Origin of the sequence: Pseudomonas sp. G5001 (assembly GCF_013385475.1) — a bacterium.
GTDB lineage: Bacteria > Pseudomonadota > Gammaproteobacteria > Pseudomonadales > Pseudomonadaceae > Aquipseudomonas.
Genome location: NZ_JACAPZ010000007.1, coordinates 279053 through 335905 on the forward strand (window position 1 = coordinate 279053; position 56853 = coordinate 335905).

53 protein-coding genes and 1 pseudogene (2 of these 54 only partly in view) are annotated in these 56853 nt (G+C 62.1%); 18 read left to right on the forward strand and 36 right to left on the reverse strand.

Translation table 11 applies throughout. The features are described 5' to 3' along the window. The 9 genes from HX805_RS07120 to HX805_RS07160 form a co-directional block, all read right to left on the reverse strand. On the reverse strand, window positions 1-902 hold the 5' portion of the coding sequence (locus HX805_RS07120; protein ID WP_003217368.1) for an iron ABC transporter permease. 109 nt of this gene lie to the left of the window's left edge; the window shows 902 of its 1011 coding nt (coding positions 1-902); the start codon lies at window positions 900-902; its stop codon lies beyond the left edge, outside the window. Continuing rightward, on the reverse strand, window positions 899-1846 hold the full coding sequence (locus tag HX805_RS07125) for an ABC transporter substrate-binding protein (protein WP_008439045.1): 948 nt from the start codon (window positions 1844-1846) through the stop codon (window positions 899-901). The genes HX805_RS07120 and HX805_RS07125 overlap by 4 nt, the downstream gene beginning before the upstream one ends. Further along, on the reverse strand, window positions 1843-2631 hold the full coding sequence (locus HX805_RS07130; protein ID WP_003217364.1) for an ABC transporter ATP-binding protein: 789 nt from the start codon (window positions 2629-2631) through the stop codon (window positions 1843-1845). The genes HX805_RS07125 and HX805_RS07130 overlap by 4 nt, the downstream gene beginning before the upstream one ends. Window positions 2632-2770: 139 nt before the next feature. After that, window positions 2771-4876 (reverse strand): TonB-dependent siderophore receptor, encoded by a 2106-nt coding sequence (locus tag HX805_RS07135; protein ID WP_177080374.1) that lies wholly within the window; start codon window positions 4874-4876, stop codon window positions 2771-2773. Between the two features lie 152 nt (window positions 4877-5028). Beyond that, window positions 5029-6411 carry a PepSY domain-containing protein gene (locus HX805_RS07140; protein WP_177080373.1) on the reverse strand — a complete coding sequence of 461 codons (1383 nt, stop codon included), beginning with the start codon at window positions 6409-6411 and terminating at the stop codon, window positions 5029-5031. 116 nt (window positions 6412-6527) lie between these two features. Continuing rightward, window positions 6528-8600, reverse strand: coding sequence for a TonB-dependent copper receptor (locus tag HX805_RS07145; RefSeq protein ID WP_177080372.1), 2073 nt, complete (start codon window positions 8598-8600; stop codon window positions 6528-6530). A 93-nt stretch (window positions 8601-8693) separates the two neighbouring features. Beyond that, window positions 8694-9065: a DUF2946 domain-containing protein gene (locus HX805_RS07150; RefSeq protein WP_087693135.1), complete on the reverse strand. Its 372-nt coding sequence runs from the start codon at window positions 9063-9065 to the stop codon at window positions 8694-8696. 64 nt (window positions 9066-9129) lie between these two features. Continuing rightward, the gene (locus tag HX805_RS07155) at window positions 9130-9612 is read right to left on the reverse strand and encodes a copper chaperone PCu(A)C (RefSeq protein ID WP_003217354.1); all 483 of its coding nucleotides are present in this window, start codon (window positions 9610-9612) and stop codon (window positions 9130-9132) included. Window positions 9613-9658: 46 nt separating this feature from the next. Further along, window positions 9659-10054, reverse strand: a complete 396-nt coding sequence (locus HX805_RS07160) for a DUF2946 domain-containing protein (protein ID WP_008439034.1) — start codon at window positions 10052-10054, stop codon at window positions 9659-9661. A gap of 600 nt (window positions 10055-10654) precedes the next feature. On the opposite strand from HX805_RS07160, the gene HX805_RS07165 reads away from it, so the two are divergent. After that, on the forward strand, window positions 10655-10894 hold the full coding sequence (locus tag HX805_RS07165) for a DUF6124 family protein (protein WP_003217349.1): 240 nt from the start codon (window positions 10655-10657) through the stop codon (window positions 10892-10894). A gap of 58 nt (window positions 10895-10952) precedes the next feature. Here the strand turns inward: HX805_RS07165 and HX805_RS07170 are convergent, their stop codons facing one another. The 4 genes from HX805_RS07170 to cbiE form a co-directional block, all read right to left on the reverse strand. After that, entirely contained in the window at window positions 10953-11441 is a 489-nt protein-coding gene (locus HX805_RS07170) for a PIN domain-containing protein (protein ID WP_003217347.1), read from the reverse strand. Further along, entirely contained in the window at window positions 11438-11716 is a 279-nt protein-coding gene (locus tag HX805_RS07175; protein WP_003217345.1) for a hypothetical protein, read from the reverse strand. Before HX805_RS07175 ends, HX805_RS07170 begins: the two co-directional genes overlap by 4 nt. A 125-nt stretch (window positions 11717-11841) precedes the next feature. Next, on the reverse strand, window positions 11842-12567 hold the full coding sequence (locus tag HX805_RS07180) for a cobalt-precorrin-6A reductase (RefSeq protein ID WP_177080371.1): 726 nt from the start codon (window positions 12565-12567) through the stop codon (window positions 11842-11844). After that, a complete protein-coding gene (gene cbiE, locus HX805_RS07185; RefSeq protein ID WP_177116716.1) occupies window positions 12564-13769 on the reverse strand; it encodes a precorrin-6y C5,15-methyltransferase (decarboxylating) subunit CbiE in 1206 nt (401 codons plus the stop codon). Before cbiE ends, HX805_RS07180 begins: the two co-directional genes overlap by 4 nt. Before the next feature lie 95 nt (window positions 13770-13864). Between cbiE and cobG the strand changes: the two genes are divergently transcribed. The 5 genes from cobG (at window position 13865) to HX805_RS07210 (ending at window position 19250) form a co-directional block, all read left to right on the forward strand. Continuing rightward, window positions 13865-15166, forward strand: coding sequence for a precorrin-3B synthase (cobG, locus tag HX805_RS07190; protein ID WP_371317068.1), 1302 nt, complete (start codon window positions 13865-13867; stop codon window positions 15164-15166). Further along, on the forward strand, window positions 15159-15785 hold the full coding sequence (locus tag HX805_RS07195; protein ID WP_003217338.1) for a precorrin-8X methylmutase: 627 nt from the start codon (window positions 15159-15161) through the stop codon (window positions 15783-15785). Before cobG ends, HX805_RS07195 begins: the two co-directional genes overlap by 8 nt. Further along, complete coding sequence (locus HX805_RS07200) at window positions 15785-16516, forward strand: precorrin-2 C(20)-methyltransferase (RefSeq protein ID WP_003217336.1); 732 nt, start codon at window positions 15785-15787, stop codon at window positions 16514-16516. The genes HX805_RS07195 and HX805_RS07200 overlap by 1 nt, the downstream gene beginning before the upstream one ends. Further along, window positions 16516-18156 carry a precorrin-3B C(17)-methyltransferase gene (gene cobJ / locus HX805_RS07205; protein ID WP_177049159.1) on the forward strand — a complete coding sequence of 547 codons (1641 nt, stop codon included), beginning with the start codon at window positions 16516-16518 and terminating at the stop codon, window positions 18154-18156. Before HX805_RS07200 ends, cobJ begins: the two co-directional genes overlap by 1 nt. A gap of 302 nt (window positions 18157-18458) precedes the next feature. Continuing rightward, complete coding sequence (locus HX805_RS07210; RefSeq protein WP_102606174.1) at window positions 18459-19250, forward strand: hypothetical protein; 792 nt, start codon at window positions 18459-18461, stop codon at window positions 19248-19250. A 1-nt stretch (window position 19251) separates the two neighbouring features. Here the strand turns inward: HX805_RS07210 and HX805_RS07215 are convergent, their stop codons facing one another. From HX805_RS07215 to HX805_RS07275, 13 genes and pseudogenes are all read right to left on the reverse strand, one after another. Then, window positions 19252-19848 (reverse strand): MarC family protein, encoded by a 597-nt coding sequence (locus HX805_RS07215; RefSeq protein WP_003217330.1) that lies wholly within the window; start codon window positions 19846-19848, stop codon window positions 19252-19254. Between the two features lie 163 nt (window positions 19849-20011). After that, window positions 20012-22786: a hybrid sensor histidine kinase/response regulator gene (locus HX805_RS07220; RefSeq protein ID WP_177116717.1), complete on the reverse strand. Its 2775-nt coding sequence runs from the start codon at window positions 22784-22786 to the stop codon at window positions 20012-20014. 102 nt (window positions 22787-22888) lie between these two features. Next, complete coding sequence (purD, locus tag HX805_RS07225; protein ID WP_003217326.1) at window positions 22889-24181, reverse strand: phosphoribosylamine--glycine ligase; 1293 nt, start codon at window positions 24179-24181, stop codon at window positions 22889-22891. Between the two features lie 184 nt (window positions 24182-24365). After that, the gene (gene purH, locus HX805_RS07230) at window positions 24366-25973 is read right to left on the reverse strand and encodes a bifunctional phosphoribosylaminoimidazolecarboxamide formyltransferase/IMP cyclohydrolase (RefSeq protein ID WP_003217323.1); all 1608 of its coding nucleotides are present in this window, start codon (window positions 25971-25973) and stop codon (window positions 24366-24368) included. A gap of 81 nt (window positions 25974-26054) precedes the next feature. After that, window positions 26055-26375 (reverse strand): DNA-binding transcriptional regulator Fis, encoded by a 321-nt coding sequence (fis, locus tag HX805_RS07235; protein ID WP_003186237.1) that lies wholly within the window; start codon window positions 26373-26375, stop codon window positions 26055-26057. Beyond that, on the reverse strand, window positions 26372-27385 hold the full coding sequence (gene dusB / locus HX805_RS07240; protein WP_003217321.1) for a tRNA dihydrouridine synthase DusB: 1014 nt from the start codon (window positions 27383-27385) through the stop codon (window positions 26372-26374). Before dusB ends, fis begins: the two co-directional genes overlap by 4 nt. Before the next feature lie 185 nt (window positions 27386-27570). Next, entirely contained in the window at window positions 27571-28833 is a 1263-nt protein-coding gene (locus HX805_RS07245) for a DUF3426 domain-containing protein (RefSeq protein ID WP_102606176.1), read from the reverse strand. A 30-nt stretch (window positions 28834-28863) separates the two neighbouring features. Further along, window positions 28864-29742, reverse strand: a complete 879-nt coding sequence (gene prmA / locus HX805_RS07250; RefSeq protein WP_003217316.1) for a 50S ribosomal protein L11 methyltransferase — start codon at window positions 29740-29742, stop codon at window positions 28864-28866. A gap of 288 nt (window positions 29743-30030) precedes the next feature. After that, window positions 30031-31392, reverse strand: coding sequence for an acetyl-CoA carboxylase biotin carboxylase subunit (gene accC, locus HX805_RS07255; protein ID WP_003217312.1), 1362 nt, complete (start codon window positions 31390-31392; stop codon window positions 30031-30033). Window positions 31393-31409: 17 nt separating this feature from the next. Then, a complete protein-coding gene (accB, locus tag HX805_RS07260) occupies window positions 31410-31871 on the reverse strand; it encodes an acetyl-CoA carboxylase biotin carboxyl carrier protein (RefSeq protein WP_003217309.1) in 462 nt (153 codons plus the stop codon). A 25-nt stretch (window positions 31872-31896) separates the two neighbouring features. Beyond that, complete coding sequence (gene aroQ / locus HX805_RS07265; RefSeq protein ID WP_003217307.1) at window positions 31897-32352, reverse strand: type II 3-dehydroquinate dehydratase; 456 nt, start codon at window positions 32350-32352, stop codon at window positions 31897-31899. A gap of 264 nt (window positions 32353-32616) precedes the next feature. Then, window positions 32617-33111: pseudogene (locus HX805_RS32550) on the reverse strand (methyl-accepting chemotaxis protein); the annotation flags it as partial. Window positions 33112-34630: 1519 nt separating this feature from the next. Continuing rightward, on the reverse strand, window positions 34631-36301 hold the full coding sequence (locus tag HX805_RS07275; RefSeq protein ID WP_008439016.1) for a PleD family two-component system response regulator: 1671 nt from the start codon (window positions 36299-36301) through the stop codon (window positions 34631-34633). Window positions 36302-36575: 274 nt separating this feature from the next. Here HX805_RS07275 and HX805_RS07280 point away from each other — a divergent pair, with 274 nt between their 5' ends. The 5 genes from HX805_RS07280 to HX805_RS07300 all read left to right on the forward strand — a co-directional run bounded on the left by HX805_RS07280 (window position 36576) and on the right by HX805_RS07300 (window position 42022). Then, window positions 36576-37643, forward strand: a complete 1068-nt coding sequence (locus HX805_RS07280) for a DUF2333 family protein (protein ID WP_003217301.1) — start codon at window positions 36576-36578, stop codon at window positions 37641-37643. A 2-nt stretch (window positions 37644-37645) separates the two neighbouring features. Beyond that, window positions 37646-38182, forward strand: a complete 537-nt coding sequence (locus tag HX805_RS07285; protein ID WP_008439015.1) for an NUDIX hydrolase — start codon at window positions 37646-37648, stop codon at window positions 38180-38182. A 297-nt stretch (window positions 38183-38479) separates the two neighbouring features. Then, on the forward strand, window positions 38480-38851 hold the full coding sequence (locus HX805_RS07290; protein ID WP_003217297.1) for a translation initiation factor Sui1: 372 nt from the start codon (window positions 38480-38482) through the stop codon (window positions 38849-38851). Window positions 38852-39063: 212 nt separating this feature from the next. Further along, entirely contained in the window at window positions 39064-40977 is a 1914-nt protein-coding gene (speA, locus tag HX805_RS07295; RefSeq protein WP_003217295.1) for an arginine decarboxylase, read from the forward strand. A gap of 181 nt (window positions 40978-41158) precedes the next feature. Then, entirely contained in the window at window positions 41159-42022 is an 864-nt protein-coding gene (locus HX805_RS07300; RefSeq protein ID WP_008439014.1) for an alpha/beta hydrolase, read from the forward strand. Here the strand turns inward: HX805_RS07300 and HX805_RS07305 are convergent. The 3 genes from HX805_RS07305 to HX805_RS07315 form a co-directional block, all read right to left on the reverse strand. After that, window positions 42006-43352 carry an MATE family efflux transporter gene (locus HX805_RS07305; RefSeq protein WP_177080367.1) on the reverse strand — a complete coding sequence of 449 codons (1347 nt, stop codon included), beginning with the start codon at window positions 43350-43352 and terminating at the stop codon, window positions 42006-42008. The two genes, HX805_RS07300 and HX805_RS07305, sit on opposite strands and share 17 nt — an antisense overlap. A gap of 164 nt (window positions 43353-43516) precedes the next feature. Next, window positions 43517-43819: a DUF6124 family protein gene (locus HX805_RS07310; RefSeq protein WP_023659366.1), complete on the reverse strand. Its 303-nt coding sequence runs from the start codon at window positions 43817-43819 to the stop codon at window positions 43517-43519. A gap of 294 nt (window positions 43820-44113) precedes the next feature. Beyond that, window positions 44114-44404: a hypothetical protein gene (locus tag HX805_RS07315; RefSeq protein WP_003212934.1), complete on the reverse strand. Its 291-nt coding sequence runs from the start codon at window positions 44402-44404 to the stop codon at window positions 44114-44116. A 162-nt stretch (window positions 44405-44566) separates the two neighbouring features. On the opposite strand from HX805_RS07315, the gene HX805_RS07320 reads away from it, so the two are divergent. From HX805_RS07320 to HX805_RS07340, 5 genes are all read left to right on the forward strand, one after another. Next, a complete protein-coding gene (locus HX805_RS07320) occupies window positions 44567-44872 on the forward strand; it encodes a MazG-like family protein (RefSeq protein WP_008439012.1) in 306 nt (101 codons plus the stop codon). Beyond that, window positions 44869-45618: a methyltransferase domain-containing protein gene (locus HX805_RS07325; protein WP_076017967.1), complete on the forward strand. Its 750-nt coding sequence runs from the start codon at window positions 44869-44871 to the stop codon at window positions 45616-45618. Before HX805_RS07320 ends, HX805_RS07325 begins: the two co-directional genes overlap by 4 nt. A 24-nt stretch (window positions 45619-45642) precedes the next feature. Next, a complete protein-coding gene (locus HX805_RS07330; RefSeq protein WP_008439011.1) occupies window positions 45643-46248 on the forward strand; it encodes a DUF4136 domain-containing protein in 606 nt (201 codons plus the stop codon). 45 nt (window positions 46249-46293) lie between these two features. After that, window positions 46294-46851: a DUF4136 domain-containing protein gene (locus HX805_RS07335; RefSeq protein ID WP_003212927.1), complete on the forward strand. Its 558-nt coding sequence runs from the start codon at window positions 46294-46296 to the stop codon at window positions 46849-46851. A 129-nt stretch (window positions 46852-46980) separates the two neighbouring features. Beyond that, window positions 46981-49002, forward strand: a complete 2022-nt coding sequence (locus HX805_RS07340; protein WP_256344538.1) for a pilus assembly protein TadG-related protein — start codon at window positions 46981-46983, stop codon at window positions 49000-49002. Here HX805_RS07340 and HX805_RS07345 read toward each other — a convergent pair. Continuing rightward, window positions 48999-51746 carry a PAS domain-containing sensor histidine kinase gene (locus tag HX805_RS07345; protein WP_177080366.1) on the reverse strand — a complete coding sequence of 916 codons (2748 nt, stop codon included), beginning with the start codon at window positions 51744-51746 and terminating at the stop codon, window positions 48999-49001. The genes HX805_RS07340 and HX805_RS07345 overlap by 4 nt on opposite strands. After that, the gene (locus HX805_RS07350; RefSeq protein ID WP_003212919.1) at window positions 51743-52183 is read right to left on the reverse strand and encodes a TadE/TadG family type IV pilus assembly protein; all 441 of its coding nucleotides are present in this window, start codon (window positions 52181-52183) and stop codon (window positions 51743-51745) included. The genes HX805_RS07345 and HX805_RS07350 overlap by 4 nt, the downstream gene beginning before the upstream one ends. A gap of 71 nt (window positions 52184-52254) precedes the next feature. On the opposite strand from HX805_RS07350, the gene HX805_RS07355 reads away from it, so the two are divergent. Beyond that, window positions 52255-52740 carry a prepilin peptidase gene (locus HX805_RS07355; RefSeq protein WP_003212917.1) on the forward strand — a complete coding sequence of 162 codons (486 nt, stop codon included), beginning with the start codon at window positions 52255-52257 and terminating at the stop codon, window positions 52738-52740. A 114-nt stretch (window positions 52741-52854) separates the two neighbouring features. Beyond that, complete coding sequence (locus HX805_RS07360) at window positions 52855-53643, forward strand: response regulator transcription factor (RefSeq protein WP_003212915.1); 789 nt, start codon at window positions 52855-52857, stop codon at window positions 53641-53643. On the opposite strand, the gene HX805_RS07365 is transcribed toward HX805_RS07360, so the two are convergent. The 5 genes in view from HX805_RS07365 to HX805_RS07385 are tightly spaced (at most 22 nt apart) and all read right to left on the reverse strand, a layout consistent with a single transcriptional unit that may run on beyond the window. Further along, entirely contained in the window at window positions 53640-53912 is a 273-nt protein-coding gene (locus HX805_RS07365; RefSeq protein WP_008439006.1) for a DUF3613 domain-containing protein, read from the reverse strand. The two genes, HX805_RS07360 and HX805_RS07365, sit on opposite strands and share 4 nt — an antisense overlap. A 22-nt stretch (window positions 53913-53934) precedes the next feature. Continuing rightward, window positions 53935-54657, reverse strand: a complete 723-nt coding sequence (locus HX805_RS07370) for a tetratricopeptide repeat protein (protein ID WP_087693100.1) — start codon at window positions 54655-54657, stop codon at window positions 53935-53937. Window positions 54658-54668: 11 nt separating this feature from the next. Beyond that, window positions 54669-55553: a type II secretion system F family protein gene (locus HX805_RS07375; protein WP_003212910.1), complete on the reverse strand. Its 885-nt coding sequence runs from the start codon at window positions 55551-55553 to the stop codon at window positions 54669-54671. A 1-nt stretch (window position 55554) separates the two neighbouring features. After that, a complete protein-coding gene (locus HX805_RS07380) occupies window positions 55555-56439 on the reverse strand; it encodes a type II secretion system F family protein (protein WP_003212908.1) in 885 nt (294 codons plus the stop codon). An 11-nt stretch (window positions 56440-56450) separates the two neighbouring features. After that, on the reverse strand, window positions 56451-56853 hold the end of the coding sequence (locus tag HX805_RS07385; RefSeq protein ID WP_008438997.1) for a CpaF family protein. The gene runs 869 nt beyond the window's last position; 403 of the gene's 1272 nt are visible here — the last part of the coding sequence; its start codon lies beyond the right edge, outside the window — the gene reads right to left on this strand; its stop codon occupies window positions 56451-56453.

Consider the following 56853-nt stretch of genomic DNA (forward strand, 5'->3'; position numbering starts at 1 on the left):
CACACCAGGAACACACTGCCCAACAGCACGCACACCGGCAGCAAACGCCGGTGTTCGGCACCTACAAGGCGCCGGGCAATGTGCGGCACCATCAGCCCGACAAAGCCGATGGAGCCGCTGATGGACACCAGCACGCCGGTCATCAGCGAGGCGATCAGGAACACCTTGAGCCGCACATTGCGCGCGTTCAGGCCCAGGGTCACGGCGGTCTGTTCGCCGGCCATCAGCGCGTTCAACGGGCGAGCCATCCCCAGCAGCAACACCAGCCCCAGCAACACCGTGGCGAAGGGAATGGCCAGCAGTTCCCAGCGCGCCAACCCGAGGCCGCCGAGCATCCAGAACATCACCGCCGAGGCCGCGCGATGGTCGCCCATGAACAGCAGCAAATTGGCCACCGCCATCATCACGAACGACACCGCCACCCCGCACAGCAGCAGGCGGTCACTCTCCAGCCGACCGTTGCGACTGGCCACCGCCAGCACCACGATCATGCTCAGCAACGCACCGATGAACGCCGCGATGGGCAGGGTCAGCAAGCCGATCACTTCACCCACATGCAGCACCACGATCACCGCGCCGAGGGTGGCACCGGAGGTCACGCCCAGCAGGTGCGGATCCGCCAGCGGGTTGCGTGTGACGGCCTGCAACACCGCACCGATCAACGCCAGCCCGGCGCCTACCAACGCGCCGAGCAGCATGCGCGGCACGCGGATCAGCCACACGATATGTTCCTGCCCCGCGCTCCAGTCCACCTCGCCAACGCCGAAGGCTTTATGCAGCAGGATCCGCCACACCACGTCCACCGGTACCCGCGCCGAGCCGAACCCCAGCGAGACCACGCATGAGATCAGCAACAACGCGCCAAGGGCACTCAGCAGCAGGGCATAGCGACGGGTAATCATTCGCCGTGAAACCCCTTGGCCAGGGTTTCAACCGCCAGTACGTTGTCGATGCCCGGCGTGGCCTGCACGTAGGGGATCACGATAAAGCGCTGGTTCTTGATCGCGTCCACCGATTGCAGCGCCGGGTTGTTCAGCAGGAACTGCTCTTTTTGCTCGGCGGTGATTTCGCTGTAGTCGACGATCACGATGACCTGCGGGTTGCGCTCCACCACGGTTTCCCAGTTGACCCGGGTCCAGCTGGCGTCCACGTCATCGAGAATGTTGCGCCCACCGGCGGCGTCGATCAGCGCCTGGGGCATGCCCAGGCGGCCGGAGGTCATGGCGCGGTCTTCGCCGCTGTCGTAGAGGAACACGCGGGGCTTGTCGGCCGGCAGGTTTTCCTGCACTTGGGCGACCTGTGCCTGCATCTGCGCGATCAGTGCATTGGCGCGGTCCTGCACATCGAAGATCTTGCCCAGGTTGCGCAGGTCGTTATAGGTGTCTTCCAGGGTGGCCGCCGGCCGCTTCATCACGAAGGCACAGGACTCGGTCAGCTCGTAGACGTTGATGCCCAACGGTTGCAGGGTTTGCGGGGTGAGGTCGCCACCGACGCGCATGCCGTAGTCCCAGCCGGCGAAGAAGAAGTCGACGTTGGCGTTGAGCAGGGTTTCCACCGACGGGTATTTGCTCGCCAGTTCCGGCAGGCCGTCGAGGATCTGCGCCATTTCCGGGGTGACCGACTTCCAGCCGGTCACGCCGCTGTAGCCGGCCATGTGCGACTTGAGGCCCAGGGCGAGCATCATCTGGGTCATGTTGATGTCGTGGCTGACCGCGTGTTTTGGTGCCTCGGCGAAGGTCACTTCGCGGTTGCAGCTCTGGATTTTCAGCGGGTAATGGGTCGCTTCGGCGAACGCCTGGGAAGTGCCGAGCAGCAACGCGAGAGACAGCAGGGAGCGCAGGATCATGGTTGGGTTATCCAGGTGATTCGGGGGTAGCCGGACAAGGGGTGAGTGTCGATCAATGCTTCAACGCCGAACACCTCGCGCAGCAATTCGGCGGTCAGCACTTCGTGAGGTGTGCCGCTGGCGACGATGCGCCCGTGGTTGATCACGTACAGCCGATCACAGAACGCGGCGGCCAGGTTCAGGTCGTGAATGCTGGCCAGGGTGCCGATGTTCAGGCGCTTGACCAGTTGCAGCAATTGCAGCTGGTAGCGTGGGTCGAGGTGGTTGGTCGGCTCGTCGAGGATCAGCAGTTGCGGTTGCTGGGCCAGGGCGCGGGCGAGGATCACCCGCTGTTTTTCTCCGCCCGAGAGGGTGGCGAAGGCGTGGTCTTCAAAGCCCAGCAGGCCGACGTTATCGAGGGCCTGGCGGATCAGGTTCTGGTCTTCAAGCGTATCGCTGTCGAACAGGCCCTTGTGCGGTGTGCGGCCCATGGCGACCACTTCATCCACCCGCAGGCCGAAGGCGTCGGGAAACTCCTGGAGCACCACGGCAATGCGTTGCGCGCACCACTTCGAGGATTGCTTCCAGACGTTCTGGTGTTCCAGCAGCACCTCACCGTCAGCCGGTTTGCTGAACCGATAGGCGCAGCGCAGCAGGCTGGTCTTGCCGCTGCCGTTGGGCCCGATCAGCCCGACGAACTCACCGGCGTTCACGTGCAGGCTGGCGTCACGCAGTTGGAACTGGTGATGACAGTGCTCGTGGCCTGGTGGGGTCCAGGCGAGGGCGGTGAGGTTGAGTGAGGTCATCTTTACTCTCAGGTCCAACACAGGACAAATGTGGGAGCGGGCTTGCTCGCGAAAGCGGTGGATCAGTAACAGATACAGTGCCTGACACACCGCATTCGCGAGCAAGCCCGCTCCCACATTTGGACAGTGTTGCGTTCAGTTAGAAGGTGTAGTCCGCCGTCACGAAGAACGAGCGCGGCTCGCCCAGGATCCATTGCTGGCCGTCGTTGTATTGGCTGACGGCGTAAGTGCGGTCGAACAGGTTATTCAATTGCAGGCCCAATGTCGTGTTGCGCATGGCTTTCCATGAAACGCTGGCGTCGACCACGGTGTAGCTCGGCACTTCGCTGGTGTTGGCGGTGTTGGCGAAACGCGAGTCTACATAACGCACACCCGCACCGGCACGCACGTCGTCAGTGATGGCCTTGCTCAGCCACAGGTTGGCGGTGCGACGCGGCACGTCGGTGGGGCGGTTGCCGTCGCGGGACACGGACTGGCCGTTGACCACTTCGGCGAAGTCGTCGTACTGCGCCCGCACGATCGCAGCGTTGGCTTGCAGTTGCCAGGCATTGGGCAGTTGCAGGTCGAGGCTGGCTTCCAGGCCGTTGGAGGATTGCTGGCCGACTTGTTCCTTGAGGGTGGTGCCTGGAACGCTCACCAACAGTTTCTTTTTGACGATGTGGTAGGCCGCCAGGGTCCATTCACCACGGGAATCCCAGAACGCCTGCTTGAGGCCGATCTCGGTTTGCTTGGCGGTGGACAGGCCGAACTGCTGCTGGCTCGGGCTCAGGGTGATCAGGCTGCCAACGCCGTCAGTGCTGGTGGCGTATTGGCCGTAGACCGAGGTGTCCGGGGTGATCGCGTAGACCAGGCCGGCTTTCCAGTTGTTGCCGGTAAAGGTCTTGTTGGAGTCGCTGCCATCCACCAGGGAGTCACTGTCGATGTGCAGGTAATCGCGGCGCACGCCGGTGATCAGCGACAGTTTATCGGTCAGTTGCAGGCGGTTTTCGGCGAACGCAGCCAGCTGTTTGGTGGTGCTGACGGACTGCGGAATGAAGGGGCTGGCGCTTTCAAACGGCTGCGGTACCGGGTGGTTGATGTCCACCGGTTGGCCGGCGTTCGTCAGATCATCGAACGGCGAGTTGCTGGCCAGGCGGAAGCGAATGCGGTTGTACTCCACCCCCGTCACCGTCTGGCTGTCGAGGCCGAACAGCGTGTGTTTGAAGGTGAAGGTCTGGCGGTCGCCCACCTGTTCCTGGTTGTGCTTGATGCCCAGGTAGCTCTGGCGCACCAGGCCGCCGTCGACGTAGTTGTAGCTCTCGGCGTTCTGCCAGCGCCGCTGGTTTTTCAGGTAGGACAGTTCGTTGGTGGCGGTGACGTTGTCGTTGATCTGCCACTCGCTGGTCAGGCGCGTCCACTGGTCGTTGTAGTGCTGGATATCGTTGCTGACGTTGTAGTTCTTGTCCCGCAGGCCCTTGTGCAACTGGCCGTTGATCAGCGGTGTGCCGTAGTCGTTTTGCGGGGTCTGGTCGCCGTAGTCGGAGGCCAGGGTGAAGCTCAGGTTGTCCGCCGCCTGCCAGCGCAGGGCACCGCTGACGAAGTCGCTGCCGGACTCGCCGCGGTCGATGAAACCGTTGCTGCGCAGGCGGTTGATGTTCAGGCGATAGCTCAGGGTGTCGGTCAGCGAGCCGCCGCTGTCGAGGGCTTGCTGCTGGCGGTCATAAGAACCGTAGCCCAGGCGGATATGGTTTTCGATCTCGCCCTCGAAGGGTTTCTTCGCGATGGTGTTGATCACCGCGCCGGTGGCGCCCTGGCCGTACATCACCGAGGCCGGGCCGCGCAGTACGTCCACCCGCTCAACGGACCAGGTGTCCACCGGGAAGGTGGAAGTGCCCGCGCCATCGAACATGCGCGCGCCGTCGTACAACTGCAGCACCGAGCTCTGGCCGGTGAACCCGCGTGCCGACAACGAGGTACCACCGTCGCCCGGCGTGCCGGTGCGGCTGATGCCGGTGGCCCGGGAAATCGCGTCCTGCACCGTGGCATCGCCCCGTGCGCGAATCTGCTCGCCGGTCTGGCTTTCAACGCTGCCCGGGGTTTGCAGGGCCGTGAGGTTCAGGCGTGAACCTGCCGTGGTCGGGGTGTTCAGGTCGACGCGCTCGTCGTCGACGGCGGGGGCTGAGACGGCACTGGCGGGAAGCGTCAGGGCCTGGGCAGTGTTTTGCAGGGCGAGCAGGCACAGGCCGGACGCAAGGTACTTGTTCATCGGACGATAAATCGCTTCTTCGAGACGGTACTCGCCGCAGGGCGCGGCGAGTGGGAGAACACATTAAGTGTTACAATATAACACTTTGTGCGGCGTGGGCGAAAGCCCGCGTAAGACTACATAACGCCTCTAGGTAGGGCATCTCGTCTGTTTCACGCTGAACCTGAGGCAGATTCACGTTGGCCAAACCACCGTGAAAGCACCAAGCGATCCAGTGCCCAGACCACGATCAGCGAGGCGCCCACCAGCGGAAAGACAATCGCCAGCCCGAGCATGATCACCATCGCGGTTTTCCATTTCGGCAGGTCATGGCGCAACGGTGGAACCCCCAGGCTGCCCTGTGGCCGACGCTTCCACCAGATCACCACACCGCTGACGGCGCTGAGCAGGATCATCAGGCAAATCAGCAGCACGATGATCTGATTGACCACGCCAAACATCTTGCCTTCGTGCAGCATCACGCCCGATTCGGTAACCCGCGCCACGCTGTTGTAGTGCTCCCAGCGCACATCGGCCAGGACCTTGCCGGAGTATTGGTCCACATGCAGGGTGGCGTCATTGCGCGGGTCGTTGGCGAACACCGCGAGGGTGAACACGCCTTCGGCAGTGGTGGGGAAGGTGATGCTGTAGCCGGGCTCGACCTTGCGTGAGTTGGCGAGGTCGACCACCTGTTGCAGGCGGATACTCGGGGCTGCCGGGCCCTGGCTCATGCCGGCGTGCTTCATGTGCTCGGCATGCTCGCCAGACATCGGCATCGGCGTGTTTTCCATGGCCCACGGCACGGTTTGTTGGCTCGCGGTGTTGAGGCTGCGGGCCTGCTGGTCGGACTGCGGCACGTTGTTCCACATCGCCGCCGGGAATTTATTCCACAGCTCGGTGTATTGCTTGCCCCAGAAGCCGGTCCAGGTCATGCCGCTGAGCAGCATCACCAGCAGGAACGCCGCGCCCCAGAAACCGGCGACCGCGTGCAGATCGCGCCAGAACAAGCGGCCGCGACTGCCCAGCCGTGGCCACAGAATGCCCGCCGCCGACTTGCCTCGCGGCCACCACAGATACACGCCCGAAATCACCAGCATCACACCCCAGCCGGCGGCCAGTTCCACCAGGCGATCGCCGACGGTGCCGATCATCAACTCACCATGCAGCGCACGGGCGATGGCTTGCAGGTTGTACTTGGCGTCCTGTTCGCCGAGCACGGTGCCGCGATACGGGTCGACGAATACCGTCACTTCGCGCCCGTCGTTGTGCATCACGAATTGCGCGCTGCTGGTGGCGTCGGCAGGTGGCAGGTACTTGCTGATCTTGCCTTGTGGATAGGCAGCCTGGGCACGTTGCAGTTGCTCGTCGGCACTCAGCGCGTGTTCGGCGCTGTGCACGGTCAGCAGGTTGCCGTACATCAGCGGGTCGAGTTGGGGTTTGAACAGGTAGATGATGCCGGTCAGGGCCAGCAGCACCATGAACGGCGCGACAAACAGCCCGGCGTAGAAATGCCAGCGCCAGGCCAGGTTGTAGAAGGAAATCTTCGGTGGGTTCATCAGGGTGCTCCGCAAAGGCTTGGATTTTTTGTGTTATCGAGGACGCCATCGCGGGCAAGCCCGCTCCCACAGGGGAATGCATTGCAACTGTGGGAGCTGGCTTGCCTGCGATGCGCTTAGAAGCTCATGTCCACCTTGGTCCAGAGCGTGCGCCCCGGTTCCTTGATGGCTTGCGGGTCATTGGCCGGGTAGCCGAACCCGGCGTTGCCGGCCAGGTTCAAGTGCTCGGCGTACGCCTTGCCGAACAGGTTGTCGACGCCGGTGCTGACCTTGAAATTCTTGTTGATGCGATACGCCCCGTTCAGCGAAAACACGCCAAACCCCGAGCTTTTGTCGAAGTCCTTGCCCACCACGTTGCCCTTGTTCTGGTCGATGCGGTTTTGCGCCGCGACCACCCGCCACAAGGCGCCGGCGCTCCAGTCGTCCTGGCTGTAGGTGAGCCCGAAGCGCGCATCCAGCGGCGGGATCTGCGGCAGCGGTTTGCCGTCGCTGGTGTTCTTGCCCCAGGCGTAGGCGAAGGTGGCATCGGCCTTCCAGTTGGCGGTCAGCTTGTAGGCTGCGCCCAATTCACCGCCCATGATTCGCGCGTCCACATTGCGCGCCTGGGAGGTGGTGCCCATCATTCCCGGCTGGTAGTCGAACAGGATGAAATCACGTACCTGGCCGACGTAGCCCGAGGCCCAGGCATCGAGATCGGCGGATTTGTATTGCAGGCCAAAATCCAGCTGGGTGGTTTTTTCAGGCTTCACACCGTCGAAGGCATTCACGGAACCGACCGACCCGGTGTCGGGAGAAAACAGCTCCCAGTAATCAGGGAAACGCTCCGAATGCCCAAGCCCCGCGTACAGGGTGGCAGGGCTGTCCGCCAGATCGTGCTCGTAGCGCACAAAGCCGGACGGCAGCGTATCGGCGCGGGTTTTACCGGCGGTGGGGTTGGGGCTGCTCATCATCCCGGAGCTGATGGTTTGCCGGAAATCCTTGGCCGAGGCGCGGTCGACGCGGGCGCCGGTGATCAGGCGGTCGCGGTCGGCGGCGTACCAGGTCAGTTCGCCGAACACCCCGTAGTTGTGGAAGTTGGCGTCCTTGCTGCGGGGCAGGTCCTTGTAGGTGTCGACGCCCATGGCGCTGCGTTCGCGGTGTTCGTTGGTTTGTGCATCAATGCCGCTGATCAACTGCACATCGGCCCAGCGCCAGGTGGCCTTGATACGGGCGCCGAGGGTGCGGCGGTCGACGTTGGCCGCCATGGGACCGGCCATCATCCCGGTGCCCGACGGGACGCGCAGGGTGTAGTTGTCCATCACGTGGTCGGCGTAGTTGTAGTAGACCTGCGCTTCGACCTTATCCAGCACCTCGCCGATGTTCGATTTCTCGAAGCGTAATCCGAGGCTCTCGCGCAAAAACTGCGAACCGTCCATGCCACGCCCGGCGTAGCGGGCTTCGCCATCGCCACGGCCGGCGGTGAGTTCCAGCAGGGTGTCGGCGTCCGGGGTCCAGCCCACGGCCACGTCGCCGTTCCACTTGTCGTAGCGCGAGGCGACGGTGTCGTTGTTGCCGTCCTTGTAGTCATCGGCGTGGGCCTGGTTGCCGATCACCCGCACATAACCCAGCGGCCCGCCGGCTGCTGCGTCGACGACTTTGTCGAAACGCCCGTTGGAGCCCGCCAGGATGCTGGCGTTGACCCGCGTGCCCAGCTCGCCGAATTGCTCGGGCTCGCGCTCGAACAGGACCGTGCCGGCTGAAGCACCCGGGCCCCAGAGCACGGTTTGCGGGCCCTTGATCACCGTCAGCTTGTCGTAGGTTTCCGGTGAGATATAGGAGGTGGGCGCGTCCATCCGGCCGGGGCAGGCGCCGAGCATCATGCTGCCGTTGGTGAGGATGTTCAGGCGTGAGCCGAACATGCCCCGCAGCACCGGGTCGCCGTTGGTGCCGCCGTTGCGCACCAGGGCGAAGCCGGGGATGGTCTTGAGGTAGTCGCCGCCATCGCTGGCGGGCACCGGTTGGCGCGGGTCTTTCGGGTTGGTGACGACGGTCAGTGGTGAGCTGGGGGCAATGGCGGTGATCACCGTCGGGCTCAGTTCGTTCTGGTCGGCAGGCTCGTCGGCGTGGACCTGAGGAACCAGCAGCGCGCCACACAGAACGGCGAAAACGGGAGTACATCCCAAACGGGTGTCAGCAGAAAACCTGGACATGAAAAATTCCATCATTCATTCGTAAACAACACGGCCAGCAGCCTGCGGCTGTCTGTCTAAAGTCGGCCGGGGTGAAGTAACGGTGTGAAGTGCTTACGTGATGATGGGCGGGGCACGGCTGCGGGCACCGGGGAACACGGTTTGCCGGGCATGGCCCAGGCGTGGGGCGGGGGTCAGGGCGTTGGCGGGCGGCGGGCTGCCGAGGGTGACAAACGACACGCTGCCAGGCAGCGCCGGGCAACTGAAGAGCAGGCTGCAATAGCCGCACTTTTCCCAGAGCACGTGGTGTTCGTCGGGTGCTTTGTGGTGATCGGTCGCAGGCTTGGCGGCGCCATGGCAGCTCGGCGCGTCCATGGACATTTCCATCGACATGCCGGCGTGATGATCCATCGGCATCGCTTGGGAAATCAGCGGACCGATAAAGATCATCAGCATGGCGAACAGGCTGATCCAGCTGCCGCGCATAAGGCCTACAGGCTTACGGCGGTGCGGGGACAACCTGGCGCGTGGGGCGCCCATCAAGGTTTATCTATTGGGCGTGCATGTGTTCGTGGCCGGCCATGGGCGGCTGCTTCTGCACTGACACTTCCACCTTCACTGGCCCGGCCTTTTCAAAGTTCAGGGTCAGCGGAAAATGCTGGCCGTCGCGCAAAATGCTGCGGTCCTTCAGGTCCAGCAGCATCACGTGGTAGGCCATGGGCGCGAACGTCAGGTCACCTTTGGCCGGCACCGCGACGCTGGTCACTTGCTGCATCTTCATCAGATCGCCCTGCATCACATGCTCATGCAGTTCGGCCTTGGCGGCCACGGGCGTGTCGACGCTGAGCAAGCGATCCGCATGCTCGCCCTGGTTATGAATCACGAAATACGCCGCGACGGTCGGCGCATTGGGCGGCAGTTCCTGAGACCAGGGTTCGCTGACCACCAGTTCGCCGACCTTGAAGTCTTCGGCATTGGCAGCAGCACACACCGGCAGCAACAACGCAGCCAGAAGCAGGGAAGATTTGAGCATGGCAGTTCTCCAGAACGGTTCTAAACGCAGTTCACTTGCGAAGAAATCAGACCGTTGGAGAGGCGCGGGGGTTAAGGCTCGGCCATTGCTGGCGCGGGGTGGGGGATTGCAATGACGGCGGCGGCAGGTCTTGCACCGCGTCGAATCTTGCGAAATACAGTGTTGGTGAATGCCCCGGCAGCGCCACTAATGGCGCCGAGCCCGAGCAGCACCAGCAATGCTGCATGGTGGAGTGATCGTCCTGCTGCGGCGCCGGAATCTCCAGCTTGCCCAGGGCAATGGCCGTCAGCTTGTTGGCATTGGAGGAGCAGAAACTGCCCCACAGCAGTTGCTTGACCGGGTCATCCGCCTGCTGCATCGCACCCGCCAGCGGCATGGCAAACGCATTGAACAGCACTGCAAGGCAGGCTATCCAGGCAATTGCAAAGCGTTGACGGGCCATGGCGGACAATCCGTAGGGTTAAGCGATCAGGTGGGTATTTAGCCTGATCGGGGAGGATAAGTAAAAAGGGGCGGTGTGGTTTGGTGTCGCAGTGCTGGGTTTGAGGATAGACGGGAATCAAGGATTTCCATTTTTTTCAAATGGGCCGCGATGTTTAGTGCGACAGCTGAATGCTGTGGGAGCTGGCTTGCCTGCGATACAGGCGACTCGGTCTTCCTGCTGGAACGAGGTGATGCTATCGCAGGCAAGCCAGCTCCCACAGTTTGGATTGTGTTCGATTCGAATGTGGAGGCCCTCCACAGAAATTTCCGACAGTGATTGGCGGTTGTCCTTGGGAAACTCAATCTCTAGTCTCCGAACACCACTGCAAACTCAGTGGTCGGGCGTCGCGGCCCGGATCCTATAGGCGCTAAGCGCCATCGTCTGCTTTCAGTTGACGCTTTTTTATCGTCTACTGTGCGGCGCTATGGTGGCTGTGCGCGGGATACCTTCGGGTATGCCGGGTTGCCTAGGGACCGGTCCGCGAACCTGCGCACAGCTGCCACCTTCCATCGCGTCGCGGCGATCAGTGGCAGCTTCACATCCCTTAGGAGCTTCACAATGATTAAACCTACCCCCAATCCCCCCTTTCGGCTGTTCACCGTAGCCGACGGAATCAGCACCGAAGACCTGTTGGTCAACCTCATTGAAACACTCGCCTCGGCCAACGCGCTGAGTTGCGACTTGGCGTTTAGCCTGGAAGGATCGAAGCGAGAGGAGTTGTTGGGCGTCGCTCAGTTGATCGAGCTGGCGGAGTTACTGGCTGATCGGGTGCACGAAGGTGGCGGAAAACGCATTTAACACTTCGATGATCGATCGTTCCTGCGCTGATGTGTGGGAATGATCCCATGAGACGCCTTTAAACGTCCCAGCTTGCTTCCCGTATGTGATTAAAGTTCACGACATCTACGCTGTGCTGATGAGCAAATCCAGCGACTCTTAGGTCATCTGTCAAAACTAGATAATTATCTTTGGCTGCACAGATAATACCGACGTCGGTAAGTCCGTAGGGCGACAGCTCATAATCGCAACTTATATCAAGAGCAGGGCAGTGAATCTCAATGACTGTCGATAATGATTTTTTTAATGTTGCGTAGAAGTCGTGAAGCTTGCTCCCATAAAGCCCGTTTGTAAGGTTGCTGACTTCCGCAAGTATATGAGGAGTTGAAATAAGCTTTTCGAATTGATCAATCACGTTAAGCAGAAGTTTGTAATCTTTGGCGGTGTACCCGCTTGTTCTTTTGAAGCCTGCAATACTGGGTGTGCCTCCGATCAGTGCCAAGAGCAGCAGGTTAGTGTCGACTATGATTCCTTTTCTTCGATATTGCCGGATATATGTTTCGATCATACTTCGCGGATCTTCATGGAGCGGAACTCGCCAGTCTCCGAGTCAATGAAGAATGTTTTATATTTTCTTGCGTACATTTGTCCCGCTAAAGATGCGCCTAATCGTTGATATTTATCAGGGGCTGGAACATTGAAGCCAAGTGTTATTGCCCACGTTTTGTCGCCTGGGTTTAACTCGACTTCCTCAAGCATCAAGTCCTGAAGCACTGTTTCCTGGCCGAGAAAGTCATTGGCTGCTGCCTTGGCAACTTGCACGGCTTCTTTGACGTCTATCATGTCAGCTCCTGAATAGAATTGAGTCTGGCTTGAACTGTTTCTGGAGTGTAGCACTTCATGTTGTGGATTCATCGCCGTCCCTTTAGTCACAAATAGAGTTGATAGAGGTGGGCGATGATCCTGATCTATCGAATGAAATCTGCCAATAACTCGATTGTTTCTGCGGGCGACAAAAGCTCCTGATCCACCGCCACCAACACCGGCCGCCTCAACACCAACACCGGCACCCCCCGCTCCCGTGCCACTTCCAGCTTCGGCTCGGTAGCCGTGCTGCCGCTGTTCTTGCTGATCAGCACATCAATCTGCCGTCGCTCAAACAATGCCCGCTCATCCTCGATCAAAAACGGCCCACGGGCGCCGATCACTTCGCAGCGTTCATTGCCGGGGTACACATCCAGTGCGCGCAGCGTCCAGAACTGCTCGGCGGGGATTTCGTCGAGGTGTTGCAACGGTTCACGGCCCAGCGTGAACAGTGGTCGCTTGAAGGGTTTCAGGGCTTCAATCAACTCCGCCCAGTCACTGACTTCGCGCCAGTCATCACCGGCCTGTGGCTGCCACGCCGGGCGGCGCAGGGCCCAGCAGGGAATGCCACACACACCCGCAGCACGGGCGGCATTGGCGCTGATCTGTGCGGCATACGGATGGGTCGCGTCCAGCACCAGCTCGATACCTTCATCGCGAATGAACTGCGCCAAACCTTCCGCGCCGCCATAGCCACCGACGCGCACCTGGCACGTAAGGTCGGTGGGAACGCGGCCAACACCCGCCAGGCTGTAGATATGTTCGGGCCCCAGTGTGCGGGCGATGGCCAGGGCTTCCGTCACGCCGCCCAACAGCAGGATGCGTTTCATAGCGGCTTGATCACTTCCAGCAGGGTGATCGGCAGCGCCTGGCGCCAGGTATCAAAGCCCCCCAGTGGCTGGGCCTGGGCCACATGAATGCGGGTCAGCTCGCCGCCGTGTTGTTCGCGCCAGGCCATCAGGGTCATTTCACTTTGCAGGGTCACGGCGTTGGCCAACAGCCGGCCGCCCGGGCGCAGGTGTTGCCAGCAAGTGTCGAGCACGCCGTCGCGGGTGACGCCGCCGCCGATGAAGATGGCGTCCGGCGCTTCCAGCCCGTTCAGGGCGTGGGGCGCGGTGCCGCGAATCAGTTGCAGGCCGGGGACGCCAAGGGCATCACGGTTATGTTCGATCAACAGTTGCCGGCCTTCATCGGCCTCGATGGCCAGGGCGCGGCAGCTGGGGTGGGCGCGCATCCATTCGATCCCGATGGAGCCGCTGCCCGCGCCCACGTCCCACAGCAGTTCGCCGGGCATCGGCGCGAGGCGGGCGAGGGTCATGGCGCGCACGTCGCGCTTGGTCAGTTGGCCGTCGTGCCTGAAGGCCGAGTCCGGCAGCCCTGCCAGGCGTGACAGGCGCGCTGTGTTGGCGTCGGCCACGCAGTCGATGGCCAGCAGATTCAACGCGGCAATCGGTTCGCCAGGCCAATCCCGGGCGATGCCGTCGATGCGCCGCTCATCCGGCCCGCCGAGGTGTTCAAACACACTCAGGCGACTTGCGCCAAACCCGCGCTCGGCCAATTGTGTGGCAATCGCCGCCGGGCTCTGGCCGTCATTGCTCAGCACCAGCAAACGCACGCCGTTGGCCAGATGCGCATTCAGCGCCGCCATCGGCCGGGCAACCACCGACAGCGTCACTACCTCTTGCAACGGCCAGCCCAGGCGCGCCGCCGCCAGGGACACGGAAGAGGGCGCCGGCAGAATCAGCAGCTCATCGGCCGGCACCTGCCGCGCCAGGCTCGCACCCACGCCATAGAACATCGGGTCGCCGCTGGCCAGCACGCACACCGCTTCACCACGCCTGGCCAGCACCGGCTCCAGGGAAAACGGGCTGGGCCACACCTGGCGTTCGCCACGGATGCACACCGGCAACAAGTCCAGCTGGCGTTGCCCGCCAATAATGCGCGAGGCGCGCAACAGGGCGTGCCGGGCGTTTCTGCCCAGGCCCTTGAAGCCGTCTTCACCGATGCCTACTACCGTCAGCCAGGGCGACATATGAATTCCTTGAACGACATCCGACGGGCAGGCTTTTCATGCCGCCGGACAAAGCAGGCATAATACCGCGCCTTTACCCGTGAACCGGTAGCCCCGTGAAACCAATACCACCGTCCAATACCTTGCGCCCCTCGGCCTGTCCGGGGTTGCTGCGTATTGTCCAGGCGTTGGATGGCGGGATTTGCCGCATCAAACTGGCGGGCGGTTTGATCCGTGCCGAGCAGGCGTTTGCCGTGGCCGACGCCGCCCAGGCCCATGCCGGCGGGGTGATCGAGGCGACCAACCGCGCCAACCTGCAGATTCGCGGGATCGGCGCCGAACAGGATGCATTGATCGCCGCCTTGCTGGCCGCCGACCTGGGCCCCAAGCGTGCCGCCGGTGATGATGTGCGCAACCTGATGCTCAGCCCCAGTGCCGGCATTGACCGCGAGATGCTGTTCGATACCCGACCGTTGGCCGACCAGATCCTCACCACCCTGGAAACCCACCCGCGTTTCCATGAGCTGTCGGCCAAGTTCGCCGTGCAACTGGACGGCGGTGAAGCCCTGGCGATGCTCGAGCATCATCACGACCTGTGGCTGTCAGCCTTCGATGCCAATGGCAACACGCTGTTGGCATTCGGCCTGGCAGGCTGCCCGGCGCGGGAAGCGCCCTTGGCGGCGGTACCTTTGGCGCAAGGGCATGCACTGGTGGTGGCGGTGCTGGAACGGTTCCTTGAACTGGCCCGGCCTGATCAGACCCGTATGCGCCATCTGCTGGCTGAAACCGCTGTGGATAACTTTTTGCGGCAGCTGAATATGCCATTGCAGCCGGTTGATGGCTTTTCAAGGCACTCCAACTCCGCGCCGCTGCACCTGGGAAGTTATCCACAGCGCCAAAAAAACCAGGTCTACGTCGCCGCCGTCGCACCCTTGGGCCGCCTGGATTCGGCGATGCTCAGGGGCGCTGCGCAACTGGCCGTCGACCATGGCGACGCCACCTTGCGTGTCACGCCATGGCAAGGCCTGCTGCTGCCCAATATCCAGGATGCGGCGGCTGTCACCGAACGCCTCGAACAGCTTGGCTTTTTGTGTTCGGTGGACCAACCCCTCGCACGGATGATCGCCTGCACCGGCGCCGGCGGTTGCGCCAAAGGCCTGTCCGACACCAAGGCCGACGCCGTGCAACTGGCCGCGCTAGCGCCCGGCCACAGCGTGCACCTGTCCGGCTGCCCGCGTTCCTGCGCGGCCGCACACACCGCGCCGGTCACCCTGCTGGCGGTAAGTCCCGGCCACTACGACCTCTATTTTCGCGACGCAGGCCTGCCCGGTTTCGGCCGCCTGCACGCGCGCACTCTTTCTATTGAAGCGGCGGGCGCCTTGTTGCGCGCTCACCCACGGAGCAACACCGATGATTGATTACATCCGCGACGGTCAGGAGATCTATCGCAACTCCTTCGCGATCATTCGCGCAGAAGCCCGGCTTGATCGCATCCCTGCCGACCTGGAAAAACTCGCGGTGCGGGTGATTCATGCCTGCGGCATGGTCGACGCCATCGACGGCCTGCAATTTTCCGAAGGTGCCGGCAAGGCCGGGCGCGAAGCCCTGGCCGCTGGCGCGCCGATCCTGTGTGATGCGCGGATGGTCTCCGAAGGCGTGACCCGTACGCGCCTGCCGGCCAACAATCAGGTGATCTGCACCCTGCGCGACGACAGCGTGCCGGAGTTGGCCCGCGAGCTGGGCAACACCCGTTCCGCCGCCGCCCTGGAGCTGTGGCGCCCGCACCTGGAAGGCAGTGTGGTGGTGATCGGCAATGCGCCGACAGCGCTGTTTTACCTGCTGGAAATGCTCGACGCCGGCGCGCCAAAACCTGCACTGATCCTCGGGTTCCCGGTGGGCTTTGTCGGCGCCGCCGAATCCAAGGCGATGCTGGCGGCAGACAGCCGCGGCGTACCGTTCGTGATCATGCAGGGCCGCCTCGGCGGCAGTGCGATGGCCGCCGCCGCGGTCAACGCCTTGGCCACGGAGGTCGAATGATGCCGGCACGCGGACGTTTGATCGGCCTGGGCGTAGGCCCCGGCGATCCGGAACTGATTACCCTCAAAGCCCTGCGCCTGCTGCGCGAATCGCCGGTGGTGGCGTACTTCGTGGCCAAGGGCAAGAAGGGCAACGCCTTCGGCATCATCGAAGACCATTTGGTGCCCCAGCAAACCCTGATGCCGCTGGTGTACCCGGTCACCACTGAAGTGTTGCCGGCGCCGCTGTCCTACGAGCAAGTGATCAGCGATTTCTACGACACCGCCAGTGTCGACGTTGCGGCACACCTGGACGCGGGGCGCGATGTGGCGGTGATCTGTGAAGGCGACCCGTTCTTCTACGGCTCCTACATGTATTTGCACGACCGCCTGGCCGAGCGCTACGAAGCCCAGGTGATCCCGGGTGTGTGCTCGATGCTCGGTGGCGCCTCTGTACTGGGCGCACCGTTGGTGTATCGCAACCAGAGCCTGTCGGTGCTTTCCGGCGTGCTGCCCCATGACGAACTCAAGCGTCGCCTGGCGGATGCCGACGCGGCGGTTATCATGAAGCTGGGGCGCAACTTCACCAAGGTGCGTCAGGTACTGGAAGAATTGGGATTGGCGAGCCGGGCGTTGTACGTCGAGCGCGCGACCATGGCCAATCAGAAAATCGTCGCCCTGGATCAGGTCGATCCGACGTCCTCGCCGTATTTCTCGCTGATCATCGTTCCCGGTGAAAGGTGGCAAGGCTGATGACGGCTCCCGCGATTGTCATCCTGGGGCAGGGCAGCCTCGCCACGGCCCGCGCTATCCAGCAGGTGTATCCCGACGCGCTGATCCACGGCCTGGCCGGGCGGGTCGAGGGTGCAGATCAGGCCTATAACGAATTCGGCGCCAGCGTGCGCCAGTTGTATCAACAGGGCACGCCGATCATCGCCCTGTGCGCCGCCGGGATTGTGATCCGCACCCTGGCGCCGCTGTTGCTGGAGAAGGGCGTCGAGCCTGCTGTACTGGCCGTCGCCGAAGACGGCAGCGCGGTGGTGCCGTTGCTCGGTGGCCTCGGTGGTGTAAACGTGATGGCGCGGGAAATCGCCGCTGCCCTGGACGTTGCCGCCGCGATCACCACCAGTGGCGAGCTGCGTTTTGGTACCTGCCTGCTTAACCCGCCCCATGGTTATCAGCTGGGGGATCTGGAACTGGGCAAACGCTTTGTCTCGGATTTGCTGGCTGGCGAATCAGTACGCATTGAAGGCGCGGCGCCGTGGCTGGATCAGGCCAACTTGCCCCAGGATCAACAGGCGCGCCTGGCGATTCACGTCGGCAGTGCCGAGCGCACACCTGCGGCCAATGAGTTGCTGATTTATCCGAAGACGGTGTTGGTTACCTGCCAGCCGGGGCCGCAACTGGCCGGGCGAATTCGTGCGGCGTTGCAGGATGCCGGGCTCGCCGTGCAGTCCCTGGCTTGCCTGCTGGCGGCTGAAACGGAGATGGCCGATTCGTCATTGCACGAAGCGGCGTTGGAGCTGGGCGTGCCATTGCGCTTCGCCGATCTGGCGCCTCAGGCGGACATCGCGATCACGGTGGCCGAGGCCCCTCTGGACCTGTCCCTGATCGGTCGTCCCCGTGGCCGCCTCGCGGTGATCGGTCTGGGCCCCGGCGCTGCCGAACTGATGGTACCGGCAGTAAAAGCCGAGCTGGCCCGCTGTACCGACGTGCTGGGTTACGAAACCTATGTGCGCATGGCCGGGCCGTTCCGCGCGGACCAGATCCAGCATTGCACCGACAATCGCGAAGAGATGCAGCGCGCGCGTCATGCCTTTGAGCTGGCGGCGCAGGGGCGTTCGGTGGTGGTGGTGTCTTCGGGTGACCCCGGTGTATTTGCCATGGCCGCTGCGGTGATCGAAGCCTTGCACGAGTCCGGCGACCCGGCCTGGCATCAGGTCGACCTGGAGATTTTGCCGGGCGTGTCGGCATCCCTCGCCACGGCGGCCCAGGCAGGTGCACCGCTGGGGCATGACTTCTGTGTGATGTCACTGTCGGACAACCTCAAACCCTGGTCGATCATCGAGAAGCGCCTGGACCTGGCGTCCCAGGCCGACCTGGCGCTGGCGTTCTATAACCCGATCTCCCGTGCGCGGCCCTGGCAGTTGGGACGCGCCCTGGAAATCGTCGCGCAGCACCGCACGCCTGAAACACCGGTGGTCTTGGGCCGTGACATCGGTCGCCCGGGCCAGACCCTGCGAGTCACCACCCTGGGGCAACTGACGCCGGAGCAGGTGGACATGCGCACCATGGTGCTGATCGGTTCGTCCACCACCTGCGTCTTTGCGCGGGCAGGTGGTGGCGAGTGGGTCTACACGCCACGTTGGTACGGCGAGAAACCCGCCTCCTGAAAACAACGGCGGCCCCGCCATGGGGCCGCCTTGAAACGTCAGTCATTGATGCCGGAAAGGTCTGCTTGCCGAGGTTTTTTTGCATCGGCTCAAGTCATACCTTTCTCTACGGCTTGAAGAAAAGCACGGCGCTTTTGTGTGCCGCCGCCTCATCCCCAGCGTTTACTCAGCTGCGCCGCCTGCAGTGATTTTTCCTGCGGGTCGTGGCGCGTCCCGTGGTCAATTTCCAGCAGCTCAAAATCCCCGGCAAGTCGACTAGTGTTGGCGTTGAGCCCCATGTTGGGGGTTATGGAGAAATGGCTATGGAGCGAAACAACAAACGGATCAACAGCGCAAAAAGGAGGAAGCTGATTGCCGCTTACCGGCTTCCGGGCGCGCCCGGCCTGGCGTCGGGGTTGAGCGCGCCGGTGAAGCCCGAGGCGGATGATGAGCTGGACGCGGCGGTGGTGAACAACAGCGTCATGTCGTTTGTGCAAGGCATGACCAGCCTCAACAAGGAGTACACCCGCAAAAGCTATTTGCTGGCGAGCAGCTACGTCAGCGATGTGCTGCGGGTCGCCCGGGGCACAGAGGCCTGGTACAACGAATTCATCAAGGTCATGAGCAGCCTCGGCTGGATGCCGGTCAGGAGCAGTTTCGAGCGGGTGTACACCTCTCGCAAGGGGCTGTCGGTACAGCTGGCGGCGCTGAACCTGATGGCGGCCACCGTGGCCTCGACGTTTCTATCGGGGCCGCTGATCAGTGTATTGCCCAAACGGGTGGCGGAGGCGGTTGAAGCCTTGAAGCAGCTCCCGGCCTCATTTGAGTTATTCAAGCGAAATACCACCACGCGTGACGGTGGCGATTTCGGCTTGGCGTCCTGCTCGGAAATCGCCGGGGAAGTTTCGATGGTGCTGGTGACGTACAGCTCCCACGGCGTCAGCAAGCAACTGGGCATACCGTTTCTGGAGTGGGACAGTGCATCCGTCGAGGCCTTCAGTGGCCGCACGTGCCTGGTGCTGAACAGCTCGGTGGTCAACGAAGACACGATTCAACTGCTGCGGGACAGCGCAGGGGACAAGGTCCGCCTGGCTATCGCCAACTACAGGATTTGATCTACGGCACCAGGTAACCGCGTACACCGGTGAAGATGATTTGTGCGGCCAGGGCGCACACGAACAGCCCCATCAACCGGCTGACAATCTGCAAGCCCTGGTCGCCGAGGATGCGTTCGATACGGTTGGACAGGTACAGCACCACGCCCACCGTCAGGCTGGCCAGGGCGATACTGAGGATCGCGGTGATCTTGTCGTCCCAGTGCGGCTGGCTGACGCCCATCACCAGCAGCGCACCGATGGTGCCGGGGCCGACGGTCAGGGGAATGGTCAGCGGCACGATGGTCACGTCCTGCTGCACGTTGTCGGTCTGCACCGCCGACTTGCCCTGGGCCATGCCCAGGGCCGAGATGAACAGCACACTGCCGGCGCCGATGCGGAAGGCGTCGACGGTGATGCCGAACACACTGAAAATCACCCGGCCGAACAGGTAGAGCAACACGCTCGATACCAGGGTGGCGAGGGCCACTTTCCAGGCCAGGCGCCGCCGCTCCTTGCTGGAGTAACCGCGAGTCAGGCTGATAAAGCAGGAGAGCACGAAGAAGGGGCTGTAGAGCACCAGCATCTTCAGGTAAACGCTGAATAGCACATGGAGCATGGGCGCGGCTCGCGGCGGGGACGAGTGGGGAGTCTATCAGGCGCCACGGAACAAATGTGGGAGCTGGCTTGCCTGCGATGACGGTGTATCAGCCAAAAAATCAGGTGTCTGATGCACCGCTATCGCAGGCAAGCCAGCTCCCACAGGGAGAGCGTATTTCAGGTCAGGTAGGTGCGTGCTCTGGCCGCTGTTGGCGCTGTGCCACCCAGTACTCCACCAACTCGCGCAATTGCGACAACTCCACCGGCTTGGCCATGTGCCCGTCCATCCCGGCCTGGCGTGCACGCTCTTTATGTTCCGAAAGAATGTGCGCGGTGAGTGCCACGATTGGCGTACGAATCCGCTGGTTGCTGACTTCCCACGCGCGCAGTTGCTGGGTCGCGGAGAAGCCGTCGAGGATCGGCATTTCACAGTCCATCAACACCAGGTCGTAGCGCTGGGCCTTCATTGCCTGCAGGGCTTCTTCGCCGTTGCTGGCGGTGTCCGGCAGCAGGTTGAGCTTGCCGAGCATGCCGCGAATCACCTTGGTGGAGATGCTGTTGTCCTCCGCCACCAGGATCCGGAAATCACTTGGCACGGTCACCGGGGCCGGCGCGCTGATCGCCGGCTGGCGTGGTTGCACGGAGCCCTTGCTGCGCTGGGTCAATTCATCGGCAAGGGTGGTCTTGAGGGTATAGCCGGCCACGGGTTTGGCGAGGATGCGCTTGATCCCGCAGTTGCGCGCGATGATCTTGCTCGGCGCATTGCTGATGCCGGTGAGCATGATCAGCAGGATGTCGTGGTTCAGGCTCGGGTCTTCCTTGATCTTCGCCGCCAGTTGCATGCCGGTCATGCCGGGCATGTTCTGGTCCAGCAGCACCACGTCAAAATAGTCCCGCAGGTGCGCCTTGGTGCGCAGCAGCGCCAGGGCTTCCTTGCCCGAAGGCACCGCACTCACGTTCAGGCCCCAGGCCGTGCATTGCTGCACCAGCACTTTGCGGCAGGTGTCGTTGTCGTCCACCACCAGCACGCGCGCGCCCTTGAGCGGGCCGTCGAGGTCGGAGGTCGGGTGCTCCAGGCGTTCCGGGTCCAGCGGCAAGGTCAGCCACAGGGTGCTGCCTTGCTGGCTGCCACTCTTGATGCCGAATTCGCCGTTCATCAACAGGATCAGCTGGCGGGCAATGACCAGGCCCAGATGGCCGCTCAGGCGGGTGGCAGAGAGGAAGTTCTTGCTGTGCAACTCGCTGTGCAGCAGGGCGTCGCGCTCGGCGGGTTCCATCGGCAGGCCGCTGTCTTGCACGGCAATGCGCAGGCGCGGTTTGCTGCTGCGCTCGTCCAGTGCGACGACGATCAGTACTTCGCCTTCATCGGTTTTTTGCAGGGCATTTTCCAGCAGGCTCAACAGTGCCTGGCGCAGCCGCGTCGGGTCGCCGCTGATCACCCGGGGTACCTGGGGCTGGATAAAGCTGATCAGCTCGACGTTCTGCTGCTCGGCCTTGGCGCGGAAAATACTCAGGCAGTCTTCGATCAGCGCGTTGAGGTCGAACTGCACATCGTCCAATTCGATCTGCCCGGATTCCAGCTTGGAGATGTCGAGAATCTCGTTGATCAGGGTGAGCAGTTCGTTGCCGGCGCTGTGGATGGTTTGCACGTAGTCGCGTTGCTTGACTGAAAGCGGGGTGCCCAGCAGCAGTTCGGTCATGCCCAGCACGCCGTTCATGGGGGTGCGGATTTCGTGGCTGATCTTCGCCAGGAATTCGGCCTTGGCGGCGATTTCGGCGTTGCTGGCCGCCAGGTCGCGGCTGAGGCTGAAGTTGTCTTCGGTGATGGCGCGCTGGCGTTCGCCCAGGGCCAGGCTCATCAACAGGCCACTGAGGCAGATAAAGCCGAGCAGGGTGATGATCAAGCCTTGTGGCGGCACCAGCGTCAGGCCCAGCAAGGCCGGGAGAATAATCAGCGTGCCGATGTTGAAGATCACCATCGCCAGCATGAACAGGCGCGCTGGGCGGTAGCCCTTTTGCCAGTGATAGGCCGAGACGAACAACATGCTCAGGCCGGCCAGCGCCACCAGGGCGTAGGTGATGATGTTCAGGGGCAAGGTGTTGACGAACAGCAGCAACAGGCCGGTCAGGACGATCAGCAGGATGTCGGCCATCAACAGCTTGTTCAGCGGATGCGGGCCCAGTGGCGCAAAGAAGCGGTAGGCAAACATCAGCCCGCATGGCGCGGTCAGCAGCAGGGCGAGGTAGGCACCGGGGGTTTGTACCGCGTGCCAGTTCGGCAACCACGGGCCCAGCACGTTGAGCAGCAGCGCAAGGCTCAGCAGCAACAGCAATTCGCAGGCGGCGAGCCACAGGCTGCTGCGGGAGCGATGGTAGGCGTAGCGGGTGAGGTTGTGCAGGATCAGCATCACCAGGCAACCGAACAGCAGCCCGTAGATCAGCGTCTGGTTCTGGTTGGCCGCAGCCAGCACGGCCGGCTCAAGGGTGATGTAGGGGCGCAGCTCGTGTTCCGAGACCATGCGCAGGTACACGTCCAGCGGCTTCTGGCTTTGCGGCATCGGCAGCATGAAGTCGCTGCTGGGCAGCGGGCGCTTGGCCTGGGGCTGGCGGGTGCCGGTAGCTTCCTGCTCCACCAGGGTGTCGCCGTCGAGTACATACAGGTTCAGGTGTGACAGGTCAGGGGCGAATACCCGCAGCACTTGCTCGTGTTTGCCGGGTTGCAGCCTGAAGCGTACCCACAACGCACCGTCCGGTTGCGCGGCGGTAATCCGGTCCAGTTCGATGGGGCTGAATTGATTGATGTAGCGGGGCGAGCGGATGTCGCTCAGTTGCAGATCGGCCTGTTCATCAAGCAATACTGCCCAGCCACTGCCTTGTGCGGCGGCCTGGGCCGGGAGCAAGCAGAGCAAGGTCAGCAGACTGACAGTGAAACCTATGGCGATCCTGAGCCAGCGCACGGCGAAATCCCTTCGTAGGTTGATGCATGGGTATAACTATGCGCGGGGCCACAAGCGTAGGGCAAGGGCCAGAGGCCCCTGCCTAACCGAACGGATAGCTGTTTACTGACTTTCGCCACGCTCACGGGCAATGGCGCGGTAGCCAATGTCGGTGCGGTAGAAGCAGCCTTTCCAGTCGATCTTCGCCGCCAGCTTGTAAGCCTGTTGCTGAGCGGCATCTACGCTGCTGCCCATGGCGGTTGCGCACAGTACGCGACCACCGGCGGTGACGACCTTGCCATCCTTGAGCGCGGTGCCCGCGTGGAACACCTTGCCTTCCAGCGTAGCAGCCGCGTCCAGACCTTCAATCACATCGCCCTTGGCGTAGTCGGCCGGGTAGCCGCCGGCGGCCAGCACGATGCCGACGCTCGGGCGCGGGTCCCACTGGGCTTCGACCTTGTCCAGGGCCTGGGCCAGCGCAGCTTCAACCAACAGCACCAGGCTCGATTGCAGGCGCAGCATCACCGGTTGGGTTTCCGGGTCGCCGAAGCGGCAGTTGAACTCGATGACTTTCGGATTGCCGGCCTTGTCGATCATCAAGCCGGCGTACAGGAAACCGGTGTATACATTGCCTTCATCGGCCATGCCGCGCACGGTTGGCCAGATGACCAGGTCCATCACGCGCTTGTGCACTTCGGCAGTCACTACCGGAGCAGGGGAGTAAGCGCCCATGCCGCCGGTGTTCGGGCCGCTGTCGCCGTCACCCACACGTTTGTGGTCCTGGCTGGTGGCCATCGGCAGTACGTTCTTGCCGTCGACCATCACGATGAAGCTGGCTTCTTCGCCGTCGAGGAATTCTTCGATCACCACGCGCGAACCGGCTTCACCGAAAGCGTTGCCGGCGAGCATGTCGCGCACGGCGTCTTCGGCTTCAGCCAGGGTCATTGCGACGATCACGCCTTTACCGGCGGCCAGGCCGTCGGCCTTGATCACGATCGGTGCACCGACTTCACGCAGGTAGGCCAGGGCCGGCTCGATCTCGGTGAAGTTCTGGTAGTCGGCGGTCGGGATCTTGTGGCGCGCCAGGAAATCCTTGGTGAAGGCTTTCGAGCCTTCCAGCTGGGCAGCGCCGGCGGTTGGGCCGAAGCAGTCCAGGCCGCGGCTGCGGAACAGGTCCACAACGCCAGCTACCAAGGGCACTTCCGGGCCGACGATGGTCAGGGAAACGTTTTTCTCGGCAAAGTCCGCCAGTTGCTCAAGGGCCAACACGTCGATGGCGACGTTTTCGCACTTGGCTTCAATGGCGGTACCGGCGTTGCCGGGGGCGACGAAAACTTTCTGGACACGTGGGTCCTGGGCAACTTTCCAGGCCAGGGCGTGTTCACGGCCACCGCTGCCAATGATCAAAACATTCATTTCAAAAACCTCAAATTCTGTAGGCGCTGCACGAGCGCTTTAATGTGGAGCCGGACACTTGTGGCGAGGGAGCTTGCTCCCGTTCGACAGCGCAGCTGGAGCCCGCTTTTGGGGGCGCTTCGCACCCCAGCGGGAGCAAGCTCCCTCGCCACAAAACCAGCTCCCACATTTCGATCGAGTTGGCTCAGTGACGGAAGTGGCGCATGCCGGTGAAGACCATGGCAATGCCGGCTTCATCAGCCGCTGCAATCACTTCTGCGTCACGCATCGAGCCGCCCGGTTGGATCACGGCGGTAACACCGGCTTTCGCGGCGTTGTCCAGGCCATCACGGAACGGGAAGAATGCGTCGGACGCCATCACCGAACCCTGCACCTGCAAGCCGGCATGTTCCGCCTTGATCGCAGCGATGCGTGCCGAATTCACGCGGCTCATCTGGCCCGCGCCGACACCGATGGTCTGGCGGTTCTTGGCGTAGACGATGGCGTTGGATTTAACGTACTTGGCGACTTTCCAGGCGAAGATCAGGTCGTTGATTTCCTGTTCGGTCGGGGCGCGCTTGGTCACCACTTTCAGATCGGCGCTGCCGATCATGCCGATGTCGCGGCTCTGTACCAGCAAGCCGCCGTTGACGCGCTTGTAGTCCCAGGCAGCGGCACGCTCGGCCGACCACTCGCCGCACGCCAGCAGGCGCACATTGGCCTTAGCGGCAACGATGGCGCGAGCCTCTTCACTGACGGATGGCGCGATGATCACTTCAACGAACTGACGCTCGACGATCGCCTTGGCGGTCTCGGCGTCCAGCTCACGGTTGAAGGCGATGATGCCGCCGAAGGCCGACTCGGTGTCGGTGGCGTAGGCCAGTTCGTACGCCTGGCGGATACCGCCTTCAGCGTCCGGGCTCACGGCCACGCCGCACGGGTTGGCGTGCTTGACGATCACGCAGGCTGGCTTGACGAAGCTCTTCACACATTCCAGCGCGGCGTCGGTGTCGGCCACGTTGTTGTACGACAGCTCTTTGCCTTGCAGTTGGGTCGCGGTGGCGATGCCGACTTCAGCAGGCTTGGCCTCAACATAGAACGCCGCGCTCTGGTGCGGGTTCTCGCCGTAGCGCATTTCCTGGGCCTTGATGAACTGGCTGTTGAAGGTGCGCGGGAACTGGCTGCGACCTTCTGTGCTGAGGGTTTCAGCGGCCTGGTTCACGGTGCCCATGTAGTTGGCGATCATGCCGTCGTAGGCAGCGGTGTGTTCGAAGGCCTTGAGCATCAGGTCGAAGCGCTGGGCGTAGGTCAGGCCGCCGGCTTTCAGGCTTTCCAGTACGTTGGCGTAGTCGCTGGCGTTCACCACGATGGCCACGTCTTTGTGGTTCTTGGCTGCCGAGCGAACCATGGTCGGGCCGCCGATATCGATGTTTTCGATGGCGGTCGGCAGGTCGCAGCCTGGCTTGTTGATGGTGGCTTCGAACGGGTACAGGTTAACGGCCACCAGGTCGATCGGCTTGATGCCGTGCTCGCTCATGATGGCGTCGTCGATACCGCGACGACCGAGGATCCCGCCGTGGATTTTCGGGTGCAGGGTCTTGACCCGACCGTCCATCATTTCTGCGAAACCGGTGTAGTCCGCCACTTCCACTGCGGCCACGCCGTTGTCCTGCAGCAGTTTGAAGGTCCCGCCGGTGGAGAGAATCTCCACGCCCAGGGCTTCCAGCTCCCGGGCAAATTCGAGGATCCCGGTCTTGTCGGAGACACTGATCAAGGCACGGCGGATCGGCAGGCGGGTAGTCTGGTCGGTCATTTCAATTTCCATCAAAAGCAAAGGAGTCAGCAAAAAAGGCGTCCGTTTTTACGCGGGCGCCTTTCTGGTTTGATTGAATGCTTACAGCAAATCGTACTGCTTGAGTTTCTTGCGCAGCGTGCCACGGTTCAGACCGAGCAGCTCACTGGCCTTGGTCTGGTTGCCCTTGACGTAGTTCATCACGCTTTCGAGCAACGGCGCTTCGACTTCGGAGAGCACCAGGTTGTACACGTCCGTGACGGCAGCGCCCTCAAGGTGGGCGAAATAATTGTGCAGCGCCTTCTCGACACTCCCGCGAAGGGTCTGGCCTTCTTCGCTCGGCGTGTTGAGGTGCTGTTTCAAATTGACGTTGTCGCTCACGGGTGTTGTTCCACTCACTAAAGTCTCGGTCATCATCGTCATGCGGCCACCCCTTCTCCGTCCCCTGTCACCAGGCTCTTGTAACGCTCGGAGAAGAACTCACGAACGTTGGCGCACTGTGCTTCCGTATCATCCAAACGATTGAAGTGGGCGCGAAACTCCCTGGCGCCCGGCAAGGTTGCGAGATACCAGCCCACATGCTTGCGAGCAATGCGTACTCCCATCACGTCTCCGTAGAAGGCGTGCAGGGCGGCCAGATGCTCTAGCAGAATACGTTCCACCTCGATCAGCTCCGGTGCCGGCAAGGTTTCGCCGGTACGCAGAAAATGCTCGATCTCACGAAAAATCCACGGCCGCCCCTGGGCAGCCCGGCCAATCAACAGGCCATCGGCGCCGGTCGCGTGCAGCACGCGCCGGGCTTTCTCGGCTGAGTCGATGTCGCCGTTGGCAAAGACGGGAATCGACACCGCCTGCTTGATCGCGGCAATGGTGTCGTACTCGGCTTCACCGGTGTAAAGGTCGGCGCGGGTGCGGCCATGCACCGCCAGCGCTGTAATGCCCGCCTGCTCGGCGATCTTCGCCACCGTCAGGCCATTCTTGTTGTCCCGGTCCCAACCGGTGCGGATCTTCAGGGTGACCGGCACATCCACTGCTGCGACAACGGCATGCAGGATCTCGCTCACCAACTGCTCATCCTTCAACAGGGCAGAACCTGCGGCCTTGTTGCAGACCTTCTTGGCCGGGCAACCCATGTTGATATCAATAATCTGCGCCCCCAACTCCACGTTGGCCCGGGCCGCATCCGCCAGCATCTGCGCATCACCGCCGGCGATCTGTACCGAGCGGGGCTCGGGATCACCTTCGTGGATCATGCGCATCCGCGATTTGCGGGTGTTCCACAGGCTCATGTCGCTGGTGACCATTTCCGAGACTACAAGCCCTGCGCCCAAACGCTTGCAAAGCTGACGAAAGGGCTGGTCGGTGACGCCCGCCATCGGGGCGAGGATCAAGCCGTTGTGCAATGTGTATGGGCCGATGCGTACCGCCGACATAGGACTTCCCTGTTGTGGGGCCGGATCATTAGAGTTCGAAAAAGGGTTGGCATGATACCCGCTCTCGATGACTGGATAAAGGCTGAATTGGATAAAATCTGAGCAGTTATTTTCTTATCGCCGCAGGTTTGGTCAAAGGCGATGCAGTCAATAATCTGCCGTCAAGCACCGGCCAGGCAGCCGTTTCACTCGGGGGAGTGGAAGCTCAGGCTGTAATTCACCGCTTTGTTGCCCGGGTCGAGGATGTCCAGGGCAATGTGGATCGGCGTCTGGGAGGGCATCTCGGTCACGCCTGCCAACTCGCCGCTGAGGTATTCGGCGGGTTTGAAGCGACGGCTGGCGATCATATTCCCGTTCATGTCGGCAAAGCGTAGCTCCAGCAGCGGGAACGGTTGGGAGAATGTCGCGCGGTTATAGATGATCGCGTCTACCACCAGGGCACCGGCAAACTCCGGGTGGCTGCGCACCACCAGGTTGCTGCTCTTGATGTGGGCGATATCGACCCGGGATGGCACGGTGCAGCCCAGTTTCGGGCACAGTTCCTGGAACCATGGGCGGTAGGCGTCCTGGCGTGCCAGGTCGTCGAATTGGTAGGCGACGTATTGTCCCGCCAGGCCGGCGGCGGCCAGCAGCACCAGCAAGCCCCAGAACAAACGGCGGCCCCAGCCGGAGGAGCGCTTCCGGGAATACAGGTGCAGCGGGTCGTCTTCCAGGTCCGAAAGCAGGTCGTCGTGGGCGCCGGCCTCGGGGCGAGGGCGCTTGCGTTTGGGCTGCGGGCGTTCCGGTTGTTCGGGTTCCGGCTCGTCTGCTACGGCGGTTACCGGTGGGTCGAGTTCGTCATCGGTGGGGCTTGTGTGCAGCGGTGGTTCGTCGTCCGGCTCGACCGCTTCAAACGACATCGACGGTTCGGTGCGCTTGGGTTTGCCTGGGCTTGCCTTGGCCGGTTGCGGTTCCTCGTCGACCGTTTGCGGGGCTTGGGCCCGTTCATCCCGGGGTTCGCTGAACAGGCTGGAGGCCCATTGCTCTTCCTCGGCCTTGGCCGTATCACGGCTGGCGCTGAGGGCATCTTCCTTTTGCCGACGATCGGCGCCGGGCTGGCGACGGTCGGCACCCACGGGTTGGGTGTGCTGGATCTCGCGGCGTTCCAGCTTGGCCAGTTCTACGTCGAGGTCCAGGTTATCCAGGTCCAGCTCTTCGGCGGTCCATTGCTTCTGGCTGATGGCTCGCGGCGCTTGGGGTGGCGGTTCTACGGCTGCCGGCGGCTCTGCCGCAGGTGGTGCCTGGGGCGCGGGCGCATTGGCGCGCTGCTCCAGCAGTTGGCGAGCGGCATTGAACACTTGCAGGCACGACCCACAGCGCACCACGCCACGGGCCACGCTCAATTGAGCGTGGTTGACGCGAAAGCGTGCTTGGCAGTGTGGGCACTGGGTGACGAAACTGTCGGTCATGCGGCCATCCGATTCATGCAGGCGCTCATTCTAGCGCCGACGACCACTGATGCGTACCCAGCCATCGCGGTTGGCGATCGGATCCAGCTCAAAATCCTGGGCGTAGGCGGCGGCAACATCTTCGCCCTGTTCGGCGAGGATGCCCGACAGCGCCAGGCGGCCGCCCGGCTTGACCAGGCTCGACAGCTGCGGCGCCAGGGAAACCAGCGGCCCGGCAAGGATATTGGCCACCAGCACGTCGGCTTGCACCTGGGGCAATTGCTCCGGCAGGTACAGCGGGAATTTCTCTTCAGCGATGTTATTGCGCCCGGCGTTATCGCGGGAGGCTTCCAGGGCTTGCACGTCGATATCGGTACCGACCGCTTCCTTGGCGCCCAGCAGCAGGGCAGCGATCGCCAGGATCCCCGAGCCACAGCCGAAGTCCAGCACGTTGCAGTCTTTCAGGTCCTGGCCATCGAGCCATTCCAGGCACAGCGCGGTGGTGGGGTGGGTGCCGGTGCCGAACGCCAGGCCCGGGTCCAGCAGCAGGTTCACGGCGTCAGGCTCGGGGGCGGCGTGCCAGCTCGGCACGATCCACAGGCGCTGGCCAAAACGCATTGGCTGGAAGTTGTCCATCCAGCTGCGTTCCCAGTCCTGGTCTTCGATGATTTCGCTGTGATGCTCCGGCAGCGGGCCGCCGGTGAGCAGTTCCATGTGGGCCAGGACGCTGGCGGCATCGGTGCCGTCTTCGAACAGGGCCAGCAGATGGGTGTGGGACCACAGCGGGGTGGTGTTGAGCTCGGGTTCGAAGATCGGCTGGTCTTCGGCGTCCATGAAGGTCACCGACACGGCGCCCACTTCGAGGAACGCGTCTTCGTAGGTTTCGGCTTGTTCTGGGCTGATGGCGAGACGGACTTGCAGCCAAGGCATGGCGGGCACCTTTGAAAAAATGAGTGTGCAGCGGGGTAGGGCTGCGAAAGACGCGCAAGTTTACGCGAGCGAACAGCAGAAGACGACTGTACTGCTGGTGTACACAGAACAAAATGTGGGAGCGGGCTTGCTCGCGAATGCGGTGTGTCAGTAATGGATGTGTTGACTGGCACACCGCATTCGCGAGCAAGCCCGCTCCCACAAGGGGAATGTATCCATCCAGAAAAATCGGGTGGGCAGAAACAACAAAACCGCCCGAAGGCGGCTTTGTTGGGTGGAGCACTTCGCTTACTGATTAGCCAGCTTGTGTTCCAGGTAGTGAATGTTCACACCACCTTCGCAGAAGCCTTCATCGCGAACCAAGTCCCGATGCAGCGGGATGTTGGTCTTGATGCCGTCTACCACAATTTCGTCCAGGGCATTACGCATACGGGCCATGGCCTCGTCGCGGGTGGCGCCCCAGGTGATCAGCTTGCCGATCAGCGAGTCGTAGTTGGACGGAACCTTGTAGCCGCTGTACAGGTGCGAATCCACACGTACGCCGTTGCCGCCGGGCGCGTGGAAATGCTTGACCAGGCCAGGGCTTGGGATAAAGGTTTTCGGGTCTTCGGCGTTGATCCGGCACTCCAGGGAGTGGCCGTGGATCTTCACATCATCCTGGGTAAACGACAGCTTGTTGCCAGCGGCGATGCTCAGCATCTCCTTGACGATGTCGATACCGGTGACCATCTCCGAAACCGGATGCTCTACCTGCACACGAGTGTTCATCTCGATGAAGTAGAAACGGCCGTTCTCGTACAGGAACTCGAAAGTGCCCGCGCCACGGTAGTTGATGTCGATGCACGCCTTGACGCAGCGAGCCAGTACTTCCTGGCGAGCTGTTTCGTCCAGGCCCGGTGCCGGCGCTTCTTCCAGCACCTTCTGGTGACGACGTTGCAGCGAGCAATCGCGGTCACCCAGGTGGATGGCGTGGCCCTGGCCGTCGGACAGTACCTGCACTTCCACGTGACGTGGGTTGGTCAGGTACTTTTCTAGGTAGACCATCGGGTTGCCGAACCAGGCGGCAGCTTCCGAGCGAGTCTGCTTGGCGGCTTCGATCAGTTCTTCTTCCTTGTGCACCACGCGCATGCCGCGACCACCACCGCCACCGGCGGCCTTGATGATCACCGGGTAACCGACTTCGCGACCAATGCGCAGGGCGGTTGCCTCGTCTTCAGGCAGCGGGCCGTCGGAACCTGGAACGGTAGGTACGCCGGCCGCGATCATGGCGTCCTTGGCCGATACCTTGTCGCCCATCAGGCGAATGGTTTCGGCTTTCGGGCCGATGAAGGCAAACCCGGATTTCTCCACCTGTTCGGCGAAATCGGCGTTTTCCGCGAGGAAGCCGTAGCCGGGGTGGATGCCATCAGCGCCGGTCACTTCAGCGGCGGCGATGATGTTCGAGACTTTCAGGTACGAGTTCGTGGCCAGTGGCGGGCCGATGCAGATGCTTTCGTCCGCCAGTTTCACGTGCATCAATTCGGTATCGGCCGTCGAGTAAACAGCGACGGTCTTGATGCCCTCTTCCTTACAGGCGCGCAGGATACGCAGCGCGATCTCGCCGCGGTTGGCGATCAGGACTTTTTGCAGTTTCTTCGCAGGTTTCAACATCGAAGGCGCTCCGCGGTTCAAACGATGGTGAACAGCGGCTGGTCGTACTCAACCGGCTGACCGTTTTCTACCAGGATGGATTCGATGACGCCGGCTTTTTCCGCCGTGATGTGGTTCATCATCTTCATCGCTTCAACGATGCAGATGGTGTCGCCCACTTTCACGGTTGCGCCGACTTCAACGAAGGCTGGCGAGGTCGGTGCCGGGGTGCGGTAGAAGGTACCGACCATTGGCGACTTGACCACGAAACCGTTCAGTTTTGGAGCCGCAGGGGCTTCGGCAGCAGCCGCGACCGGAGCAGCCGCCACGGGTGCAGCGGCCGGAGCCGGCGCTTGCATCTGTGGTGCGTAGAACTGTTGGGCCGGGGTCTTGCTGTGACGGCTGATCCGTACGGACTCCTCGCCTTCCTTGATCTCCAGCTCGTCGATACCGGATTCTTCCAGCAGTTCGATCAGTTTCTTAACTTTACGGATATCCATGAATCATCAACTCCCAAAGGGTCGGTCAGGGGCGCTTGGCCGTGTCTTCAAGCTGTTCCAGGGCGGCCTCCAGGGCCAGTCGGTAACCGCTGGCGCCAAGGCCGCAGATCACTCCTACCGCAACGTCGGAGAAGTAAGAGTGATGGCGGAAAGGTTCGCGTTTGTGCACGTTCGATAAATGCACTTCGATGAATGGGATGCTCACCGCCAGCAGCGCGTCACGTAATGCAACGCTTGTGTGCGTAAAAGCGGCGGGATTGATCAGGATAAAGTCCACGCCTTCGCTGCGCGCGGCATGGATGCGATCAATCAGTTCGTACTCGGCATTGCTTTGCAGGTAGAGCAAATGGTGGCCGGCATCACGTGCCCGTCGTTCCAGATCGAGGTTGATCTGTTCGAGGGTCACTGCCCCGTAGACGCCCGGTTCGCGGGTGCCGAGCAGGTTCAGGTTGGGTCCGTGAAGAACCAGTAAGGTCGCCATCGGCTGTTCCTTGTTATTGATGTGGGCACGGTAGAACCCGGCGACTATGCCGCAAAGGCTTTGTGACTGTCCAGTTCTATGCAGTAGGCAGCACGATTAGCGAGGATTGCGCAAAATATGTGACCGCAAGGCTGAATCCGGTCAGTGTGGGAGCTGGCTTGCCTGCGATGGCGGTGGTTCAGCCGCCACATGCGTTGACGGGTGCGCCGCCTTCGCGAGCAAGCCCGCTCCCACATTTTGATCTTCACAAGACGGGAGAGCCGGTCAGACGCGGAATGCCTGCACGGCGGTGTTGAGTTGCCCGCCTAGTACCAATAAGTGCTCGCCCTGGCGGCGTCCCTGGCCAATTCGCAGCAAGTTGTCCTCGCCCAACTGGTGAATCCTCTCACTGTTATCGCGGATTTCACTCACGGCGCCACTTTGCTGGGCCGTCACATCGGCGATCCGCACGGCGGTGTCGGAAATGGTCTGGATCGCCCCGACGATTTCATCCAGCGCGCCGTCAGCCGCCTGGGCTTGTTCGGCAGTGGCCTCGGCGTGTTCGACCTGGGCACGCATGCCTTCCACCGATTGCCGGGCGGCGGTTTGCAGGCCGGCGATCAGGTGCTGGATTTCGGCGGTGGCGCCAGCGGTGCGCTGGGCCAGGGAGCGCACCTCATCGGCCACCACGGCGAACCCGCGCCCGGCTTCACCGGCCCGGGCGGCTTCGATGGCGGCGTTCAGCGCCAGCAGGTTGGTCTGGTCGGCAATCGAGCGAATCACCGTGAGTACGCCGCCGATGGTCGCGGACTCTTCGGCGAGTTTCTCGATCATCTGCGCATTTATCTGCACTTCGCCGACCAATGCGTGCAACCCGGTCAGGCTCAGGCCGATTACCCGTTGGCCCTGCTCGACGGCCTGGCCCGCGCTGCGGCTGGCCTCGGCAGCCTGGCTGGCGTCGCCGGCAACCTGCTGGATAGTCGCTTCCAGTTCGCCCAGGGAATCGCGAATTTGCGCGGTATCACCGGCCTGGCGCTCGGCCCCGTCGTGCATGCCGCTGCTCAACTCCGCCAGCGCGCTGCTGCTGCCGGCCACTTGCTCGGCGTTGCCTCTGATGGTGCCCACCAGGTCCACCAGGTAGGCGCGCAGGCGGTTCAGGGACTCTTCGATATCGTGCAGTTCGCGGTTGGTCTTGCCCAGGGCAATGTGTTGGCTGAAGTCACCTTCGGCCCAGGTGGACAAGGCCGGCGCCAGGTTGGTCAGCACCCGCGCCAGGCGCCGCTGCAAGGTGTCGATCAAGAGGGCGATCAGCAGAATCAGGCCGATCATCACGCCTTGCATCAGCCGCACTTCGCCCTGGATCTGCGCGTGCTGGGCGCGCACCACAGGCTCCAGCCCGGCGATGGCTTGCTGCACGGCGTTGATTTTCAGGTGGGTGGCGGTGGCCAGTTCGGTGCGTTGCTGGATTTGCTCGCGGGTGCGTTTCAGCTCGGCGGGGTAGCGGGTCAGCAGGCTGTTGAGTTCGCGCTTGAGGTCGACGCCGGTGTCCTGGGCCACGGTTTTTTCAGTGTTTTCCAGGCCCATCATGGCCGAGAAATCGTCGGTACTGGACTCGCTGCTGGTGGTCACCCCCAGTAATGGCAGCTGCCCCAGCACGTCAGCCTGGCTGCGGATATTACTGACTTCGCGCTCCACATCGTCGGCCAGTTCGCTGCGCCCGCTGCTCACCAGCTTGTCCCGGGCCAGGGAGAGTTTCGCCAGGTGCTGGGACGCAGCGAGCAACGGCGGCAGATAGCGCGCCGCCTCGGGCGTACTGACGCCGCTGGCGTACTGGTTCAGTTGCTCAAGGTTGGCACCGAGTTCGCGTTCGGCTTGCAGCAACAGGGCTTGCGGGTCGCCGGCCAGCTTACCGGCGGCCAGCAGGTCGGTCTTGCCGAAGGTGTCCAGGTCGGCAAGGCTGGGACGCAGGTTTTGCGCCAGCTCTGCGGGTAACTCATCCAGCTGCTGTAACAGGTTTTCCAGGCTCTGGCTGGCGCCGCTCAGGCGCAGGGCGTCGCCGCTGGCGAGGTAATCGTCGATATTGCGCGCGGCCTGGTTCTGGAACGTCTGCGACAGGCCAAGGTAGCGCTCCATCAGCAGGTAAGGCCGTTCCAGGGCACGTTGCGACCACCAGAGCGTAGCGCCCAGGGCCAGGCAAACGGCGACCAGAAGGAGGGTGTTCAGATTCGTCAGCAGCTTCAGGCGCATGCGTGGTTTCAACCGACAGCAGAAGTAAGTGCCTGAAGTTATTGCGTTTCCATTACAGAGTTATGACGGATTCGGTGGATTCCGGTGAAAAGGTGGCACTTTGCTTTGATGCACGCGCCGACATCACCCGGTTACGCCCGGCATCCTTGGCGCGGTACAGCGCCTCGTCGGCCTGGGCCGCCATCATCAGGCTGTCGGAGCCATCACACAGCTCCACCACGCCGGCACTGAACGTGCACCACAAATCCTGGGGCTGGGCGGGATAGTGAATCTCGGCAAAGCGCCCGCGAATCTCGTCAAGTACTTGGCAAGCCCTGTCGAGGTCGGTGTCGGGCATCACGATGGCAAATTCTTCGCCGCCGTAACGGCCTATATAGTCGGTCTTGCGCAGGCGCTGCTTGAGAAACAGCGCGAGGCTCTTGATCACCCGGTCGCCCATGGGGTGGCCGTGGCTGTCGTTGACCCGCTTGAAGTGGTCGATGTCGAGCATCGCAAAGCTCAGTGGCTTGCTCTCGCGTCGCGCGCGGAAGCTGCAGTCTTCGAGCAGTTGCAGGATGTGGGTGTGGTTGTACAGCCCGGTGAGGCTGTCGCGCACCATCCGCGCCTTGAGGTTGCGTGCCCGCGCGGCGCGGTTGCGTACGGTGGTGATCAGGTGCCGGGGCTTGATCGGCTTGGTGAGGAAGTCGTCGCCGCCTTCGCTCATGGCGTCCAGTTGCTTGTCCAGGTCGTCTTCGGCCGAGAGATAGATGATCGGCACGCTGACGTAGCGGTCATTGTGACGGATCACCTTGGCCAGCTCGGTACCGGTGCAGGCCGGCATATACATGTCGAGGATGATCAGGTCGGGCTGGAAGTCCGCCAGCTCGGCCATGGCCTGGATCGGTTCGATCAATGTGCGGGTGACGATGCCGGCGCTGTTGAGCAGGCGCTCGGTGTGCATCGCCTGGGCCCGCGAGTCGTCGATGATCAGCACTTTATAAGGTTCGTACTGGGCGACGCAGGTCAGCACTTCGATTTTTTCCAGCAGGCTCGACGCCTCCAGGGTGCCGGTGAGGAACTCCTGGCCGCCGGCGCGCACGGCGGCCAGGCGGGTGGGGGTGTCGGTTTCGTGCAGGCTGAAAAACAGCAGTGGCAGCTTTTGCTCCAGGCCTTCCTGAGCTTCGGCGGCGAGCTTCAGGCCGAGGCCGGCGCCGCAAAAATCCACATCCATCACAATGGCCGCCGGCAAGCGCTCGGCCATGGATGAGCGAAACGCCGCCACGCTGTCGAGGGACTGGGCGCTCAAGCCGAAAAATTCCAGCTGCTTGGCCAGGCGGTCGGCGCGGTCGTGATCGGCCAGCATCACGTAGATCGGCTTGCGCATCGGCGGCAGCAGGGTTTGTTCCAGCTGGTCGCCCTGGCGCAGCCCGGTGCGCGACAGGCGCTGCATCAAACGGTTGAGTTCGGTGATCAGGTGGCTGCTCAGGCGGCCGCGGTTGTCGTCCACCGCCTTGAGTGAAGCGCCGATCTGGTGCGCCAGCTGGCCGTGTTCCGGCTGCTCGAAGCGCTCGGCAAAACGCAGCAGGCGCAGGTTGGCCTCACTGAGCTCGGACAAGTCAGTGGTCGACCATTCGCTGCGTTGCAGGCGCTGCCAGATCTCAAGAATTTGACGTGCCTGATGAATTACCCGCTGGGCAAAATGGTGCTTGAGACGCTCACGGCTGGGGTCTTCTGGCTCGGTCATATCCTGACTACTAGTTAGGCTGCATGCTGAGGTCGAACTGATGGCTCTATGCTAGCACCTCTTTTCCGTTGCACGAGTGTCATACGTCAATTAACTGCAAGGTCGCAGAGATTCATTTATCGACCATGCAGTCGCGCGGGCGTAAACAGCGTGCATCCTTTATAGTCGAACCGCGTACTCGCGCCACCCTGGCTAAAAGCGCCGCACTGCTCGGCACGATGGGGCAGGGTTGTGGTCGTAGCTATTGAACTCAAGTGATTGAAAGGATATCGCCATGCTGGACTGGAAAAACCGCGCAGGCAGTGCAAAGGGCCCGGCCCCTGAAACCAAGTCGGCCCCCCGCAGCTATTTCCGTAACCTGCTGATGAGCCGCGCGTTGCTCTCGCTGGTTGCGTTGTACCTGTTGGTCACCGGTGCCCTGGGTTGGTACTGGAGCGAAGAGCCTGCGTTGTTCCCGGTCCAGCAGAATGCGCAAATTGCCGCCGAGAAGGACGGCAAGCAGATGGTGGTGGGCTTTACTACCGTCGAAACCCTCAAGACGGTGGTGGGCACCCTGCTGAACAAGCCGGGTGGCTACATTTCCAACGACCGTTTCCCGCCGGGCCTGTGGATGGACAACATGCCAAGCTGGGAGTACGGCGTACTGGTGCAGGTGCGTGACCTGACCCGTGCCCTGCGCAAGGACTTCGCCCGCTCCCAGTCGCAGTCGGCGGAAGACGCAGACCTGGCCAAGGCCGAACCGCGCTTCAACTTCGACAACAAGAGCTGGGTGCTGCCGTCCAGCGAGTCGGAATACCAGGAAGGCATCAATTCCCTGAGCCGCTACGAAGCGCGCTTGTCCGACCCGAATCAAAAAGGCGCGCTGTTCTATGCACGTGCCGACAACCTCAACAACTGGCTGGGTGATGTGGCGACCCGCCTGGGCTCGCTGTCGCAACGGCTGTCGGCCAGTGTGGGGCGGGTCAAGCTCAACACCGCGCTGAAAACCGAAGCGCTGGCGCCGGGTGAAGTGCCGCAGGTCGACGAAGAAGTGGTGGAAACCCCATGGATGCAGATCGACAACGTGTTCTACGAAGCCCGCGGCCAGGCCTGGGCCCTGTCGCACCTGCTGCGCGCCATTGAAGTCGACTTCGCCGATGTGCTGGCCAAGAAGAACGCCACCGTCAGCGTGCGCCAGATCATTCGTGAGCTGGAAGCTTCGCAAGAGCCGGTATGGAGCCCGATGATTCTCAACGGCAGTGGCTTTGGCATCCTGGCCAACCATTCGCTGGTCATGGCCAACTATATTTCCCGGGCCAACGCTGCAGTGATCGACCTGCGTCAGCTCCTGAACCAGGGTTGATGATGGACGCTTCCACCAGGGAGGCAGCGCACCGCGCCGCCTCCGACGCCGAACTGATTGCCTGGGTCGACGAGCAGGACAACCTGCTCGGCAGCCTCGTACGTTCCGATCTGCGCCGGCGCGGGCTGATCGGGCGCTGCACCTTTATCTTCCTGTTCAACTCGGCCGGTGAGCTGTGTGTGCACCGGCGCACCCTGAGCAAAGCCATGTACCCGGGTTTCTGGGACACGGCGGCGGGCGGAATGGTGGCGGCCCACGAGTCCTATGCCGAATCGGCGGCCCGTGAGCTGGAAGAAGAGTTGGGCGTCAGCGGCGTCGAACTGACCGCCCACGATCACTTCTACTTCGAAGACGGCGACAGCCGGCTCTGGTGCACCTCGTTCTCGGCCGTGTGGGACGGGCCGCTGCGAATCCAGCCGGAAGAAGTCATGGAGGCGCGCTTTCTGCCCCTGGCCACGGTGCTTCAGGAGGCCGAGCAAAAGCCCTATTGCCCGGATGCCCAGGAAGGGTTGCGTCGTTATTTGGCCCTGCGTCGCTAAAGTTGCATAAATTGGCGCCATTTGGCTCTTAGCAAGGGGCGTTTTTGCCGTTACACTGCGCGACTTTTCAGGCTGAACCGCTGTTGTTCCACCCTGTAGGAGCGAGCTTGCTCGCGAAAAACGTAAGCACGACGCGTGCTGTCTGAAGGCCCGCGTTATCGTTGACGACCTTCGCGAGCAAGCTCGCTCCTACAGTGGTTTGAACATCGGCGGCTCAGTAGCGCTGCCCCTGCCTGAGTGGGGCTTCGCGGTCGATGATCCCATCGATCAGTCTTTGTCCTCCCAAGAGGATTGCCGGTGGCCAAAAAAGCCGCATCCTTCGCCGCCCTTGGTGGCCTGGTATTTTCCACCGACGCAGGTCGACACTGCCCGGACTGTCGCCAGCCCGTGGACGCTTGTACCTGCAAAACAACCCTGATTCCCGAAGGCGATGGTATTGCCCGCGTTCGTCGCGAGAGCAAGGGCCGTGGCGGCAAGACAGTGACCACCATCACTGGCGTGCCCCTGGCCGAAGAAGCCTTGAAGGAACTGGCCACCACGCTGAAAAAGCGCTGTGGCACCGGTGGCGCCCTGAAAGACGGCGTGATCGAGATCCAGGGCGACCACGTCGAGTTGCTGTTGGCCGAGCTGATCAAGCTGGGTTACAAGGCGAAGAAATCCGGCGGCTAGCAGCCTCTGTGAAAACCACCCCGATAGCCCGCTGGCTGAACGCGAACTGTCGTCTCCATGGTTTTCACAGAGCCTGTTCCTGACCGGTGTCTAAACTCTGTCCTGCAAGTGGGGTCTACCCCTCTCACAGGCAAATCGTCATTTTAATTCTTTAGACTGCGCCAGCCTCTGATCAGGCCGGTGCACTTCGACTTCATTTATAGGGGACTTCGATGTCCGTACGACGCACACGCAAAGACGATGGCAGCCAATGGACAGTTGCGGACAGCCGCAGTGTTTACGGGATTCGCCATTGGGGGGCCGGGTATTTCGCGATCAATGATGCCGGTCGCGTTGAAGTCCGTCCGAACGGCCCGAACAGCACGCCTGTGGACCTGTACGAGCAAGTCGACGAGCTGCGCAAAAGCGGCCTGTCCCTGCCGTTGCTGGTGCGCTTCCCCGACATCCTGCAAGACCGCGTGCGCCAGCTGACCGGCGCGTTCGACTCCAATATCGAGCGCCTGGAATACCAGAGCAAATACACCGCGCTGTACCCGATCAAGGTGAACCAGCAGGAAGCGGTGATCGAGAACATCATCGCCACCCAGGACGTGTCCATTGGCCTGGAAGCCGGCTCCAAGCCCGAGCTGCTGGCCGTGCTGGCCCTGGCCCCGAAAGGCGGCACCATCGTCTGCAACGGTTACAAGGACCGTGAGTTCATCCGCCTCGCGCTGATGGGCCAGAAGCTGGGCCACAACGTGTTCATCGTGATCGAGAAAGAATCCGAAGTCGGCCTGGTGATCGAAGAAGCCGCCAACCTCAAGGTCAAGCCGCAGGTGGGCCTGCGGGTGCGCCTGTCGTCCCTGGCGTCGAGCAAGTGGGCGGACACCGGCGGCGAGAAATCCAAATTCGGTCTGTCGGCGGCGCAATTGTTGTCGGTGGTCGAGCGCTTCCGCGCGGCGGGCCTGGACCAGGGCATCCGCCTGCTGCACTTCCACATGGGTTCGCAGATCGCCAACCTGGCCGACTACCAGCACGGGTTCAAGGAAGCCATTCGTTACTACGGCGAACTGCGCAACCTCGGCCTGCCGGTAGACCACATCGACGTGGGCGGCGGCCTGGGCGTGGACTACGACGGTACCCACTCGCGTAACGCCAGCTCGATCAACTACGACATGGACGACTACGCCGGCGTGGTCGTGGGCATGCTCAAGGAATTCTGCGACGCGCAGAGCCTGCCGCACCCGAACATCTTCTCCGAGAGCGGCCGTTCCCTGACCGCCCACCACGCCATGCTGGTGGTGCAAGTTACCGACGTCGAGAAGCACAACGACGACGTGCCGCTGATCGAGAACAAGGAAAGCCTGCCGGAAACCGTGCAATGGCTGGTGGACCTGCTGGGCCCGACCGACATTGAAATGGTCACCGAAACCTACTGGCGCGCCACTCACTACATGAGCGACGTGGCAACCCAGTACGCCGACGGCAAGATCACCCTGGCCGAGAAGGCCCTGGCTGAACAATGCTACTTCGCCGTCTGCCGCCGCCTGCACGACTCGCTGAAAGCCCGCCAGCGTTCCCACCGCCAGGTGCTGGACGAACTCAACGACAAGCTGGCCGACAAGTACATCTGCAACTTCTCGGTCTTCCAGAGCCTGCCGGACACCTGGGCCATCGGCCAGGTGCTGCCGATATTGCCGCTGCATCGCCTCGACGAAGAACCGTTGCGCCGTGCGGTGCTGCAGGATTTGACCTGCGACTCCGACGGCAAGATCAAGCAGTACGTGGATGAGCAAAGCATCGAGACCAGCTTGCCGGTGCACGCTGTGAAAGAAGGCGAGGACTACCTGCTGGGGATCTTCCTGGTGGGTGCCTACCAGGAAATTCTCGGCGACATGCACAACCTGTTCGGTGACACCGACTCGGTGAACATCTACCAGCGTGACGACGGTTCGGTGTACAGCGCCGGGATCGAGACCCACGACACCATCGAAGACATGCTGCGCTACGTGCACTTGTCGCCGGAGGAGTTGATGACTCACTACCGTGACAAGTGCGCCAGCGCGAAGATCACGGCGGCGGAGCGGACTCAGTTCCTGGATGCGTTGCGTCTTGGTTTGACGCGTTCGTCGTACCTGTCCTCGTAAGGACACCGCTCCCAGGCTGACAAAGATCTCAATGTGACAGAGATCCAGTGTGGGAGCGGGCTTGCTCGCGAAGGCGGTGTGTCAGTCGATACATGTGCAGACTGATACACCGCCTTCGCGAGCAAGCCCGCTCCCACATTTGGATCGCCGCAAGTCCTGCAGTTTTTATAGGGCCTGAATAATGTCGAAAAAACTCCTGCAAGTGTTCACTCTGGCCATCGCGACGCTGCTCGCAGCCTGCTCCCCGATCAAAGTGCTCAACGCACTCACCCCCACCAGCACCTTCACCAAAACATCCGCCATCGCCTACGGCGATGACCCCCGCCAGAAACTCGATATCTACCGCCCCGTCACCGCCTTGCCCGACGCGCCCGTCGTGGTGTTTTTCTATGGCGGCAGCTGGAACAGCGGCTCAAGGGATGACTACGGTTTCGTCGGCGAAGCCCTGGCTTCGCGCGGCATCGTGGTGGTGATCGCCGACTACCGGCTTTACCCGCAAGTGCGCTACCCACTGTTTTTACAGGACGGCGCCCAAGCAGTCGCGTGGGCGTATCAGCACAGTGCCGAATACGGCGGCGATCCCCGCAAGCTGTATGTGATGGGCCACAGTTCCGGTGCCTACAACGCCGCAATGCTGGCGCTGGACCCGCAGTGGCTGGCCGGGGTTGGCCTGTCGCCGTCAGTCTTCAAGGGATGGATCGGCCTCGCCGGGCCGTATGATTTCCTGCCGATTGAAAACCGCGATGTGCGGCCGGTGTTCTTCTACCCGGACTCGCCGCCCGATTCCCAACCCATCAACCACGTGAGCCAAAGCGCGCCCCCCAGCCTGTTGATTGCTTCGGTGGACGACAACCTGGTCAACCCCAAGCGCAACACCGGCGGGTTGGCGAAAAAGCTGCGAGCGGCGGGTGTGCCGGTGGAGGAGTTCTACTTCACCAAGACCAGCCACGCCACATTGGTGGCGTCGATGTCCCGGCCGCTGCGCTGGCTGGCGCCCGTGCTGGACCGGGTCACGGCGTTTATCACGTTCACGCCGGGCCAGTAAGCCAGCGGTCCTGCTTGTTCAGGCGCCAGGCAATTGCCCACAGCGTCAGGCTGCGCAGGGCCATGAACAACAGGAAGGTTATCCACAAGCCGTGGTTGCCCAGGCCCTGCAAGGCCCAGGCGAAGGGCAGCACAATCACCACCGTCAGCAGCATGCCGTTGCGCATTTCCCGGGCGCGGGTGGCGCCGATGAACAGGCCGTCCAGCAGGTAGCTCCACACGGCGATCAACGGCAGTACGGCGAGGTAGGGCAGGTAGATGTCGGCGGTTTCGCGCACGCTCGGGATATCGGTTTGCATGGCGATAAACAGGTGGCCGAACACGGCGAACAGGATCGCGAAGCCGATACTCGCCAGCAACGACCAACCACAGGCCACCACCAGCGAGCGGCGCAAGGCCTGGCGGTCGTGGGCGCCGATGGCGTGGCCGCACAAGGCTTCCACGGCGTGGGCCAGTCCGTCCAGGGCGTGGGCCGTCAGCAACAGACCATTGAGCAGCAGCGCATTCGCCGCCACCGTGGCATCCCCCAAGCGAGCGCCTTGCACGGTGATCATGAAAAACACCGATTGCAGGGCCAGGCTGCGGATGAAGATATCGCGGTTCACCGCCAGCAGCGGGCGCCAGCTTTGCCACAGCTTGAGCGCGGCCCAGGCGATATGGCCGGGGTAGGCGCGCAGGGCTTTTTGGGTGAGGGCCAGGCCGAGCAGGGCGCCGGTCCATTCGGCGATCACCGAGGCGCGGGCCGAGCCGACCACGCCCCAATCCAGACCCAGCACGAACCACAGGTTGAGCGCGATGTTCACGAGGTTGGTGGTCAGCAGAATCGCCAGCGGCGCGCGGGCGTTCTGGGTGCCAAGGAACCAGCCCACCAGCGCATAGCTGGCCAGCGCTGCGGGCAGGCCGAGGAGCCGGGTGTGGAAGAATTCGCGGGTCAGCTGGTTCAGTTCGGGCGAGGGCTGCATCCAGTCCAGCACCAGGCCGCTTAACGGAATGCCGATGCTGCCGAGCACTATGGCCAGGCCCAGCGCCAGCAACAGCCCCTGCAACAGAATCTGCCGCAGCGCCGCGCCATCACCACGCCCGGCGGCCTGGGCGGCAAACCCGGTGGAGCCCATGCGCAGGAAGCCCATGGCCCAGGCGAGGAAGGTGTACAGGCTGGCGCCAACGGCCACGGCGCCGAGTTGGTGGGCGTGGGGCAGGTGGCCGATGACCATGCTGTCCACCAGCGCCACCAGTGGTACGGAGATGTTCGACAAAATCATCGGCGCGGCGAGGGCCCACACGCGGCGGTGGGTGGGGCGGTCGCGCCAGTCGGTTAGCAGGGAAGTCATGCGGGCTCCTTTGGGGAGCGGTAGTGTAACTGTCCATTAGCTACGCCGCAGGGCCAATGTGGGAGCGGGCTTGCTCGCGAAAGCGGTGTGTCAGTCGCCGGATGTATTGGCTGATCCACCGCTTTCGCGAGCAAGCCCGCTCCCACATTTTTGACCGCGTAGTGTCAGGTTTTGCGCGGGTGCAGGCATTCGATGGAGCGGTCGACGGTGGTCTTGGCAATTTCCAGCAGATGCCACACCGCCAGGATCTTCGCGCGCTGCGGGCTTTCCAGCAGTTCGCCGCAATCAAGCGCAGTCGCCGAGGCGCTGCTGAGCAGGCTGGCGGTGTAGAGCAGGGAATCTTCGAAGCTCAGGTCTTCGTTGATGGTGTGGAAGCCTTGGGATGGCAGGTAATGTTCGAGGGCGCGATTGAAGGCGGCGCGGTCGTTGAGGAGGTCGCTGGGTGGGTCGGGGACGAGCTTATGCATGGTGTAACTCCACTAGTAGGTAAGGAGCTGACACCCGCGCGACTAAACGAGGGTGGCGGCTGTACGCAGGTTAGTCGACCGGCTAGTGGAACCCGGCGCACCCGAAGGTGCCCTGCGCACAGCCGCCATGAAGCATGGCGACAACTTGCGCTCACTAATTCCGGGCGACTAAACCCGATCACTGATATGCAGTGAAGGGCCGAAGACTAGCCACCCATCCCAACAGGCACAAGGCCGAAAGATTGTCTCGGAAACGTCCCTCAAATTAAAGGGATTTACCCTGCTGGCCCTTTATTAATGCACCACCCAACTGAGCACCCAGAGCCCGAGCATCAACCAGATAATCCCCATGATGATTGAAGCCCGCATAAACGCGCGCACCGCCGAGTACAGCAGCATCAAGCCGATAATCAGCATGAGGATGCTGATGATCGAGGTGTCCATCCCCAAGGATCTGGACAGCCCGTCGACAAAGTCGCCGCCCGCGTGGGACAGGGTATTGAACAGCCCGCTGAACAACTCGACGATAAAGTGGATGATCTGGCCGATCTTGAGACCCAGCCATCCGAAAAAGTCTGTTTGCATGTGTGTGTCCTGATAAGACGGTGGGCGTAGCTGCCGAACCTGAGCCTTTGTTCGTTATTGGCCCAAGCTAGTTCCCTTCTAGCATAGAGGTTTACGGGCCGCAGGGATTCACTTGCCTTCGCGCGGCTTGCGCCCGAAGCTATACACCTTCAGGAGCCCCCCATGAACCTCGATCACCTCACCGAACGCCTGCACCGCATCCGCGATACCAACGACTGGAAGCAGTTCCACAGCCCCAAGAACCTGGCCATGGCCGCCAGCGTCGAAATGGCAGAGCTGGTGGAAATTTTCCAATGGTTGAGCGAAGACCAGTCGCGCGAGTTACCCGCCGACAAACTCGCCCATGCCGGCCAGGAAGTGGGTGACATTGTGCTGTATCTGCTGCTGTTGTGCAGTGAATTGGGGTTGGACATGGATCAGGTGGTACAGGCCAAGCTGGCCGACAGCGAACGGCGGTTTGCCAAATGAGCGACCGTCATTTCGACCAGTTGGCCACCCGTTTCGCCGAGAAGATCTATGGCGGTGCCAAGGGCGCGATTCGCCTGGCGGTGCTGCAGGCCGACCTGATTGAAGCGCTGCCGGACCGCCCGTTGCGGGTACTGGATATCGGCGCGGGGCTGGGCCATATGTCGCTGTGGCTGGCCGAGCGCGGCCACGATGTAACCCTGGCCGAACCCGCCGAGCCGATGCTCGAAGGCGCGCGCCAGCGTTTCGCCGAAGCCGGGCAGACCGCCACCTTCATTCAGGCACCCTGGCAGGACCTGCTGGGCCAGCTCACCGAACCCTATGACCTGGTGCTGTGCCACGCCGTGCTGGAATGGCTGGCCGAACCCCATGCGATCCTGCCGGTGCTGCACCAGTTGACCGCGCCCGGTGGCTGGCTGTCGCTGGCTTTCTATAACCGCGACGCCTTGATTTACCGCAACCTGCTCAAAGGCCACTTCCGCAAAATGCGCAAGAACGACATGGCCGGCGAAAAGCAGAGCCTTACGCCGCAACAACCCCTGGACCCACGGGAGTTGGCGACGCAACTAGAGGGCCTGTGGCAGGTCGAAACCCAAAGTGGCGTGCGGGTGTTCCACGACTATATGCCGGTGGAATTCCAGGCCCGCGCCGAGTTGCAGGATTTGTTGGAGATGGAGCTCGCACACCGTCGTCACCCAAGCTTTGCCGGACTTGGGCGTTATTTGCACTGGATCTGCCGTCCGGTTTAAGCGGCCCAGTCTGCGGAGGTCGAAATGAAGCGCTGTCTTGGACTGATCCTGCTGGGCCTGGGCCTGGCGGGTTGCCAAAGCCCCAACCCGTATGTGGCGGCGTCTGCCCCGATGCCGCCGGCGCCTGCCCAGGCGGCCAACACCTTTGATGCCAGCGCCTACCCGGCGCCGGTGCGCGACTACGGCGCGTACCGCAGTTGGGCCTGGCTCAACAACCAGCTGCCGGCAGGCTCGGCCTGGGCGGATTCGGCGCAGATTGCCGAGGCGGTCAGCGGCGCCCTCGACCAGCGCGGCCTGCGCCCCTTGCATGACAACCGCGCCCCCGACCTGCTGGTAAGCGCCGACGTGCGCCTGGAAAAACGCCTGCGCCAGGTCCAGGACGACTATGGCTACGGTTACGGCGGCTATAACCGCTACGGCAACGGCTACGGCATGTACAACACGGTGCCGGTGGTACGCACTTATGAAGTGACGGTGGCCGTGGCGCGCATCAGCCTGTTCGACGCGCGCACCCGCCAGCCGGTATGGAGCACCAGCGCCGAAACCACGAGCCAGGGCAGCCTCAGCGAGCGCGCCGACTCGCTGCGTGAGGCGATGCAAAAGGCAATGACTGCCTACCCACCCAGTTAGCAGCTATTCTCATCTCAGGCCCGGATTGTCTTTTGGAGAAAAACCATGCTTCGTCGTATTGCTGCACTTGCTGTTGTTGTGTTGCTGGGCGGTTGCCAGACCAGCCAGGTCAACCATGATTTCGACGCCAGCCGGGACTTTGGCGCCTACCGCAGCTGGAGCTGGAAAGAACCCGCGCTGCAATACCGCCCGGATGACCCACGGATCAAGAGTGACCTCACCGAACAACGCATCCGCCAGGCCGTGGGCGAGCAGCTCGACCAGCGTGGCCTGCGCCCTGCCGCGCCGGGCACCAAGGCTGACCTGAATGTACAGACCTACCTGATCGTCGAAGACCGCCAGCAACAAGTCACCACCAATTACGGCGGCGCCTGGGGCGGCCCGTGGAATGGTTATTGGGGCGCGCCGATGTATAACGAAACCCGCAACATCACCTACAAGGTCGCGACCATCCAGATTGACTTGCTCGACGGCAAGGATGGCAAGCTGGTGTGGCGTGGCAGCGATGAGCAGATCCTCGCCAGCTCGCCTGAACCCCAAGACCGCAGTGCCGCTATTCGTGCCACGGTGACCAAGGTGCTTTCCAACTACCCGCCGCATTGATCGCCTGATCAGCCCTCCGCCAGTCGTCGATCTATGGCGACTGGCCTGCAGCCCCCGCCGCTCTTGACTACACTCCCAAGCAACACAGGAGAGTAAGCGCTCGGCAGTGTGCCGGCAAAGGAGTGCTCGATGTCTCTTCGACTTCGTTCCGGTCACCACGCCGGGCCTGCAAGGCAGCGCGGTGCGGTTGGCTTGGTGGCGGTCTTGACCCTGGGCATGGTGCTGGTATTCATGTTGCTGGTGGTTGATAGCAGCCGTTTGTACCTGGAAAAACGCCAGTTGCAGGGGATTGCCGATATGGCGGCACTGGAGGCAGTGCAGCGTAAGGGGGATTGCCTGCCCGCCACCAATACCGCGCCCACCTATGCCGGTGCCAGCGCAGTGCGCAACGGTTATGTCATCCCGCCAGCAAACGCCCTGATAGTGAAATGCGGCGTGCTGACCACCGGCGCCACCAACCAGCGGGTGTTCTCCGCAGACGCGACCAAGACCGATGCCATCCAGGTAACTGCCTCGCGCCCGATCATGACCAGCGTTGCCGGGGGTGTCTGGGCGTTGTTCAGTGGTAGCGGCTACAACTTCAACACCCAGTTGTCTGCCGTCGCGGTGGCGGCGCCGAAGATCCTGCCGCCTCAGGCGCAACTGACGATCAAATCGACCCTGGTCACCGTGGACTCGAGCAAATCAGCAGCACTGAACCTGTTGTTCGGCCAACTCTTGGGCGGCTCACTGAACCTGAGCGTGGCAGGCTGGCAGGGCCTGGTAGACACCAACATCAACTTGCTCAGCTACCTCAACCAGTTGGCGTTGAACGTGGGCGTCACGGCCGGAGCCTACGATCAACTGCTGACCAAGACGGTCAAGATCAGTCAACTGGTCGACGCAGCCATTACGGTGCTCAGTGCCGGAGGCAATACGACCAGCGTGGCGGTCAGCGGTCTTACCAGTATCAACGCGATAATCGGCAACCTTGATGTCACCCTGGGCAGCCTGCTTCAGCTGCAAACGGGGGCGGTGTCGGCGGGGCTGAACACCAGTTTGAACGTATTTCAACTGGCCGAAGCCTTTGTACAACTGGCCAACACCAAGAACGGCGCGGTAGCTACCATCCCCATGAATATCCCGGGCCTGCTTAACGGCGGGGTCCAGTTGAAAGTGATCCAGCCGCCACAATTGTCGGCGATCGGTGACCCTACCTATGCCAAGGACAAGACTCCAGCGACGCGTATTTATGTGAAAACCGCCCAGCTAAGCCTGGGCCTGACCCTGGGGCTGCCAGTGCTGAGCTCTCCGGCGGTGGACCTCGCGTTGAATGGCCTGGTCGGACCGCTTTCCGACGTATTGAACAACCTGTTGAGCTTGAACCTGGGCGGAACAATCAATTCGGTGTTGTGCCTGCTGGGTGGCTATTGCCAGATGACGAGTTTGCAGGTGTTGTCGTCTTCCTCAAACCCACCGGCTGCCAGAATAGACGTGGTACTTCAACTGGGTACGGCGGAAAGCTATGTCACCGGGTTTACCTGTGTCAGCGACGCGACGAAGACCCTGACTACCCAAACCAACGCCTCGATTGTTACCGTACAAATTGGTCAGAGCCCGCAGTTGATCAACGCGTTTAACAGCAACACCGTGCTCAATCCGATTCCGCCTTTACCAGTGGTGGATATTGGGGCCATTACCTGTTTCAGGCCCTTGCTGGGGCTCGGCCCGACGACGTGCGACCCTGCGACCCGCAAGCCGTTTTACGGTGGTGGTATTGGCCTCAGCATCAATAGCTCGGTGGGCGCTGCGACGAGTGCTTTGCCTTCCCACACGTACCCCCAACCGCCGGAAATCAACCTGCCGCCGCAGTACTACGCCTCATCGACAGCCAGCCTTCTCAGCGCGATCAGTAACGCGTTGAGCGGTATCCAGTTCCAGGTCTACAAGCCAACGGGGTTCAATCTGCTGGGAGGGTTATTGACGACGGCGGGCACAGTGCTCAACGGGCTCAACAGCACCTTGGGCACCGTGATTGGCGGAGTGCTCAGCCCTATTCTGGACCCGGTGGTGAACAGCCTGTTGTCGAACCTTGGGGTTAACCTGAACGCGGTGGAAGTGGGCGCCAATCTCAGTTGCCGGCCCCATGGGCAAGCGGCCCTGGTGAATTAGGCTTCAACCACCGGCAACTCCACACAGAACTTCGCCCCATGCTCGCTGTTGGCGACGCTCAACCGGCCGCCCATGTTCTCGACAATGCCGTAGCTCACCGACAACCCCAGGCCGGTGCCCACGCCAATCGGCTTGGTGGTGAAGAACGGCTCGAAAATCCGCTCCAGCAGCCGCGGGTCAATCCCGCCGCCGTTGTCCTCGACCCAGATGCGCACGTGGCGGCTGTCGTGCTCGATCTGCACCGAGATCCACGGTTGCAGGTCGCGGTCGTGCTCGCGTTTGCTCAGCAGGGCATCGCGGGCGTTGACCATCAGGTTGATCAGCACCTGCTCCAGCTGGTCGACATAGCCTTTGACCTGCACCGCAATGTCCGTCTGCGTCACCCGCAGTTCTATGCCTTTGCCACGCAGGCCTTCCGTGAGCAGCGACAAGGTGCCTTCCACCGCCTGCGCCGGGTTGAAGGGCTGTTGTTCGACTTCAGAGCGGCGGCCGAACACGCGCATATGGTCCACCACGCGGGCGGCTCGCTGGACCTGGGAATCGATGCGTTGGAGTTTTTCCGTCAGGTAGTCGATCTGTGCATCACCGTTGCTCAAGCGCTTGAGCACGTTGACGATGGCCATGCGCATCACATTCAACGGCTGGTTGATCTCGTGGGCCAGGCCGGTGGCCATTTCGCCGAGGGTGGCCATTTTGGCGCTTTGGGTCAGTTGCTGCTGGGAGCGGCGCACTTCAGTGTTGTCGCGGCCCACGGCCTGCACTTCCTGCAACTGGCCCTGTTCGTCGAACACGCCCCGGTCCGACCACACCCACCAGGCATGTGTGCGCCCCGGCAGTTGCAGGCTGATTTCGGCGGTGCTCACGGGGAATTCCGGGGTGAGCTGGCGGATGCGCAGTACAAACGCCTCGTGTTGTTCGTCCGACAACCATTGGCGGAGGTTCATGCCCGGCAGCTGTCCAGGCAGGCATTCCATGTAGTTGGCCAGGGGCGTGTTGCCGAAGGTCAGGGTCAGGTCCGGAAGGTAGCGGCAGATCATGGCCGGGGAGTCTTCCACGAGGATTCGATAGCGCTCCTCGCTTTCCTTGACCCGTTGCGCCGCCAGGGTCGTCTCGGTCACATCCAGCCACAGGCCCACGGCTTCCACGGGCAACCCGAGGTCGTCGCGCAGCAGCCGGGCTTCATCCAGCAGCCAGTGGTAATTGCCCTGTGTGTCGAGCACCCGGTAGCGACTGCGCACGCTGCCTTCGCGCAGCAGTTGGCGGGTACGGTCGAAGTAGAGGTCGCGGTCTTCGGGGTGGATCCACTGGTTCAGCGTCGCCGGGGTGAAATCGGCCAGGGTGCGGCCAAGCAGCGGCAGCAAACTGTCGCTGAAGAACACCGGTTGCAGCGTGCCCTCGACGTAGCGCTGCACATAGATCACAGCCGGGGAACTGGCGATCAGGTTATCCAGGCGTGCGTGGGCGGCGGCGGCCTGTTGCTCCTGGTTTTTTATGTCGCTGATGTCGAGCATGAAGCCCACCAGGCGGCGATGCTCACCCGAGCCCAACGCTTGCCCCTGCACGCGATACCAGATGGGGTTAAGCGCCGCGTCGGCACGTTGCAGGCGCACGCTGGTGGACAGCGGTTTGCCCAGGGTCTTCAGGTCTTGCAGGCGGCTGGCGAGTTCTTCCCGGTCGGCAGGGTGAATCAGCTTGAGCCACATGGGTAGCGACAGCTGTGTGATGGCCTCGCCTTGGCTCAGGGTGTGCAGCAGCGGTGGGGCGAGTTCGAGGTCTTCAGTGTGTGGGGACAGCTCCCACCAGCCGGTGCCGAGCAATCCTTGCAGCGCGTCGAGGCGTTCCAGTTGCTGTTGATGGCGCAGTTCGCGCAGGCGGCCGAGCAGCGGTGCCGCGAGGGCGGCGGTCAGTTGCAACCAGTCACGGTCGCTGGTGTGTTCCTGGCGGTGATACACCCCGCACAGCAGCCATGCGCCCACGCCCAGTCCATCGCGGTAGGGCACCAGAAAACCATCGGTATTGCCAAACAGGCCTTGCAGGCGTGGGTGTTCGCTGTGGCCACGGTTTACCTCCAGGCTCACTGGCGCCGTGCCGCCCAGGCTGTCGAGGCTGGAGCCCAGGGCTTGGCCGTTGCTCCAGAGTACCGGCGCATCGTGGGCGGTGTAACAGCCCTCGATGCACCACGCCTGGCCCTGCTCATCCTGCAAGGCGATGGCGACGCAGGGGATGTGCCAGTGCTGGGAAATAGCCTGCAGAGTGTCTTGCAGTACCTCGGGCAGGCGCACCAGGCTGCAGACCCGCAGTTGCTCGCTGATCTGGTCGCTCACCCGTTGATTGTGTTCGCGCACCTGGGTGAGTTGGCGATGGGCAATCAGGTCGCCAATGTCGAGCAATTGCAGGAGCCAACCCTTGCCTTCGGGTTGAACCCAGCCACGGGTATGCAGGGTTTGCCCGGCGAGCCCCTTGAACTCCAGGTCCAGGCTTTGCCCCTGCCAGTCGCTGGGCGTGCCCTCGATCACCAGGCGGCTCGCCGCAGTGAGGTAGTCGAGCAGCGAGGGTGCCTGTTGCTGTTGCGCAGCGGGGTGTTCGAGTCGATGGCGAAGCGGGCCATGGACATCCACTACGCGGCCCTGGGCGTCCAGGTAGAACAACAACGCGGCGGTTGCCGGGATCGCTGCCGGTGCGTCAGCAGGCAGCTGGTTGCCGCGTCCGAGCAGGCGGCCGAAGAGTTTATCGCCTGAGGTCAAAACTGCATGCTCGACTGGGCGGACAGCATGGGAGGCAGGGCGGGGACGGTACCGATGCCTGGCAGTACCAGGAACGGCAGCACACTTTGGAGGCTGGACGTCGGGTAATTGATGTACACCGTCAACACGCCTGACGAGTTGTAGACGGCCGTCACGTACCCGGGAAGGAATTTGAACTGGGAGGGGATCCACGCCAGTTGTGCCTGCGCCGCACTGACGGCCTGCAGCGGCAGTGCCGTGACGTAGCCAGGCGTGGCGGGGTCCAGCGCGACGCTACGTCTTACGCCTTCGGCGGCGGCCTGGGTAAAGGACTGCATCAGCAATAACGGCAAGCTGTAGCTGACCAGGCCATAAAAAATCGCAAAAAAAATCATGAAGACCATCGCGAACTCCAGCGCGGCGGCACCTTTTTGCTTTTTAGCGAGGCCTTTTTTCATGACTCGTCTACCCTGACTACTACTACCTGATATCAGCATAGAATCATTCAGCAAAAAGGGATTTTTTTTACGTGATTCAAAGCCTCGTCCTGGTCGTTTGGCTCGCGCTGTGCGCTGTGCAAGATATCCGTCTACGTCAGGTCTCCAACCGTTTGACCCTCGGCGCAGCCTTGCTGGCGTTGGGTTACCTGTTCTGGAGCGGTACGACCTGGCTCGGTGCGCCGGCTGTCGAGGGCGGCGTGGCCTTTGTCCTGGCGTTGTTGTTCACCCTGCCGGGGTACGCGCTGGGCCGCCTGGGCGCCGGTGACGTGAAGCTGATCGCGGCATTGGGGCTGGCAACCGACTACCTCTACGTACTGGGCACTTTTATCGGCGCCGGCCTCGCGAGCGCAGCCTGGCTGTTGCTGGCGCCCAGGGTGTGGCCGCTGATGAATCAAGGGCTTAGGAATACCTTGCAGTACCTTGATCCGGCACATTCGGCCAGGCAGCCGTTCGTGCCGTTTTTACTGATCGGTTTTTGCCTGTCCTGGTTTTGGATCCCATTAGTCGCCACGTAGGGTATCGCTATGTACATAGTAGGAAAGTACGTCTACGTTTATGGGTAAGTTGTATAGGAAAAATGGTCGGAATGGATACATCGGTCCTTTTGCTTGCCAGGCATGGAGTAGCGCGTGAACAAGCTTACCTCTCAAGTGAAAGTGCTCGTGGTGGACGATCAGCCTTTGATCGTGGAAGAGCTTTGCGAATTTCTTGAAAGCAACGGTTACCGTTGCGTCCCTTGCGCATCCAGCCAGGAAGCCATCGAGCGTTTTCGCGACGATGCCGAGATCGGCCTGGTGCTGTGCGATCTGCATATGCCCGAGATGGATGGCATCGAACTGGTCCAGGCCCTGCAACACTTGGCCGGCAAGCAACGGGTCTTTGAGGCCATCATGCTGACCGGGCGTGCAGACAAGCAGGACGTGATCAAGGCCTTGCGCGCCGGGATTGCCGATTACTACCAGAAGCCGATCAATTTGGGCGAGCTGCTCGAAGGGTTGCAACGCCAGGTGGTCGCGCTGCAGGACCGACAGAAAGATCTCGACCTGGGGCACCTGAACCAGAAGCTGCAGTTTCTCTCGGCGTCCATCGATGACCTTTATCATGACCTCGACAAGGTGCGCAGCAGTCCGCAATCCGGCCTGTCGACTGAAGCCGAGGGTGAAGTCAGCGACACTGACCGGGTTGAAATACCGGCGATCTTCAATCAGTTGTCGCCCCGCCAACTGGATGTCGCAAGGCTGGTAGGCAAGGGCCAGACCAACTACCAGATTGCCTGTGAGCTGGGCATCACTGAAAACACCGTGAAACTCTACGTGTCCCAAGTGCTGCGCCTGACCCATATGCACAACCGAACCCAGTTGGCGCTGGCGTTATCGCCGAACAATTCTGCGGCGCGCCAGCGCGTCACTGCGCATTAGTTGTTGCTGCCTGGGGTGTTGCCGCCCAGTTTCTGGTCGTAGTACTCAGGAATAGGGTGTTTGTAACTGTCCAGCAGGCGTTGCATGGCCTGGTCGCGTTCAGCGGGCGTGGCCTTCTGCCGGATGGGAGATGCGCGTTCGCCACTGACCTGCAGTTGCAGCCAGCCTTCGGTCTGTTTTTGCTGTGGCGAAGAAGGCCCCGGCTCAATAGCCAGCACCGTCAGCGGCAGGCTGGCGAACAGCAGCGTGGCGAGCAGTGTGAATTTCATCGTGTGTACTCCCTTCAGAGACCTATTTGACCGGCGCTTGCAGCACGTCGCCTACGGTTGCGACCTGATCTTTTGGCGCTGTCGTCGGTGAGACGGGCGCCTTGAGTTGCTGCGCCCGGGCCTGGGCTTGCGTCACTTGTTCCGGGCTCAGGCCCATGCGGCTGGCCACTTGTGCGGCTTGTTCCCAGTTGTCCTGGTAGATCATCAGCGTCACCAGATTGATCGCCGCCAGTTGATCGCTCTGCTTGAGCTCCATGGCCGTCAAGAATTCGAAGCGTGCATCTTCCACGCGCCGTTGATTGAGGTACACCACGCCCAGGTCGTTGCGGATTTTCTCATCGGTGGGCGACATCCTGGCCGCGCGTTGCAAGTGCGCCATGGCCTGGCCGTTGTCTCCCCTGGCCGCTGCCAGCTGGCCGAGCCCGTGCTCGCCTTCGGCAGCCATGCAGGTGCCGAGCAGGCTGCGGTACAACGGTTCGGCTTCGCTGCGGCCCAGCAGGCGGTACACCTTGGCCTGGCGCTGGCGCACCTGTGGCAGGTTGTCCGGCAGGTTTTGCAGGTTGGCCAGGCTGGCGTGCAGCTTGCCCTCGTTGGCCATGTCGTCGGCCAGGTTCAGCGATAATTCCTGATCGGAGTTGGGCTTGGCACAACTGCCCTGCGCGCTGAAACCCGCCCACGGCAGTTGCCCGTTACTGGCGCAACCACTTAACAACAACAGGCTGCAGGCGACCATCAATGTCTTCATTGCATGTCCTCTCAAGGCACGAAGGCTTTGGCGATGGCGATAAAGCCAGGGCCGGCCAATACGATCAGTAATGCGGGAAACAGGAACAGCATCATCACCACGGACATTTTGGCGGACATCTTGGAAATGTATTCCTGCAGGCGGGTCAGGCGCCGGTCATCCAGCAACTGCTTGAGCGATTGCAGCGACTTCATCGCCCCGCCGCCCTGATGCAGAAGTTGCTGGAGGATCAGGCACGTGTCGCTGAGTTCATCGACGTCCAGCATCTGGCTGGCCTTGTTCAATTCCTCCCCCAGTTCCAGCCCGGAATCGACGCGTGCCAGCACCAGGCGCAGTTCGGCGGTCAGTACCGGCAGCAACTTTTGCGCGTCGTAGGCCATGACCCGCAGCGCCTGCTCCACGGCCATGCCTGACTCAAACAGAATGCGCACCAGGGGGATGAAGGTCGCTACTTCCCGGGAGATTTTCCCCTGGCGCCTTTTGGCGAGTGCCACCAGTATTCGCTTGGGCAGCAGGTAGCCGATGATCAGGCCCAGCAGGGAGATCACAAACTCATGCTCGGTGCCGGGAAAGAACAGCTCCAGTGTCATCGCGGTCAGCCCCAGCAAAACTATCGGTGAACCGATCTGGCAAGCGGCGAACATCGAGCGTTGGCTGGTTTTTCTCCAGCCCATGCGGTTGAGCAGGATTTGGGTTTCGTTATCGAGGCTGATGGTGCGCTGGCCGATCCGGGTGCTGCCCAACTGGTGCAACCACTCACTCATTTTGTCATTGCGGCCTGGCTCGCCCTGCAGCCGCTGGGCGACCACGCGTTGTTGACGACGACTGCTCAGGATATTCGCCAGCAGCAGTGATAACGCGGCAAGAAACAATACGGCACTGATCAGTATCGCCATCTCAGATACTCCGCAACATGCGCCACAGCGCCACGCATCCGATGACTTGCAAGGCGAACGCACCGAGCATCAGGCGTTGGCCGCTGTGGTCATCCCACATGGCCATCAGGTACGTCGGATTAACGAGCAGGAAGTAGCCCGCGACACTCACCGGCAGTACCGCCAGCACCAGCGCGGTCACCCGGGTTTCACCGGTCATGGCGCGTAATTGCCGTGCGCCCTGGTCGCGCTCGCGGATCATCTTGATCAGGTTTTCCAGCAGCTCACTGGCGTTGCCGCCGTAGCGGTGGTTGACCTTGAGGCCCAGGGCAAACAGGCGCAATTCATCCTGTTCATAAAACTCGGCATAGTCATGAGCGGCCTCCGGCAGGCTGACACCCAATTGCACATTGCGCTTGATACGACCCATGGACTTTTTCAACGGGTCGTCACTGGCATCGATTCCGCTCAGGATGGCGTCCGCCAGGGTGCGTCCGGATTTCAGGCTGCGTACGGCGTGATCGAGCAATTGCGGGAGTTGTTCGATCATCCGGCGCAGCCGCCGCTGGTAGCGTACGGCGATGTACAGGCGCAGTGCCAAGGGCGGTGCCGCCACCATCACAAACAAGCCTATCCACTGGCCCACGAGCCCCCCCAGCAGGGCGCCAAAGGCCCACAGGGTCAGCCACAGGCCGAGGCGCTCGGTTGGCCGGCCGAGGCCGGCACGGATAAACGTGCGTTCCAGGCTGGTGGTCACCGCGTTGTCTTTCATGGCCTGGGGTTGCCCTTCGGCCAGGCGTTCCAATACCCGGTCGGTCTGGGCCTTGCGCAAACCGTTGCGCATCAGGCCTATCCCCAGCACCAGAAGGGCCACGGCGAGCAGGGCGAGCAGAATCGGACCGATCATCGGGTTGCCTCCTACACCGGCAGGTGACCTTCGTGACGCAACTTGTCACCGGCCGGGTTGACCGCTTCGCGCAGGAAGCCAAAGCCGGTGCGCTTGTCGTGGCGAAACAGGGTGTTGGTGACGTACACGTCTTCGCGGATGCCCACCACTTCCACCACTTCGCTGACACAGCGGCGGCCATCGGGCAGGCGCGTCAGCTGGATCACCACATCCAGCGCCGCGCAGATCATTTGCCGCAGGGTTTTTTCCGCGACGACCCGGCCGGTCAGGCCCACCAGGGTTTCCAGGCGCAGCAAGGCGTCCTGGGCGTTGTTGGCGTGCACGGTACTCATCGAGCCGTCGTGGCCGGTGTTCATGGCGGTCAACACATCGATGACCTCCACGCCCCGGATCTCGCCGAGGATGATCCGGTCG

Bases quoted from the DNA above. Each gene is read 5' to 3' on its own strand.
- cobJ (WP_177049159.1), top strand. From the start codon at position 16,516: ATGACGGCTCCCGCGATTGTCATCCTGGGGCAGGGCAGCCTCGCCACG.
- HX805_RS07130 (WP_003217364.1), bottom strand. From the start codon at position 2,631: ATGACCTCACTCAACCTCACCGCCCTCGCCTGGACCCCACCAGGCCAC.
- HX805_RS07310 (WP_023659366.1), bottom strand. From the start codon at position 43,819: ATGCATAAGCTCGTCCCCGACCCACCCAGCGACCTCCTCAACGACCGC.
- HX805_RS07145 (WP_177080372.1), bottom strand. From the start codon at position 8,600: ATGTCCAGGTTTTCTGCTGACACCCGTTTGGGATGTACTCCCGTTTTC.
- HX805_RS07285 (WP_008439015.1), top strand. From the start codon at position 37,646: ATGGACGCTTCCACCAGGGAGGCAGCGCACCGCGCCGCCTCCGACGCC.
- fis (WP_003186237.1), bottom strand. From the start codon at position 26,375: ATGACGATGATGACCGAGACTTTAGTGAGTGGAACAACACCCGTGAGC.
- HX805_RS07210 (WP_102606174.1), top strand. From the start codon at position 18,459: ATGGAGCGAAACAACAAACGGATCAACAGCGCAAAAAGGAGGAAGCTG.
- HX805_RS07175 (WP_003217345.1), bottom strand. From the start codon at position 11,716: ATGATAGACGTCAAAGAAGCCGTGCAAGTTGCCAAGGCAGCAGCCAAT.
- HX805_RS07275 (WP_008439016.1), bottom strand. From the start codon at position 36,301: ATGACCGAGCCAGAAGACCCCAGCCGTGAGCGTCTCAAGCACCATTTT.
- HX805_RS07320 (WP_008439012.1), top strand. From the start codon at position 44,567: ATGAACCTCGATCACCTCACCGAACGCCTGCACCGCATCCGCGATACC.
- HX805_RS07180 (WP_177080371.1), bottom strand. From the start codon at position 12,567: ATGAAACGCATCCTGCTGTTGGGCGGCGTGACGGAAGCCCTGGCCATC.
- cbiE (WP_177116716.1), bottom strand. From the start codon at position 13,769: ATGTCGCCCTGGCTGACGGTAGTAGGCATCGGTGAAGACGGCTTCAAG.
- HX805_RS07215 (WP_003217330.1), bottom strand. From the start codon at position 19,848: ATGCTCCATGTGCTATTCAGCGTTTACCTGAAGATGCTGGTGCTCTAC.
- HX805_RS07325 (WP_076017967.1), top strand. From the start codon at position 44,869: ATGAGCGACCGTCATTTCGACCAGTTGGCCACCCGTTTCGCCGAGAAG.
- HX805_RS07150 (WP_087693135.1), bottom strand. From the start codon at position 9,065: ATGCGCGGCAGCTGGATCAGCCTGTTCGCCATGCTGATGATCTTTATC.
- HX805_RS07350 (WP_003212919.1), bottom strand. From the start codon at position 52,183: ATGAAAAAAGGCCTCGCTAAAAAGCAAAAAGGTGCCGCCGCGCTGGAG.
- HX805_RS07165 (WP_003217349.1), top strand. From the start codon at position 10,655: ATGATTAAACCTACCCCCAATCCCCCCTTTCGGCTGTTCACCGTAGCC.
- HX805_RS07365 (WP_008439006.1), bottom strand. From the start codon at position 53,912: ATGAAATTCACACTGCTCGCCACGCTGCTGTTCGCCAGCCTGCCGCTG.
- accB (WP_003217309.1), bottom strand. From the start codon at position 31,871: ATGGATATCCGTAAAGTTAAGAAACTGATCGAACTGCTGGAAGAATCC.
- HX805_RS07300 (WP_008439014.1), top strand. From the start codon at position 41,159: ATGTCGAAAAAACTCCTGCAAGTGTTCACTCTGGCCATCGCGACGCTG.
- HX805_RS07155 (WP_003217354.1), bottom strand. From the start codon at position 9,612: ATGCTCAAATCTTCCCTGCTTCTGGCTGCGTTGTTGCTGCCGGTGTGT.
- HX805_RS07200 (WP_003217336.1), top strand. From the start codon at position 15,785: ATGCCGGCACGCGGACGTTTGATCGGCCTGGGCGTAGGCCCCGGCGAT.
- prmA (WP_003217316.1), bottom strand. From the start codon at position 29,742: ATGCCTTGGCTGCAAGTCCGTCTCGCCATCAGCCCAGAACAAGCCGAA.
- HX805_RS07370 (WP_087693100.1), bottom strand. From the start codon at position 54,657: ATGAAGACATTGATGGTCGCCTGCAGCCTGTTGTTGTTAAGTGGTTGC.
- HX805_RS07330 (WP_008439011.1), top strand. From the start codon at position 45,643: ATGAAGCGCTGTCTTGGACTGATCCTGCTGGGCCTGGGCCTGGCGGGT.
- purH (WP_003217323.1), bottom strand. From the start codon at position 25,973: ATGACCGACCAGACTACCCGCCTGCCGATCCGCCGTGCCTTGATCAGT.
- purD (WP_003217326.1), bottom strand. From the start codon at position 24,181: ATGAATGTTTTGATCATTGGCAGCGGTGGCCGTGAACACGCCCTGGCC.
- HX805_RS07340 (WP_256344538.1), top strand. From the start codon at position 46,981: ATGTCTCTTCGACTTCGTTCCGGTCACCACGCCGGGCCTGCAAGGCAG.
- aroQ (WP_003217307.1), bottom strand. From the start codon at position 32,352: ATGGCGACCTTACTGGTTCTTCACGGACCCAACCTGAACCTGCTCGGC.
- HX805_RS07305 (WP_177080367.1), bottom strand. From the start codon at position 43,352: ATGACTTCCCTGCTAACCGACTGGCGCGACCGCCCCACCCACCGCCGC.
- HX805_RS07140 (WP_177080373.1), bottom strand. From the start codon at position 6,411: ATGAACCCACCGAAGATTTCCTTCTACAACCTGGCCTGGCGCTGGCAT.
- HX805_RS07135 (WP_177080374.1), bottom strand. From the start codon at position 4,876: ATGAACAAGTACCTTGCGTCCGGCCTGTGCCTGCTCGCCCTGCAAAAC.
- HX805_RS07315 (WP_003212934.1), bottom strand. From the start codon at position 44,404: ATGCAAACAGACTTTTTCGGATGGCTGGGTCTCAAGATCGGCCAGATC.
- accC (WP_003217312.1), bottom strand. From the start codon at position 31,392: ATGTTGAAACCTGCGAAGAAACTGCAAAAAGTCCTGATCGCCAACCGC.
- HX805_RS07195 (WP_003217338.1), top strand. From the start codon at position 15,159: ATGATTGATTACATCCGCGACGGTCAGGAGATCTATCGCAACTCCTTC.
- HX805_RS07125 (WP_008439045.1), bottom strand. From the start codon at position 1,846: ATGATCCTGCGCTCCCTGCTGTCTCTCGCGTTGCTGCTCGGCACTTCC.
- speA (WP_003217295.1), top strand. From the start codon at position 39,064: ATGTCCGTACGACGCACACGCAAAGACGATGGCAGCCAATGGACAGTT.
- dusB (WP_003217321.1), bottom strand. From the start codon at position 27,385: ATGTCGGCGGTACGCATCGGCCCATACACATTGCACAACGGCTTGATC.
- HX805_RS07380 (WP_003212908.1), bottom strand. From the start codon at position 56,439: ATGATCGGTCCGATTCTGCTCGCCCTGCTCGCCGTGGCCCTTCTGGTG.
- HX805_RS07335 (WP_003212927.1), top strand. From the start codon at position 46,294: ATGCTTCGTCGTATTGCTGCACTTGCTGTTGTTGTGTTGCTGGGCGGT.
- HX805_RS07245 (WP_102606176.1), bottom strand. From the start codon at position 28,833: ATGACCGACAGTTTCGTCACCCAGTGCCCACACTGCCAAGCACGCTTT.
- HX805_RS07375 (WP_003212910.1), bottom strand. From the start codon at position 55,553: ATGGCGATACTGATCAGTGCCGTATTGTTTCTTGCCGCGTTATCACTG.
- HX805_RS07170 (WP_003217347.1), bottom strand. From the start codon at position 11,441: ATGATCGAAACATATATCCGGCAATATCGAAGAAAAGGAATCATAGTC.
- HX805_RS07160 (WP_008439034.1), bottom strand. From the start codon at position 10,054: ATGGCCCGTCAACGCTTTGCAATTGCCTGGATAGCCTGCCTTGCAGTG.
- HX805_RS07280 (WP_003217301.1), top strand. From the start codon at position 36,576: ATGCTGGACTGGAAAAACCGCGCAGGCAGTGCAAAGGGCCCGGCCCCT.